This is a genomic window from Pseudomonas sp. PI1, from assembly GCF_000812405.1.
In the GTDB taxonomy this organism is placed as follows: domain Bacteria; phylum Pseudomonadota; class Gammaproteobacteria; order Pseudomonadales; family Pseudomonadaceae; genus Pseudomonas; species Pseudomonas citronellolis.
Map to the genome: position 1 here is coordinate 54,427 of NZ_JWMC01000053.1, position 55,358 is coordinate 109,784.

The 55,358-nt window shown below is 68.6% G+C and carries 53 protein-coding genes (1 of these 53 running past the window's edge); 24 read left to right on the plus strand and 29 right to left on the minus strand.

Features of this window, described 5'->3' with window-relative positions; translation table 11 throughout:
* Positions 1-79: 79 nt before the first annotated feature.
* The 3 genes from RN02_RS17980 to RN02_RS17990 are packed head-to-tail and all read left to right on the plus strand — an operon-like array spanning position 80 to position 1,235.
* Positions 80-397 (plus strand): helix-turn-helix domain-containing protein, encoded by a 318-nt coding sequence (locus RN02_RS17980; protein ID WP_043271074.1) that lies wholly within the window; start codon positions 80-82, stop codon positions 395-397.
* Complete coding sequence (locus RN02_RS17985; protein WP_009620544.1) at positions 394-759, plus strand: hypothetical protein; 366 nt, start codon at positions 394-396, stop codon at positions 757-759. Before RN02_RS17980 ends, RN02_RS17985 begins: the two co-directional genes overlap by 4 nt.
* Positions 756-1,235 carry a hypothetical protein gene (locus tag RN02_RS17990; RefSeq protein ID WP_043315615.1) on the plus strand — a complete coding sequence of 160 codons (480 nt, stop codon included), beginning with the start codon at positions 756-758 and terminating at the stop codon, positions 1,233-1,235. Before RN02_RS17985 ends, RN02_RS17990 begins: the two co-directional genes overlap by 4 nt.
* 7 nt (positions 1,236-1,242) lie before the next feature.
* Here the strand turns inward: RN02_RS17990 and RN02_RS17995 are convergent, their stop codons facing one another.
* Positions 1,243-2,991, minus strand: coding sequence for a GGDEF domain-containing protein (locus RN02_RS17995; RefSeq protein WP_043315617.1), 1,749 nt, complete (start codon positions 2,989-2,991; stop codon positions 1,243-1,245).
* Between the two features lie 97 nt (positions 2,992-3,088).
* Positions 3,089-5,170, minus strand: coding sequence for a carboxy terminal-processing peptidase (locus RN02_RS18000; protein ID WP_009620538.1), 2,082 nt, complete (start codon positions 5,168-5,170; stop codon positions 3,089-3,091).
* A 152-nt stretch (positions 5,171-5,322) separates the two neighbouring features.
* Here RN02_RS18000 and RN02_RS18005 point away from each other — a divergent pair, with 152 nt between their 5' ends.
* Entirely contained in the window at positions 5,323-6,285 is a 963-nt protein-coding gene (locus RN02_RS18005; RefSeq protein ID WP_043315619.1) for an NAD(P)H-quinone oxidoreductase, read from the plus strand.
* 241 nt (positions 6,286-6,526) lie between these two features.
* Here the strand turns inward: RN02_RS18005 and RN02_RS18010 are convergent, their stop codons facing one another.
* From RN02_RS18010 to RN02_RS18035, 6 genes are all read right to left on the minus strand, one after another.
* Positions 6,527-7,180, minus strand: coding sequence for an HAD family hydrolase (locus RN02_RS18010; protein WP_043315621.1), 654 nt, complete (start codon positions 7,178-7,180; stop codon positions 6,527-6,529).
* A complete protein-coding gene (locus RN02_RS18015; protein ID WP_043315622.1) occupies positions 7,180-8,175 on the minus strand; it encodes an ABC transporter ATP-binding protein in 996 nt (331 codons plus the stop codon). Before RN02_RS18015 ends, RN02_RS18010 begins: the two co-directional genes overlap by 1 nt.
* Positions 8,172-8,960, minus strand: coding sequence for an ABC transporter permease (locus tag RN02_RS18020; RefSeq protein WP_043315624.1), 789 nt, complete (start codon positions 8,958-8,960; stop codon positions 8,172-8,174). The genes RN02_RS18015 and RN02_RS18020 overlap by 4 nt, the downstream gene beginning before the upstream one ends.
* Complete coding sequence (locus RN02_RS18025; RefSeq protein ID WP_043271058.1) at positions 8,944-9,786, minus strand: ABC transporter permease; 843 nt, start codon at positions 9,784-9,786, stop codon at positions 8,944-8,946. Before RN02_RS18025 ends, RN02_RS18020 begins: the two co-directional genes overlap by 17 nt.
* A complete protein-coding gene (locus RN02_RS18030; protein ID WP_043315626.1) occupies positions 9,783-10,592 on the minus strand; it encodes an alkaline phosphatase family protein in 810 nt (269 codons plus the stop codon). The genes RN02_RS18025 and RN02_RS18030 overlap by 4 nt, the downstream gene beginning before the upstream one ends.
* Positions 10,593-10,654: 62 nt before the next feature.
* The gene (locus RN02_RS18035; protein ID WP_043315628.1) at positions 10,655-11,713 is read right to left on the minus strand and encodes an ABC transporter substrate-binding protein; all 1,059 of its coding nucleotides are present in this window, start codon (positions 11,711-11,713) and stop codon (positions 10,655-10,657) included.
* A 349-nt stretch (positions 11,714-12,062) separates the two neighbouring features.
* Here RN02_RS18035 and RN02_RS18040 point away from each other — a divergent pair, with 349 nt between their 5' ends.
* A complete protein-coding gene (locus RN02_RS18040; RefSeq protein WP_009620522.1) occupies positions 12,063-12,779 on the plus strand; it encodes a UTRA domain-containing protein in 717 nt (238 codons plus the stop codon).
* 325 nt (positions 12,780-13,104) lie between these two features.
* Here the strand turns inward: RN02_RS18040 and RN02_RS18045 are convergent, their stop codons facing one another.
* From RN02_RS18045 to minC, 7 genes are all read right to left on the minus strand, one after another.
* Entirely contained in the window at positions 13,105-13,515 is a 411-nt protein-coding gene (locus tag RN02_RS18045; RefSeq protein WP_082033830.1) for a GFA family protein, read from the minus strand.
* A gap of 10 nt (positions 13,516-13,525) precedes the next feature.
* On the minus strand, positions 13,526-14,815 hold the full coding sequence (locus RN02_RS18050; protein ID WP_043315630.1) for a M18 family aminopeptidase: 1,290 nt from the start codon (positions 14,813-14,815) through the stop codon (positions 13,526-13,528).
* A gap of 544 nt (positions 14,816-15,359) precedes the next feature.
* Positions 15,360-15,938: a class I SAM-dependent methyltransferase gene (locus RN02_RS18055; RefSeq protein ID WP_043315633.1), complete on the minus strand. Its 579-nt coding sequence runs from the start codon at positions 15,936-15,938 to the stop codon at positions 15,360-15,362.
* 12 nt (positions 15,939-15,950) lie between these two features.
* Positions 15,951-16,586, minus strand: a complete 636-nt coding sequence (locus RN02_RS18060; RefSeq protein WP_043315636.1) for an RluA family pseudouridine synthase — start codon at positions 16,584-16,586, stop codon at positions 15,951-15,953.
* Between the two features lie 66 nt (positions 16,587-16,652).
* Positions 16,653-16,907, minus strand: coding sequence for a cell division topological specificity factor MinE (gene minE / locus RN02_RS18065; RefSeq protein ID WP_009620516.1), 255 nt, complete (start codon positions 16,905-16,907; stop codon positions 16,653-16,655).
* Positions 16,904-17,719, minus strand: a complete 816-nt coding sequence (gene minD, locus RN02_RS18070; RefSeq protein ID WP_009620514.1) for a septum site-determining protein MinD — start codon at positions 17,717-17,719, stop codon at positions 16,904-16,906. Before minD ends, minE begins: the two co-directional genes overlap by 4 nt.
* Before the next feature lie 61 nt (positions 17,720-17,780).
* Positions 17,781-18,650, minus strand: a complete 870-nt coding sequence (gene minC, locus RN02_RS18075; RefSeq protein ID WP_043315639.1) for a septum site-determining protein MinC — start codon at positions 18,648-18,650, stop codon at positions 17,781-17,783.
* A 158-nt stretch (positions 18,651-18,808) separates the two neighbouring features.
* On the opposite strand from minC, the gene RN02_RS18080 reads away from it, so the two are divergent.
* Positions 18,809-19,738, plus strand: a complete 930-nt coding sequence (locus tag RN02_RS18080) for a lipid A biosynthesis lauroyl acyltransferase (RefSeq protein WP_009620510.1) — start codon at positions 18,809-18,811, stop codon at positions 19,736-19,738.
* Between the two features lie 72 nt (positions 19,739-19,810).
* Positions 19,811-20,992: a patatin-like phospholipase family protein gene (locus tag RN02_RS18085; protein ID WP_043271042.1), complete on the plus strand. Its 1,182-nt coding sequence runs from the start codon at positions 19,811-19,813 to the stop codon at positions 20,990-20,992.
* Positions 20,993-21,321: 329 nt separating this feature from the next.
* Here RN02_RS18085 and RN02_RS18090 read toward each other — a convergent pair whose 3' ends face one another.
* The 4 genes from RN02_RS18090 to RN02_RS18105 all read right to left on the minus strand — a co-directional run bounded on the left by RN02_RS18090 (position 21,322) and on the right by RN02_RS18105 (position 25,063).
* On the minus strand, positions 21,322-22,179 hold the full coding sequence (locus tag RN02_RS18090) for a pirin family protein (RefSeq protein ID WP_043315643.1): 858 nt from the start codon (positions 22,177-22,179) through the stop codon (positions 21,322-21,324).
* 110 nt (positions 22,180-22,289) lie between these two features.
* A complete protein-coding gene (locus tag RN02_RS18095; protein ID WP_043271038.1) occupies positions 22,290-23,120 on the minus strand; it encodes an MlaA family lipoprotein in 831 nt (276 codons plus the stop codon).
* Positions 23,121-24,467, minus strand: a complete 1,347-nt coding sequence (locus RN02_RS18100; protein WP_043315646.1) for a serine/threonine protein kinase — start codon at positions 24,465-24,467, stop codon at positions 23,121-23,123. It lies immediately after the preceding gene.
* Positions 24,468-24,577: 110 nt separating this feature from the next.
* Complete coding sequence (locus tag RN02_RS18105) at positions 24,578-25,063, minus strand: GNAT family N-acetyltransferase (RefSeq protein ID WP_009620500.1); 486 nt, start codon at positions 25,061-25,063, stop codon at positions 24,578-24,580.
* A 170-nt stretch (positions 25,064-25,233) separates the two neighbouring features.
* Here RN02_RS18105 and RN02_RS18110 point away from each other — a divergent pair, with 170 nt between their 5' ends.
* Positions 25,234-25,605, plus strand: coding sequence for a hypothetical protein (locus RN02_RS18110; RefSeq protein WP_043271033.1), 372 nt, complete (start codon positions 25,234-25,236; stop codon positions 25,603-25,605).
* A 1-nt stretch (position 25,606) separates the two neighbouring features.
* On the opposite strand, the gene RN02_RS18115 is transcribed toward RN02_RS18110, so the two are convergent.
* Positions 25,607-27,190 (minus strand): glycoside hydrolase family 17 protein, encoded by a 1,584-nt coding sequence (locus RN02_RS18115; protein WP_043315720.1) that lies wholly within the window; start codon positions 27,188-27,190, stop codon positions 25,607-25,609.
* 276 nt (positions 27,191-27,466) lie between these two features.
* Between RN02_RS18115 and RN02_RS18120 the strand changes: the two genes are divergently transcribed.
* The 10 genes from RN02_RS18120 to RN02_RS18165 all read left to right on the plus strand — a co-directional run bounded on the left by RN02_RS18120 (position 27,467) and on the right by RN02_RS18165 (position 36,073).
* Entirely contained in the window at positions 27,467-28,324 is an 858-nt protein-coding gene (locus RN02_RS18120; protein ID WP_043315653.1) for a glycine betaine ABC transporter substrate-binding protein, read from the plus strand.
* Positions 28,325-28,957: 633 nt separating this feature from the next.
* Entirely contained in the window at positions 28,958-29,269 is a 312-nt protein-coding gene (locus RN02_RS18125; protein WP_024128557.1) for a DUF485 domain-containing protein, read from the plus strand.
* On the plus strand, positions 29,266-30,921 hold the full coding sequence (locus tag RN02_RS18130) for a cation acetate symporter (protein WP_009620490.1): 1,656 nt from the start codon (positions 29,266-29,268) through the stop codon (positions 30,919-30,921). The genes RN02_RS18125 and RN02_RS18130 overlap by 4 nt, the downstream gene beginning before the upstream one ends.
* A gap of 77 nt (positions 30,922-30,998) precedes the next feature.
* The gene (locus RN02_RS18135) at positions 30,999-32,789 is read left to right on the plus strand and encodes a DUF294 nucleotidyltransferase-like domain-containing protein (protein ID WP_043315655.1); all 1,791 of its coding nucleotides are present in this window, start codon (positions 30,999-31,001) and stop codon (positions 32,787-32,789) included.
* Complete coding sequence (locus RN02_RS18140) at positions 32,786-33,412, plus strand: 3'-5' exonuclease (protein WP_043315658.1); 627 nt, start codon at positions 32,786-32,788, stop codon at positions 33,410-33,412. Before RN02_RS18135 ends, RN02_RS18140 begins: the two co-directional genes overlap by 4 nt.
* 138 nt (positions 33,413-33,550) lie before the next feature.
* Positions 33,551-33,703 (plus strand): DUF3309 family protein, encoded by a 153-nt coding sequence (locus RN02_RS32500; protein ID WP_009620484.1) that lies wholly within the window; start codon positions 33,551-33,553, stop codon positions 33,701-33,703.
* Positions 33,704-33,817: 114 nt separating this feature from the next.
* Positions 33,818-34,123: a hypothetical protein gene (locus RN02_RS18150; protein ID WP_009620483.1), complete on the plus strand. Its 306-nt coding sequence runs from the start codon at positions 33,818-33,820 to the stop codon at positions 34,121-34,123.
* 129 nt (positions 34,124-34,252) lie between these two features.
* A complete protein-coding gene (locus RN02_RS18155; protein WP_009620482.1) occupies positions 34,253-35,065 on the plus strand; it encodes an SDR family oxidoreductase in 813 nt (270 codons plus the stop codon).
* 234 nt (positions 35,066-35,299) lie between these two features.
* Entirely contained in the window at positions 35,300-35,725 is a 426-nt protein-coding gene (locus tag RN02_RS18160) for a hypothetical protein (protein ID WP_009620481.1), read from the plus strand.
* Positions 35,726-35,743: 18 nt separating this feature from the next.
* Positions 35,744-36,073 (plus strand): YnfA family protein, encoded by a 330-nt coding sequence (locus tag RN02_RS18165; RefSeq protein ID WP_009620480.1) that lies wholly within the window; start codon positions 35,744-35,746, stop codon positions 36,071-36,073.
* A gap of 455 nt (positions 36,074-36,528) precedes the next feature.
* On the opposite strand, the gene RN02_RS18170 is transcribed toward RN02_RS18165, so the two are convergent.
* The 4 genes from RN02_RS18170 to RN02_RS18185 form a co-directional block, all read right to left on the minus strand.
* Positions 36,529-36,759, minus strand: a complete 231-nt coding sequence (locus RN02_RS18170; RefSeq protein ID WP_043315660.1) for a YheU family protein — start codon at positions 36,757-36,759, stop codon at positions 36,529-36,531.
* A gap of 69 nt (positions 36,760-36,828) precedes the next feature.
* On the minus strand, positions 36,829-38,031 hold the full coding sequence (locus RN02_RS18175) for an osmoprotectant NAGGN system M42 family peptidase (protein ID WP_043315663.1): 1,203 nt from the start codon (positions 38,029-38,031) through the stop codon (positions 36,829-36,831).
* Complete coding sequence (ngg, locus tag RN02_RS18180) at positions 38,028-39,800, minus strand: N-acetylglutaminylglutamine synthetase (RefSeq protein ID WP_043315666.1); 1,773 nt, start codon at positions 39,798-39,800, stop codon at positions 38,028-38,030. Before ngg ends, RN02_RS18175 begins: the two co-directional genes overlap by 4 nt.
* Before the next feature lie 61 nt (positions 39,801-39,861).
* The gene (locus RN02_RS18185) at positions 39,862-41,631 is read right to left on the minus strand and encodes an N-acetylglutaminylglutamine amidotransferase (RefSeq protein WP_043315668.1); all 1,770 of its coding nucleotides are present in this window, start codon (positions 41,629-41,631) and stop codon (positions 39,862-39,864) included.
* Positions 41,632-41,771: 140 nt separating this feature from the next.
* Between RN02_RS18185 and RN02_RS18190 the strand changes: the two genes are divergently transcribed.
* The gene (locus tag RN02_RS18190) at positions 41,772-42,242 is read left to right on the plus strand and encodes a MarR family winged helix-turn-helix transcriptional regulator (RefSeq protein ID WP_043271020.1); all 471 of its coding nucleotides are present in this window, start codon (positions 41,772-41,774) and stop codon (positions 42,240-42,242) included.
* A 262-nt stretch (positions 42,243-42,504) separates the two neighbouring features.
* Here RN02_RS18190 and mnmC read toward each other — a convergent pair whose 3' ends face one another.
* A complete protein-coding gene (gene mnmC / locus RN02_RS18195) occupies positions 42,505-44,469 on the minus strand; it encodes a bifunctional tRNA (5-methylaminomethyl-2-thiouridine)(34)-methyltransferase MnmD/FAD-dependent 5-carboxymethylaminomethyl-2-thiouridine(34) oxidoreductase MnmC (RefSeq protein WP_043315670.1) in 1,965 nt (654 codons plus the stop codon).
* Positions 44,470-44,576: 107 nt separating this feature from the next.
* Here mnmC and pap point away from each other — a divergent pair, with 107 nt between their 5' ends.
* Positions 44,577-46,067, plus strand: a complete 1,491-nt coding sequence (pap, locus tag RN02_RS18200; protein ID WP_009620467.1) for a polyphosphate:AMP phosphotransferase — start codon at positions 44,577-44,579, stop codon at positions 46,065-46,067.
* Between the two features lie 11 nt (positions 46,068-46,078).
* Positions 46,079-46,411: a hypothetical protein gene (locus RN02_RS18205; protein WP_043271016.1), complete on the plus strand. Its 333-nt coding sequence runs from the start codon at positions 46,079-46,081 to the stop codon at positions 46,409-46,411.
* 212 nt (positions 46,412-46,623) lie between these two features.
* Here RN02_RS18205 and lapD read toward each other — a convergent pair whose 3' ends face one another.
* The 4 genes from lapD to RN02_RS18225 form a co-directional block, all read right to left on the minus strand.
* On the minus strand, positions 46,624-48,573 hold the full coding sequence (gene lapD / locus RN02_RS18210) for a cyclic di-GMP receptor LapD (RefSeq protein ID WP_043315672.1): 1,950 nt from the start codon (positions 48,571-48,573) through the stop codon (positions 46,624-46,626).
* A gap of 9 nt (positions 48,574-48,582) precedes the next feature.
* Positions 48,583-49,284 (minus strand): cysteine protease LapG, encoded by a 702-nt coding sequence (gene lapG / locus RN02_RS18215; RefSeq protein WP_043315675.1) that lies wholly within the window; start codon positions 49,282-49,284, stop codon positions 48,583-48,585.
* A 62-nt stretch (positions 49,285-49,346) separates the two neighbouring features.
* Positions 49,347-49,748 carry a YbaN family protein gene (locus RN02_RS18220; protein ID WP_052267764.1) on the minus strand — a complete coding sequence of 134 codons (402 nt, stop codon included), beginning with the start codon at positions 49,746-49,748 and terminating at the stop codon, positions 49,347-49,349.
* Positions 49,749-49,758: 10 nt separating this feature from the next.
* Positions 49,759-50,346: a UPF0149 family protein gene (locus RN02_RS18225; protein WP_043271008.1), complete on the minus strand. Its 588-nt coding sequence runs from the start codon at positions 50,344-50,346 to the stop codon at positions 49,759-49,761.
* A gap of 985 nt (positions 50,347-51,331) precedes the next feature.
* Between RN02_RS18225 and recQ the strand changes: the two genes are divergently transcribed.
* The 3 genes from recQ to RN02_RS18240 all read left to right on the plus strand — a co-directional run.
* Positions 51,332-53,476 (plus strand): DNA helicase RecQ, encoded by a 2,145-nt coding sequence (recQ, locus tag RN02_RS18230; RefSeq protein WP_043315678.1) that lies wholly within the window; start codon positions 51,332-51,334, stop codon positions 53,474-53,476.
* Between the two features lie 125 nt (positions 53,477-53,601).
* Entirely contained in the window at positions 53,602-54,759 is a 1,158-nt protein-coding gene (locus RN02_RS18235; RefSeq protein WP_043315681.1) for a GGDEF domain-containing protein, read from the plus strand.
* 93 nt (positions 54,760-54,852) lie between these two features.
* Positions 54,853-55,358: the beginning of a DUF2804 domain-containing protein gene (locus RN02_RS18240; protein ID WP_043315682.1), read on the plus strand. 511 nt of this gene lie beyond the right edge of the window; the window shows 506 of its 1,017 coding nt (coding positions 1-506); the start codon lies at positions 54,853-54,855; its stop codon lies beyond the right edge, outside the window.

Consider the following 55,358-nt stretch of genomic DNA (forward strand, 5'->3'; position numbering starts at 1 on the left):
GAAGGGTCGGAATGCCGGGCAGGCGCCAGTGGTTGCCGTCATTGCCCGTTGAAATGCCGGCATGCAAGGAGTGTTGTCGATGAATGTGCAAGTGATCACACGAGACGGCGAAGCGGAGTACGCCGTGCTTCCCTGGGCCGACTACCAGGCGCTGCTGGCCGCTGCCGGCGCCCGCGCCGCCCCGCCAGCGGCAGCCGTCGTCACGGCGGCGGCGCCGACCGCCTCCTGGCGCGAGTTGCGCGAGGCGCGTGGCCTGTCCCTGGAGAGCGTGGCCCGCGAGGTGGGGATCAGCCCGTCCTACCTGGGGATGATCGAAAGCGGCGAGCGCGAGGTCAGCGAAGCCATCGAGCACGGCCTGCGTCGCGCACTGGGAGCGAAGTCGGAGTCGGCATCTTGAGCGTGCATATCAGCCGCAAGCACTGGCAGGGCTTGCTGGACGAGCTGGAAGACGCGCGCCGCCAGCGCCACCTGTTGACCTACCGGGCACTGATCGAGCGCCTGCAACTGCCGACCCCGGCGATGACCACCCTGACCGCGGCCCTGGAACACCTGGCGCAGCTCGATGCCCGCGCCGGCCGGCCGCTGCGCAGTTCGCTGGTGATCAGCCAGGGCGCCAGCCGCCTGCCGCGCACCGGGTTCTTCGAGTGCGTGGAGCGCCTGGGGCGCTTCTCCGGCGCTTCTGACGGCCCGGCGGCGGCGGGCTGGCATGCCGCCGAGGTGGTGCGGGTGTTCGAATTCGACTATCCGGAAGAGCCGTGAGCCGCGAGTTCGTCTGGCGCCTGCGCGCCCGCCTGTCCTACGCCGTGGCGCGACGCCTGATGGGCTGGCCCTGGCTGGTCCGCCAGCCGCGCGCCTGGCAGTGGATGCAGGGGCAGTTCTCGCGCATGGCCAATCTCGGCGACGTGGCTGCGCAGAGCTTCTACGGCCACCTGCTGCTGTTCCGTGGCCAGGGCTTCGGCGCCCGCGAGGAGGGCCTGCGCCTGCTCGCCCTGGCGGCTGCCGGCGGTGATGCCAAGGCTGCCTACCAACTGGGCGTGCAGGCCCTGCAGGGCAGCGCGCAGCGGCAGCCGGACGGCGCCGCCGCGGCGCGTCACTGGGCCCAGGCCGCCGAGGCCGGTCATCCGCTGGCCGCGCGGCGCCTGGCCGAGCTCTATCGCGACGGGGCGCCCGGATTGGCGACCGATGCCGGGCAGGCCGAACGCTACCAGGCCCTGGCGGCGCAACTGGGGCTTTGAGCGCCGCCTATTCCAGGATGATGACGTGCCGGCTGTAGCCGGGGATTTCCTTGGCGTGGCGCTTGGCCTCGGAGGCGATGCTCGCCAGTTGCGCCGCGTCCAGGCGTTCGCCGGCGCCGGGCTTGAGGTGCACCACGCCGATCGACAGCGACAGCAGCGGGAACTCCTGGCGCTGGCCGCGGCGGTTGTAGGCGACGAAGCAGCCGGCCTGCAGGTGCTCCTGGTTGTAGAAGCGCCGGCACTGGCCCTGGAAGTCCTCCAGCAACTGGTTGAGGCGGTTGCGCCAGTCCCCGGAGGTGAACACCAGCATGAAGTCGTCGCCGCCGATGTGGCCGACGAAATCGCAGCCGGGGTCCACCCGGTCGCTCAGGCACTGCGCCAGGCACAGCAGCACCTCGTCGCCGCGGGCGTAGCCGTAGAGGTCGTTGAAGGGCTTGAAGCTGTCGATGTCGACGTAGCACACCGCGGCCTCGCGCTCCTGTTGCAGTAGACGGCCCAGGCACTGCTGGATGGGCACGTTGCCCGGCAGCAGGGTCAGCGGGTTGGCGTAGCGCGCCTGGCGGATCTTCAGTTCGGTGATCAGCTTGAGCACGTCGATCACCCGGCCTAGGCCGAGGTAGCGGCCGCCCCGGGTGATGATGAAGTCTTCCTCGATGCGCTGCCGCGCGCGGCTGGTGAGCAGGCGGCTGACCTGTTGCAGCGACTGGCTGCGCTCCACCGCGAGAAAGTCCTCGCTCATCAGCCGGCTGATCGGCTTGCGCGCGTACAGCTCGGTGCCGAAGGGCTTGAGCAGGGCGTCGGAGAGCGCGTGGCGGTGGACGATGCCCACCGGCTGCTGGTGCTCGTCGAGCACCGCCAGGGCGTTCAGGTTGGCCTGGGCGCGGAATGCTTCGAGCACCTCGGCGATCGGCGTGTCGCGGCCCACCGCCGGTTGTTCCAGCAACAGCGGGCGCAGGTCGGCCTGTTCCTCGCCGTGCAGGGCGTCCGCCCGTTCGAGGTCCGGCAGCAGCCCGCGGACCTCGCGCACCGGCTGCTCCTGCGGGCGGCCGATCAGGTAGCCCTGGACCAGGTCGACGCCCATCTCCGAGAGCACCGCCAGTTCCTCCGGCAGTTCGATGCCTTCGGCTATCACCTGGGCGCGGGAGGCGTGGGCCATCTTCAGGATGGAGCCGACGAACTCGCGCTTGACGCCGTCCTGGTGGATGCCGTCGATGAAGTGGCGGTCGATCTTCACGTAGTCCGGGCGCAGCTCCGACCACAGGCGCAGGCTGGAGTAGCCGGCGCCGAGGTCGTCCAGGGCGATGCAGAAGCCCATGGCGCGGTAGTGGTGCAGCGCGGTGTCGAGCAGGCCGAAGTCCTCGATGGGCGCCTGCTCGGTCAGCTCGATGACCACGTCGCCCGGCGCTATGCCGAGGGTCTGCAGCAACTGCAGGGTGCGGCCGGGCTGGTGGTTGGGGTCCAGCAGCGACTCGGGGGCGACGTTGAGGAACAGCTTGCCGCCCAGCCCCAGCTCGTGGAAGCGCTGGCAGGCGCGGCGCCGGCAGAGCACGTCCAGCTCGCTCAGGCGGCCGGCGTGGCGCGCGGTGCTGAACAGGGTGAGGGGGGAGTGCAGCGGGCTGTTGGAGGGGCCGCGGGTGAGGGCCTCGTAGCCCACCAGGCGCCGCTCGGAGAGCGACACTATGGGTTGGAACAGACAATGCAGGTCGCCGTGAGCGATGATCTGGGCCAGCGCGCTCAACTGCTCGGTGACGGTCATGACGGTTCTCTGTGGGGTGAAAAGACGAAGGGCCGGTCTCCCGGCCCTTGCGCATTTCACTACTGAGTCATGACTGTTTCGTGACGACTCCGCTCTTTCAGTGCTTGGCCAGCGCCGAGCTGAGCGTCAGGTAGTCCAGCAGGATGTGCCCGGACTCGGTGAGGTAGGCGTCGTCCTGCGGCTTGGTCTTGTCGTCGTCCGGCAGGGCGTTGTCGTCTTCCTGCTTGAGTTCCTTCAGCGGCTCCTGGCCCTTGGATTTGCGCAGTGCGTTCTCCATGGCCAGCTGGCGGCCCTCGATGCTGCTCTGCTGGGCGCGGCGCTTGGCCTCGTTCAGGCTGACGGTCTTCTCCTTCATCAGTTCCTGGGCCAGGGCCAGGCGCTGGCGGGCGTAGACGAAGTCGGCATTGTTCGCGGTGCGCGCGTCGTGCTGGGTCTTCAACTGGTCGAGGAACGGCTTGAAGGGGTCGCTCTGCGCCGACAGCACCGGGCGGATGGTGTCCCAGGGCATGGAGTCGGGCAGGGCGCTCTCGCCGATTTCCTTGTCGTCGACGATGGACGGGTAAGCGATGTCCGGGATCACGCCCTGGTGCTGGGTGCTCTGCCCGGAGACGCGGTAGAACTTGGCCAGGGTCAGCTTCAGCTCGCCGTGGTTGAGCGGCTGGATGGTCTGCACGGTGCCCTTGCCGAAGGTCTGGCCGCCGACGATGAGCGCGCGGTGGTAGTCCTGCATGGCGCCGGCGAAGATTTCCGAGGCCGAGGCGGACAGGCGGTTGACCAGCACGGTCATCGGCCCGGTGTAGAAGGCCTTGCCCTCGTCATCGTTGAGCACGTCGACGCGGCCGTCGCTGTTGCGCACCAGCACGGTCGGGCCCTGGTCGATGAACAGGCCGGTCAGCTCGGTGGCTTCCTGCAGGGAGCCGCCGCCGTTGTTGCGCAGGTCGATGACGATGCCGTCGACCTTGTCCTTCTGCAGCTCGCCGATGAGCTTCTTCACGTCGCGCGTGGTGCTCTTGTAGTTCGGGTCGCCCGCGCGGTAGGCCTTGAAGTCCAGGTAGAAGGCCGGCACGTCGATCACGCCGAGCTTGTAGCTGCGGCCGTCGTGGTCGAGGGTGATTTCCGACTTCTTCGCCGCCTGGTCTTCGAGCTTCACCGCCTCGCGGGTGATGGTGACGATCTTGCTGGTCTGGTCGTTCGGCGCGTTGCTCGCCGGGATCACTTCCAGGCGCACCTGCGAACCCTTCGGCCCGCGGATCAGCTTGACCACCTCGTCCAGGCGCCAGCCGACCACGTCGACCATCTCGCCCTTGCCCTGGGCGACGCCGATGATCTTGTCCGAGGTGGCGATCTGCTTGCTCTTCTCCGCCGGGCCCGCCGGCACCAGGCGCACGACCTTGACGTAGTCGTTGTCGCTCTGCAGCACCGCGCCGATGCCCTCCAGGGAGAGGCTCATGTTGATGTCGAAGTTTTCCGCGCTGTCCGGCGACAGGTACTGGGTGTGCGGGTCGTAGGTCTGCGCGAAGGCGTTGATATAGGCCTGGAAGATGTCCTCGCTGCGCGTCTGCTCCAGGCGCATCAGCTGGTTCTTGTAGCGCTTGGTCAGCTGTTCCTGGATGGCCTTGTCGTCCTTGCCGGCGATCTTCAGGCGCAGCACCTCGTCCTTGACCTTCTTGCGCCAGAGGTCGTCGAGCTCGGCGCCGTTCTTGGCCCAGGGCGCGTTCTCGCGGTCGATGGTCAGGCTCTCGTCGACCTTGAAGTCGATCTTGTCGACGCCCTTGCCGAGCATCGCCAGGGCGAAGTCCAGGCGCTCCTTGAGGCGGTCCAGGTGACGCTTGTAGATGGTGAAGCCGGGGTCCAGCTCGCCGCTCTTGAGGAAGTCGTCGAACTGGGTGCGCCAGGGCGCGAACTGGGCGATGTCGCCGGCGGTGAAGTACATCCGCGACGGGTCCAGGGCCTTGATGTAGGCGTCGTAGATCTTCGCCGAACGGTCGTCGTTGAGCGGTGGCTTGCTGTAGTGATGGCGCTTGAGCAGCTCGACGATGTTGAGGCTGGCGATCACCTGGTCACGGTCCGGCTGCAGGCCGTCCCAGGAGTTCTGGCCGGCGGAGGGCGCGGCGAACGAGGACAGGGCGCTGGCGCCGAGGACCAACAGCAGGGCGGTGCGGGGCAGAAATCGCTTCATGCTTAATCGACTGGGTGCGGAGTTATGACGCATATTAGGCCGTATCTGGCGTCGCCGGGTTCCAAGCTTGTCGAGATTGGGCTCTGGCGCGACGAGCGAAGAGAAAGGCCCGACCGACGTGGTGCGGGCCGTGCAAGCACTATGGAGGTAGCGTGAACGCATTGCAAGGTATCGAAGGGCGGGTGGAGTGGGCCGAGCGCGCCGCGCCGACCTGCGGGGCGGGGCAGGTGCGCATCCGCGTGGCCGCCGCCGGACTCAACCGCGCCGACCTGCTGCAGCGCGCCGGGCTCTACCCGCCGCCGCCGGGGGCCAGCGACGTGCTCGGCCTGGAATGCGCCGGGGTGATCAGCGAAGTGGGCGCCGGCGCCACCTGGCAGGTGGGCGACCGCGTCTGTGCGCTGCTGGCCGGCGGCGGCATGGCCGAGGAAGTTGTGGTCGACGCCCGCCACGTGCTGCCGGTGCCCACCGGCCTGTCGCTGGCCGAGGCGGCGGGGCTGCCGGAGGTGTACGCCACGGCCTGGCTCAACCTGTTCCAGCTGGCTGGCCTGCAGCCGGGCGAGAAGGTCCTGCTGCACGCCGGCGCCAGCGGCGTGGGTTCGGCTGCCATCCAGTTGTGCAAGGCCTTCGGCAGCCCCTGCTGGGTCAGCGTCGGTTCCGCCGACCGGCTGGCCTACTGCGAGGCCCTGGGCGCCGAGGGCGGCGTGCTGCGCGGCGAGGGGCTGGAATCGCTGCGCGATTTCGCGCCCTTCGACGTGATCCTCGACCCGGTGGGCGCCAACTACGCGGCGCTCAACCTGCAGGTGCTGCGCCAGGACGGCCGCTGGGTGGTCATCGGCCTGATGGGTGGGCGCAAGGCCGAGCTGGACCTGGCGCTGCTGCTGGGCAAGCGCATCCAGCTGACCGGCTCGACGCTGCGCAGCCGCGACGCCGACTTCAAGGCACAACTGATCGCCGAGCTGGGCACCCGCGTCTGGCCGCTGTTCGCCAGCGGCCAACTGCAGCCGCGGCTGGAACGCCAGTTCGCCGCCAAGGACGCCGAGCAGGCCTTCGAGGCCCTGGCCAGCAACCAGGTGCAGGGCAAGGTGGTGCTGCTGGTCGACGAGAGCCTGGCCTGACGGGCTGTTCCGCACGGTGTTTGCCCTGAATCTGTAGGCGCAACTGTCTTGCCGGCTGCGCCGAGGCGCTCTTCGTAGGATGGGTTGAGCCTTGGCGAAACCCATGCGGCCATCGGTGATGGGTATCGCTTCGCTCAACACCATCCTACGCGGCGTCGTGTTTGCCGGTGGGTAGCGGGCCCTGCCCGCGATTTCGCGCGCAGGGCGCGCTCCTACAGGGGAATGGCGTTTCCTGGTGGACTCAGCGCCAGGCGAGGATTTCCCAGCCGTGTTTTTCCGCCTCGGCGCGCAGCACCGGGTCGGGGTTGACCGTGTGCGGGTTGCCGACGCGGCGCAGCAGCGGCAGGTCGTTGCGCGAGTCGGAATAGAAGTGCGCGGCGGCCAGCGGGTTTTCATCGCCGCCCAGCCAGTCGAGCAGGCGGATGATCTTGCCGTCGCGGTAGGTCAGCACGCCCTGGGTGCGGCCGGTGTAGTGGCCGTCCAGCACTTCCAGGTCGATGGCCAGGACGTCCTGGATGCCGATGCGCTCGGCGATCGGCTGCACCAGGTGCACGCCGGAGGCGGAGATCACCAGCGGGCTGTCGCCGGCGGCGCGGTGGTTCGCCAGGGTGCGGCAGGCGTCGTTGTAGATCAGCGGTTCGATGACGTCCTCGACGTAGGCCTCCACCTCCCGCTCCACTTCCTCGACGCTGCGCCCGGCCATGGGCTCCAGGCTGAAGGCCATGTAGGCCTCCATCGACAGTTCGCCCAGGGCATAGCGCGCCATCAGCTCGGTATCGCGGCGGATGAAGGATTCGCCGTCGACCCAGCCCAGCTCGGCCATGCGCCGGCTCCACAGGCTGGCGCAGTCGCCGTCGATGAGGGTTTCGTCAAGGTCGAAGATCACCAGGGCCATCAGGCCACCTCCCGGATGCTTTCATGATCGATCGCCAGCGCCAGTTGGCTGCCGGCCGGATAGAGACGTTCCGCGCTGCGGTTGAGCACGTCCACCGTGAGTTCGACGCCGTTGGCCCGCACCCGGTAACGGATGACGTTGCCCAGCAGGCTGTGGGACAGCACCTGGGCGGCGATGCCGTCGCCCGCGTCCAGGCTCAGGCGCAGGGATTCCGGGCGGATCGCCACCTGCCCGGCGAAGGGCCGGCCGAGCAGGCGGCCGGCCTGCTCGGCGTCGAGCAGGTTGTAGTTGCCGATGAAGCCGGCGGCGAAGGCGTCGGCCGGCGCGGTGTAGAGGGTTTCCGCGTCGCCGCTCTGGACGATGCGCCCGGCGTTCATCAGCACGATGCGGTCGGACAGTGTCAGCGCCTCCTCCTGGTCGTGGGTGACGAACACCGTGGTCAGCTGCAGCTCCTGCTGGATGCGCCGGATCTGCTCGCGCAGGTGCTTGCGGATGCGCGCATCCAGCGCCGACAGCGGCTCGTCGAGCAGCAGCAGGCGCGGGCGGGTGACCAGCGAGCGGGCCAGGGCCACGCGCTGGCACTGGCCGCCGGAGAGCTGGTGCGGGTAGCGCGCGGCGTACTGGCCCAGCTCGACCATCTCCAGCACCTCGGCCACCCGGCTGGCGGCCTCCGCGGCCGGCACTTTGTGCATGCGCAGGCCGAAGGCGACGTTCTGCTGCACGGTCATGTTGGGGAACAGCGCGTAGCTCTGGAACACCATGGCGATGCCGCGCTTCTGCGGCGGCAGCGGCACCAGGTCCTGGCCGTCGACCAGGATGCGCCCGCTGTCCACCGCGGTGAGCCCGGCGATGCAGCGCAGCAGGGTGGACTTGCCGCAGCCGCTGGGGCCGAGCAGGGTGACGAACTCGCCGCGCCGGGCGGCGAAGTCGATGTCCTGGAAGACCTGGGTGTCCCCGAAGCTCTTGTCCAGGCGTTCGACGCTGAGGAAGCTCATGTGCGGTCCTTGTTCAGGCGGTTGGCGGCCCAGGTCAGCAGCAGGATGAAGAGGAAGTAGGAGACCACCACCGCGCTGGTGTAGTGGCCGCTGCTGTTGCGCATGTTGTTGAGGAAGACCTGCAGCGTCTCGTAGCGGGTGCCGACCAGCAGGTTGGCGAAGACGAACTCGCCGATGAGGAAGCTGAAGGACAGGAACAGCGCCACCATCAGGCCCTTGCGCAGGTTCGGCAGCACCACCAGCAGGGCCGCCTGCCAGGTGCTGGCGCCCAGCAGCTGGGCGGCGTCCATCAGGTCGTGCAGGTTGATCGCCTGCAGGTTGTTGCCGATGGCCCGGTACATGAACGGCAGGGCGATGGTGAAGTAGCAGCCGATGAGGATCCAGGGCGTGCCGGTCAGCGGCAGGGGGCCTGCGGCATACAGCTGCAGCAGGCCCACCGAGGAGACCACCGGCGGCACCGCGAAGGGCAGCAGGATGAGCACGTTCATCAGCGCGTCCAGGCGCGGGTAGTGGTAGTGCACCACGAACATCAGCGGCAGGATCAGCAGCACGCTCAGCAGCAGCGCGCCGAAGCACACCAGCAGCGACTGGCCGAAGGCGGTGAGGAAGCGCAGGTCGGTCCACAGCGCCAGGTACCACTTCAGCGTCAGGCCGTCGGGCAGCACGCTGGCCGACCACTGGGTGGCCAGGGAGTAGAGCAGGGTGGCGGCCAGCGGCAGCAGCAGGATCAGGAACAGGGCCCAGACCACCAGCCGGTGGTACAGCGGGCTAGCGTTTCTGGACATGGTAGCTCCGCCGCAGCAGCCACTGGTGGGCCAGGGTGATGACGGTCATCAGCCCGACCAGGATCATCGCCAGGGCGCTGGCCATGTTCGGGTCGAGGAAGACGTCGCCGGAGACCAGGCCGGCGATGCGGATCGGCACCACGTTGAAGTTGCCGGTGGTCAGCGAGTAGACGGTGGCGTAGGCGCCCAGGGCGTTGGCCAGGAGGATGACGAAGGTGCCCAGCAGCGCCGGCGTCAGCACCGGGATGCCGATGTGCCGCCAGAACTGCCAGTGGTTGGCGCCCAGCAGCGCCGCCGATTCGCGCCAGTCCTCGCGCAGGGCGTCGAAGGCCGGGTAGAGCAGCATCACCCCCAGGGGAATCTGGAAGTAGGTGTAGAGGATGATCAGGCCGGTCTTGGAATAGAGGTTGAAGTCTTCGATCAGCCCGGCCTGCTTGAGCAGCAGGGTGATGGCGCCGTTGAAGCCGAGGATGATGATGAAGGCGAAGGCCAGCGGCACCCCGGCGAAGTTGCTGGTCATGTTGGCGAAGGCCATGACGAAGTCGCGCAGGCGGCTGTCCACCTGGCGCAGCGAATAGCTGCCGAGCACGGCGATGGCCAGGCCGATCAGGCTCGACCACAGGGAAATCTCCAGGCTGTAGCGGATCGCCTGGCGGTAGAAGGGCGAGGCGAATATCTCGGCGAAGTTGCCCAGGCCCCAGGCATCCTCGCTGCGCAGGCTGTTGATCGCCACCCATAGCAGCGGGGCGATCTGGAAGGCGAAGAAGAACAGCGCGAAGGGCAGCAGGCAGAGCAGGGCCAGGCGCTTTCCGCGGTTCGCGCTCATGGCCGCAGCAGCCCTTGGCAGACCGGCTTGTCGTGGGGCGCGCCGAGGATTTCGCAGAGGCTGCCGCACAGCTCGACCTGGCGCGGGCGCACCTGGTCGTCGAGGCTGAAGGCCTCGCCGAAGACGAACAGCGGCACCTCGCGTTCCTCGGGTAGGATGCCGCCGTGGGTATGGTCGTCGTTCATGCCGTGGTCGGCGGTGACCATCACCTGGTAGCCGGCGGCCAGCCACTGGTGCAGGTATTCCGAGAGCAGCACGTCGGCCTGGCGCGCGGCATTGCGGTACTGCGCGCTGTTCAGGCCGTGGCGGTGGCCGGCGTCGTCGATGTTCATCGGGTGCGCCAGCAGCACGTCGGGCTTGTGGCGGCGGCGCAGGTGCTCGGCGTCGGCCAGCAGGTGCGAGTCGGGGTAGTGGTCGGTCCAGTAGAAGTGGCCGAACTGGATCGGCAGCGCCGCGTCCTCGGTGTGGCGGTCGCGGGCCGCGTCGAAGGGCGAGCGGTTGTACAGCTCGCTGACCCAGTGGTAGGCCGCCGCCGCGGTGCTCAGGCCCGCGTCGCGGGCGTAGTGGAACAGGCTGCGCTCCTTCGACAGGCGCGACACCTGGTTGTGCAGGATGCCGCTGTCGATCGGCGCGACGCCGGTGAGCAGGCATTCGTAGAGCGGCCGCGACAGCGACGGCAGCTCGCACTGCAGGCGGTAGAGGCGGCCGCGGCCGGCGTTGCAGAGTGCCTGCAGGTGGCCCATGCAGTCATGGGCGACGCCGTAGTTGAGGCCGTCGAGAATGACCAGGATGACGGGACGGGACATCGTAGCTGCCTGTGCTGGGAAACCGGAACGGGCGCCCCGGCCGTGGCCGGGGCGGCGCCGCGTCACTGCATGTTGATGATCACGTTTTCCTGCCACATGCGCGGCAGGCGCTTGGAGGTCGCTTCCCAGGCCTGGCCGTCCTTGATCGGCTGGGCCTTGGCGTACTGCTCGTTGGGCAGCAGCTTGGCCTTGACCTCGGCCGGCAGTTGCAGGTGCTCGGCGCGGATCGGCCGGGCGTTGCCCTTGGCCAGGTTGATCTGCCCGGCGTCGCTGAAGATGTACTCGCGGGCCAGCTTGGCGGCGTTGGGGTGCTTGGCGTACTTGTTGATGATGGTGGTGTAGCCGGAGATCACCGAGCCGTCGGAGGGGATCAGCACCTCGAAACGGCTGGGGTCGATCTGGTCGCGGTAGCTCAGGCCGTTGAAGTCCCAGACGATGCCGACTTCCACCTCGCCCTTCTCCAGGGTGTTGATCACCGGGTTGGTCAGCGACAGGCGGCCCTGCTTGGCCAACTGGGCGAAGAACTCCAGGCCCGGCTTGATGTTCTTCTCGTCGCCGCCGTTGGCGATGGCCGCGGCCAGCACGCCGTTGACCGCCTGGGCCGCGCTGCTGACGTCACCGATGGTGACCTTGTACTTGCCCTTGAGCAGGTCGGCCCAGCTGCGCGGCACGTCCTTGACCAGTTGCTTGTTGACGATGAAGGCGATGGTCCCGGTGTAGGCCAGGGCCCAGTGGCCGTCCTTGTCCCTGGCCCATTCCGGGACCTGGTCCCAGGTGCTCGGCTTGTAGGGCTGGCTGACGTCCTGTTGCACGGCGATGGGGCCGAAGGCGGCGCCGACGTCGCCGATGTCGGCGCTGGCGTTCTCGCCCTCGGCCTTGAACTTGGCCAGCTCCTGGGCCGAGCTCATGTCGGTGTCCATGTGCTTGAGCCCGTACTTGCTCTCCAGGTCCTTCCAGGTGTCCTTCCAGTTCGCCCAGCTGTCGGGCATGCCCACGCTGTTCACCTGGCCTTCCTTGCGCGCGGCCTGTTCCAGCGCCTGCAGGTCGGCCTCGGCGGCCATGGCGGTCGCGCTGCCCAGGGCAATCGCGGTTCCCAGCAGTGAAGCAAGCAAGCGTTTCATTCGGTGCTCCTTCGGTCATCGGGTTTGGCAGTCGGGCCCGCGCCCCGGCAAGGGCGCGGCGCGTCGCTGGTCTAGATCAGCAAGACCCAGGCCAATCTACGAAGCGGGCATGACAATTTCGTGTCCGGGCGGCGGCCGGTCGTTCGGCAGGCAGCGCCCGGATACAGCCTAGACCATGCACAAGACCTTGATGCGCCGGGGCTATGCCGGGCCCGGGAGCTGGCATGGGGCCTGCTTGCCATGGCATTGTCACCGGACGGTCACCGGCGATTCCTACAGTGGAAGCTGCCGCCGGTTGCGGTGAAGTGCCCCAGGTTGGGGCTGGTCTAGTCCAAAAGAGGGAAACAGCATGCGCGACGAGGCGCTACCGACGGTGACGGCGATCTGCCGGGCGTTGCTGGAACAGATCGACAGCGGCCTGCTGCCGGCCGGCGGCAAGCTGCCGGCGGAGCGGCGCCTGAGCGAGCTGTTCGACACCACGCGCATTACCCTGCGCGAGGCGCTGACGCAGCTGGAAGCCCAGGGCCTGATCTACCGCGAGGAGCGCCGCGGCTGGTTCGTCTCGCCGCCGCGGCTGCTGTACAACCCGCTGGTGCGCAGCCACTTCCACGCGATGGTCGCAGGCCAGCAGCGGGTACCGGCCACTGAGGTGCTCTCGGCGCGCCAACTGCCGGCCAGCCCGGCGATCTGCGCACACCTGGAGCTGCCGGCGCTGTCCAGCGTCTACCAGATCCGCCGCGCCCGAAGGGTGGACGGGCGCCTGGTGCTGTACGTGGAGCACTATCTGAACCCGGCCTACTTCCCCGGCATCCTCGACAGCGACCTGCGCCAGTCGCTGACCGATCTCTACGCCAGCCGCTACGACATCCGCTACGGCCGCGTGCGCTTCGACATGGTGCCCACCGCCCTGCACGGCGAAGCCGCCAGCGCCCTGCGGGTGGCCGAGGGCAGCCCGGCGCTGCGCATCACCCGCATCAACCGCGACCAGCACGGCCGGGTGATCGACTGCGACCTGGAGTTCTGGCGGCACGACGCCATTCATGTGAGCGTGGAAGTGCCGGATTGAGGGGAGGGCTCTTCGTAGGAGCGAGCTTGCTCGCGAACCTGGACCTTCGTGCGTTTGGCTGACCTTCGCCCCCTCTCCCCAGCCCTCGGCTGCGCGCCCCGCCCTGAAGGGAGAGGGGGCTTGTCCGTGCCGAGAAAGGTGATGGTTTCCGCCGGAAGCCACTGCGCTAGCCGGCTAACGCCATAACATCAAACCCTGCCCAACGGTCCCCTCTCCCTTCAGGGAGAGGGTTAGGGAGAGGGAACAGAGGCCACCCCGAACATCGGAGTGCCCGGGAAACGCCGTTCGCGAGCAAGCTCGCTCCTACAAAAAATCAACGCGAACGTCAGCCCTTGCGTTCCGGGTTCCACTCCGGATAGGCCGGGACCTCCGCACCGTCAGCCAGCCAGGGACGGTCGTGGGAAGTCCAGATGTGCCGGGCCGGCCGTGCGCCCGGATCTTCGTCGAGGGTGCCCACCCGGAGGATGACGTGGGCTTGCCCGGCGCGCTCGGCGACCAGTTGGCTGCCGCAGCGCGGGCAGAAGCGCCGCAGCTTGCCGGGGGAGGATTCGTAGGCGGCGACCAGTTCTTCCCCGCGGGTCCAGCGGAAATGTTCGCGCAGGACCCCGGCGGTAGTGGCGTAGGCCGCCGCATGGGCCTTCTGGCAGGTACGGCAGTGGCAATGCGCGATCGGCATGTCCAGGCCATCGACCTCGTAGCCGATGGCTCCGCACAGGCAACTGCCTTTCAGGCTCATGGTTTTTTCCTCAAGGCAGCTCGGCACTGCCGTAGAACGCCCCCAGCACCTTGGCCAGGTAGCGCAGGTCGTGGCTGCCGGCCAGTTCGCGGATGCTGTGCATGGCGAAGGTCGGCAGGCCGATGTCGACGGTGCGCACGCCCAGCTGGCTGGCGGTGATCGGGCCGATGGTGGAGCCGCAGCCCATGTCGCTGCGGGTCACGAAGCTCTGCACCGGCACTTCGTTTTCCAGGCACAGGTGGCGGAAGTAGCCGGCGGTCTCGCTGCTGGTGGCGTAGCGCTGGTTGCTGTTGACCTTGATCACCGGGCCGCCGTTGAGCAGCGGGCCGTGGTTGCCGTCGTGCTTGTCGGCGTAGTTGGGGTGCACGCCGTGGGCGTTGTCGGCGGAGACCAGCAGCGAGCGCTGGATCACCCGTACGAAGGCGTCGCCGTCGGGCAGCAGGCGGCGCAGCACCTGCTCCAGGAAGGGGCCGTCGGCGCCGCAGGCCGAGCAGGAGCCGACTTCCTCGTGGTCGGTGCAGACCAGCACCGCGCTCTGCTCGTCGCCGCTGGCCAGCAGGGCCTCCAGGCCGGCGTAGCAGGACAGCAGGTTGTCCAGGCGGGCGCCGGCGATGAACTCGCCGCCCAGGCCTACCACCGCGGCGCGCTGGGTGTCGTAGAAGCTCAGTTCGTAGTCGAGGATGGCGTCGGCGATGATGCCGTGCTCGTTCTGCAACTGCTCGCCGAGCAGGTCGCGGAAGTCGCGGGTCTCGCCGGCGGCCAGTTGGGCGAGGATCGGCGGCAGTTCGGTCTGCGCGTTGATCGCCCAGCCCTGGTTGGCCTCGCGGTTGAGGTGGATGGCCAGGTTGGGGATCACCGCGATGGGCGCGCGGAAGTCGATCAGGCGGCTTTCCACCTTGCCGGCCAGGCGGAAGGTGACGCGCCCGGCCAGGGACAGGTCGCGGTCGAACCAGGGCGCGAACAGGGCGCCGCCGTAGACCTCGACGCCCAGCTGCCAGTAGCCCTTGCGGGCCAGTTCCGGGTTCGGCTTGACGCGCAGGCAGGGGCTGTCGGTGTGCGCGCCGACCAGGCGCAGGCCGTGCTCCAGCGGGGCGTTGCGGCCGAGCTTGAAGGCGATCAGCGAGGAGTCGTTGCGCGTCACGTAGTAGCGCCCACCGGCCTCGGTGCGCCAGGCGTCACGCTCGTCGAGGCGCTGGTAACCGGCCTCCTCGAGGCGCCGGGCGAGGCTGGCGGTGGCGTGGAAAGGCGTCGGCGAGGCCGCGAGGAAATCGATCAGGCCCTGGTTGAGATCTGCACGCATGGGAAACTCCGGACAACGATGGGCGGAAGTTTATCGCAAATGGCGGGGGCGGCGGGGTTGTGGCTATGCCGGCGGGGATTCATCGCGGACTCCGTCCGCGATTCGCGCGCAGGGCGCGCTCCTACAGGGGGATAGCGTGGGTGGGGCGGCGTAGGAGCGGATCTTATCCGCGAATCGCGCCGGGACGTCCGGCTATCGCGGACAAGGTCCGCTATGGGGGCACCATGCCTCACGGTGAATTGTAGAAGCGGGCCCTGCCCGCGATTTCGCGCGCAGGGCGCGCTCCTACATGGTTACGGCATGGGTGGGGCAGCGTAGGAGCGGATCTCATCCGCGAATCGCGCCGGAACCTCCGGCTATCGCGGACAAGGTCCGCTCCTTGGGGGAGAGTGCCACGCCTCACGGCGACCTGTAGGAGCGGGCCCTGCCCGCGATTCGCGCGCAGGGCGCGCTCCTACAGGGGAATGGTGCGGGTGGGGCGGCGTAGGAGCGGATCTCATCCGCGAATCGCGCCGGGATGTCCGGCTTTCGCGGACAAGGTCCGCTACGGGCGTCGTGCCACCACGGCGAAGATATGCCAGTGCTTGGTACCACCGACGGCGGTCTTGCCTTGCCACTCGTGTTCTTCGAAGTGCAGCGTTTCCCAGCCCTGGAAAAGGGCTTGCGCGGCTTCGCGGGTGTGGAAGCTCATGCCGTCGCGCCCCTGCCACTGGTCGCGCTCGCCGAAGAAGTGCCCGGCGAACAGCCCGCCACGCTGCAGGGCAGCCTCGATGCCTTGCCACAGGCGCGGAAAATCGGCGGGCGGGCAGAAGGGCAGGGCGAAGCTGCTGTTGATCAGCTGCGCGTTGGGCAGGGCGGTGTCCTGGAAGCGTTCGCAGCGGGTTCGCAGGCGTTCGGCCTGGCCTGTGGATAAACCTTCCGTCAGGTGACGCAGGCCGGCGGCATTGCTGTCGATCGCCAGCACCCGCCAGCCCCGGCGCAGCAGTTCATGGGTGTCGCGCCCGGAGCCGCAACCCAGGTCGAGGGCCAGGCCGGGTGCGTCGTGCCAATGCTTCAGCGCTTGCATCAGCGACGGATGGGGCGGGGCGCCGCGGGTTGCCCAGTGGAAGTCTTGCCGGTCCATGGCGGTTCCCGCTCAGAACGGCGCCGGCGACTCGAAGCGCAGGCGCTCGCCGGTCTGCGGGTGGGTCAGGCACAGCAGGCTGGCGTGCAGGCATAGGCGGTCGCGCAGGGTCAAGGCTTCGCCCTCGGCGTAGAGGCGGTCGCCGAGCAGCGGGTGGCCGATGGACAGCATGTGTACGCGCAGTTGGTGCGAGCGGCCGGTGATCGGCGTCAGCTCGACTCTTGCGTACTGGCCGCAGCGTTCCACCACGCGCCAGAAGGTCAGGGCGTGGCGGCCGTGCTCGTGGTCGACGATGTGTCGCGGCTTGTTCTCCGGGTCGTAGCGCAGCGGCAGTTCGATGCGCCCGCTGTCCAGCTCCGGTTCGCCCCAGCACAGGGCGGTGTAGGCCTTTTCGGTCTCGCGGTCGTGGAACTGCCGGGACAGCTCGCGGTGGCTGTCGGCGTCGCGGGCCAGCACCATCAGGCCGGAGGTTTCCCAGTCCAGGCGGTGGACGATGCGCGCCTCCGGGTAGCCGTTTTCCTGCAAGCGGGTGACCAGGCAGTCCTTGTTGTCCTCGGCGCGGCCGGGCACCGAGAGCAGCAGGGTGGGCTTGTTCACCACCAGCAGGGCGGCGTCCTGGTGGACGATCTGGATGTTCGACAGCGGCATGGGGCCTCGACAGCGGCTAGAAATGACTGCGGCGGCCGAGGCCGCCGCAGTTCACTCCGGGAACGATCAACGTTCCGGCAGAGTGATGTTGAGTTCCAGGATCGAGCAGCTGCCCTGGTTGGCCAGTTCCACCTGGACCTGTTCCTGGTCGATCGGCACGTATTTGCGGATCACTTCCAGCAGGTCTTTCTGCAGCTGCGGGAGGTAGTCCGGTTGCGAACGGTTGCCGCGCTCGTGGGCGACTATGATCTGGAGTCTTTCCTTCGCGATGGATGCGCTGTTCGGCGCTTTCCGGCTGCGAAAGAAGTCTAAAAGGCTCATTCACGTCCTCCGAACAGTCGTTGCAGGAATCCTTTCTTCTGCACATCGAGGAACCGATGTGGCATCTCTTTGCCCAGCAGGCGGTCGACCGCGTCGCTGTAGGCCTGGCCGGCGTCGCTCTGCTCGTCGAGGATGACCGGCACGCCCTGGTTCGAGGCCTTGAGCACGGCCTGCGACTCGGGGATCACGCCCAGCAGGCGGATCGCCAGGATTTCCTCGACGTCTTCCACGCCGAGCATCTCGCCCTTGGTGACGCGCTCGGGGTTGTAGCGGGTCAGCAGCAGGTGTTCCTTGATCGGCTCCTCGCCCTTCTCGGAACGCGCCGACTTGCTGGCCAGCAGGCCGAGCATGCGGTCGGAGTCGCGCACCGAGGAGACTTCCGGGTTGGTCACGACTATCGCCTCGTCGGCGAAGTACATGGCCAGGTGGGCACCCTTCTCGATGCCGGCCGGGGAGTCGCAGATGATGTATTCGAAGTTCTGCTTGAGTTCTTCCATGACCTTGCCGACGCCTTCCTGGGTCAGGGCGTCCTTGTCACGGGTCTGGCTGGCGGCCAGGACGAACAGGTTCTCGAGGCGCTTGTCCTTGATGAGGGCCTGGGTCAGCGTGGCTTCGCCGTTGATGACGTTGACGAAGTCATAAACCACGCGGCGTTCGCAGCCCATGATCAGGTCGAGGTTACGCAGGCCCACGTCGAAGTCGACGATGACGGTCTTGTGGCCGCGCAGGGCCAGGCCGGTGCCGATGGCGGCGCTGGTGGTGGTTTTACCGACGCCACCCTTACCGGATGTGACTACGAGGATCTTGGCCAAGGTGATTCACCCCAAAGAAAAAACGAAGAGTTCTGGTCCCTGAAATTCGCGGCAGTATCCGTTAAAGGCGGGTGATGTTCAACACGTCTCCCGACAGGCTGACGTGTACCGCCTGCCCCCATTGCGGACTGCGCCTAAGGTCTTCTGCAACCTTGTAATTCCCGGCGATCGAGACCAGTTCGGCGCCCAGTTGCTGACAGAATATTCGCGCGCTGGTGTCGCCCTTGACGCCGGCCAGGGCACGACCGCGCATCGGACCGTATACGTGGATGTTGCCGTCGGCCAGAAGTTCCGCACCGGGGCTCACGGGGGCGAGCACGATGAGGTCGCCGCCGGCGGCGTAGATCTGCACGCCGCCGCGTACCGGGGTGGTCACCAGTTTAGTCGGACGGACGGCCGGAGCGGCGGGTTCGGCAGCCTTTTCAGAGGTCTTTTCAGGGGCTTTTTCAGGCGCCTTGTCCGCCGTCTTGTCGCTGGCCTTGTCGATGGCTTTTTCGACCACCGGTTCGGCCAGCTTCTCGCTACGCGGGCGGCGCACTATGCCTTCGTTCGCCGGGGCCGCCGCGGCGTCCCTGGGTTCCAGCGGGCGGTCGCGGGAGCCGGAGGGCGGCAGCACCGGGATGTCCAGCATGGTCGCCAGGCGCAGGTCTTCCTCGCGGTTGGCGCGGATGGCCAGGGTGCGCAGGCCGTGGCGGCGGCAGATGTCCAGCACGCCCTGCAGGTCGAGCTGGCCCTCGCCGTCGGGCAACTTGTCCAGGGCCAGCACCAGCGGGGTGTCGCGGAAGAAGTTGGGAGCCTGGGCGACCTTGTCGGCGAGCTGACGGTCCAGGCGCGACAGGTCGTTGTGCGCCAGTTCCAGCACGGTGACGGCGAGCATGCTGCCCTTGAGCTGGAAAACGGGATCTTGGTCGAGGAGGTCGGCTTGGCTCATGGTCGCACTGCATCGCTAAATGGCCTCGACTTATAGCGAACCCTCCCGGCAGCCGCAAGCCTGGCGCGGGGCCAGGTGCGATAGTGGCACCGGGGCGGCGGCGCAAAGGCGGCGCTCGCGGTAGAATGCCGCTTTTGCCTGCCATTTCGGAACCCTCCATGGATCGTCCCAGCTTTCGTCCCGCCTTCCTCCATCCGCGCTACTGGCCGCTGTGGCTGGGCCTGGGCGCGCTGTGGCTGGTAGTGCAGCTGCCCTATCCGGCGCTGCTGGCGCTGGGGCGCGGCCTGGGCGCGCTGATGTACCGCGTGGTCGGCAGCCGCCGGGCGATCGCCGCGCGCAACCTGGAGCTGTGCTTTCCCGAGCTGTCCGCCGCCGAGCGCACCCGGCTGCTCAAGGCCAACTTCGCCTCCACCGGCATCGCCTTCTTCGAGATGGCCATGAGCTGGTGGTGGCCCCGGGCGCGCCTGGCGAAGCTCGCCCATATAGAAGGCCTGGAGCACCTGCGCCAGGCCCAGGCCGAAGGCAAGGGCGTGATCCTCATGGCCATGCACTTCACCACCCTGGAGATAGGCGCGGCGCTGCTGGGCCAGGTGCAGACCATCGACGGCATGTACCGCGAGCACGACAACCCGGTGTTCGACTACGTGCAGCGCCGCGGCCGCGAGCGGCACAACCTGGACGCCAGCGCCATCGAGCGCGAGGACGTGCGCGCCATGCTCAAGGTGCTGCGCGCCGGGCGCGCCATCTGGTACGCCCCGGACCAGGACTACGGCGCCAAGCAGAGCCTGTTCGTGCCGCTGTTCGGCATCCAGGCCGCCACCGTCACCGCCACCACCAAGTTCGCCCGCCTGGGCCGCGCGCAGGTCATGCCCTTCACCCAGACGCGCCTGGCCGACGGTTCCGGCTACCGCCTGGTGGTGCACCCGCCGCTACAGGACTTCCCCGGCGAGAGCGAGGAGGCCGACTGCCTGCGCATCAACCAGTGGGTGGAAGCCGAGATCCGCCAGCAGCCCGAGCAGTACCTCTGGGCCCACCGCCGTTTCAAGAGCCGCCCGGAAGGCGCGCCGAAGCTCTACGACAAGCGCTGAGCGCGGCGGCAGGCTTTACCGCGGCGAGCGGCGCTGCATACTCAAATGCAGGACGCATCCAGGACTCCGGTCGTGACTGAATCTGCCGTTCCCCCATCCCCCCAGGCCGTCACCGGCCTCATCCTCTCCGGCGGCGGCGCCCGCGCCGCCTACCAGGTGGGCGTGCTGGCGGCCATCGCCGAGCTGCTGCCGGAGGGCGCGGCCAATCCCTTCCCGGTCATCGTCGGCACCTCGGCCGGCGCCATCAACGCCGTGGGCCTGGCCTGCGGCGCGCTGTCCTTCCGCGAGGCCATCCACAGCCTGACGCGGGTGTGGAAGGGCTTCCACACCGGCCAGGTGTACCGCGCCGATTTCACCGGGGTGCTCGGCCAGGCCCTGCGCTTCCTCGGCCATAGCCTGCTGGGCCTGGGCCGGCGGCGGCCGGTGGCGCTGCTCGACAGCACGCCGCTGCGCCACCTGCTGGCCCGCGAGATGGACTTTTCCGGCATCAGCGCCGCCCTGCAGCAACGCAAGCTGCGCGCGGTGGCGGTGACCGCCTTCGGCTATGACTCCGGGCAGGCGGTGACCTTCTACCAGGGCCGCGCCACCATCGAGCCCTGGCTGCGCCACCGGCGCATCGGCGTGCCGACGCGTCTGTGCCTGGAGCACCTGCTGGCCAGCTCGGCGATCCCGCTGCTGTTCGCCCCGGTGCGCATCAAGCGCGAGTACTACGGCGACGGCGCGGTGCGCCAGCAGGCGCCGATCAGCCCGGCGCTGCACCTGGGCGCCAACCGCGTGCTGGTGATCGGCGTCAGCGGCAACCCGATGCGCAACGACCCCAACGAAGGCGCCGGCCAGGCCAGCGGGCGGCCGCCGACCCTGGCGCAGATGGGCATCCACCTGCTCAACAGCACCTTCATCGATAGCCTGGAGGGCGATATCGAGGTGTTGCAGCGCGTCAATTACCTGGGCTCGCTGGTGCCCCAGGAGCGCCGCTGTCACGAGGCAGGGCTGCGCGAGGTGGAGGTGCTGCTGGTGTCGCCGTCGCGGCCGCTGGACGAGATCGCGGCCAAGCACCGCAAGGAACTGCCCTGGGCGGTCCGCCTGTTCCTGCGCGGCCCGGGCGCGACGCGGGCGAGCGGGGCGGGGGTGCTGAGCTACCTGCTGTTCGAGCGCGGCTATTGCCACGAGCTGATCCGCCTGGGCTACAAGGATGCGATGGACAAGCGCGCGGAGCTGGTGCGCTTTCTTGGGCTGGAGGAGCATTGTCTGTAGGGGAGGGGCAGCGTAGGAGCGGACCTTGTCCGCGATAGCCGGAGGTTCCGGCGCGATTCGCGGATAAGATCCGCTCCTACGCCGCCCCACCCACGCCGTAACCATGTAGGAGCGCGCCCTGCGCGCGAAATCGCGGGCAGGGCCCGCTCCTACAGGTTGCCGGGGGCACGGTATTCCTCCCCCGTAGGAGCGGACCTTGTCCGCGATAGCCGGAGGTTCCGGCGCGATTCGCGGATAAGATCCGCTCCTACGCTGCCCCACCCATGCCGTAACCATGTAGGAGCGCGCCCTGCGCGCGATTTCGCGGGCAGGGCCGCGACCCCGGCGGCTCAGACCGCCAGTACGCCATCCCGGTAATCGCGCAGGGCCTGTTCGATCTCCTCGCGGCTGTTCATCACGAAGGGCCCGTACTGCACGATCGGCTCGTTCAGCGGCTTGCCGGCCAGCAGCAGGACTCGCGCGCCCTGGTCGCTGTGCAGCTTCACCGCGTCGCCTTCGCCCAGGCGCGCCAGGCGGTTGGTGCCGACCTCGCCGCCGCGCTCGGCCTGCACCTGCAGGCTGCCTTCGTAGACGTACAGCAGCGCGCGGTGGCTGCCCGGCAGGTTGAGGCCGATGTCGGCGCCGGCCGGCAGCTTCAGGTCGTAGTAGTGCGGTTCGGTGTCCGGGCGCTGCACGGCGCCGTCGAGTTGCACCTGGCTATCGTCGAAGCGCCCGGCGATCACGGTCGCTTCCACGCCGTTGGCGGTGGTGGTGCGCGGTACGTCTTGCGGCTCGATGTCGCGGTAGCCGGCCGGGCCGAGCTTGCTCTTGCCGGGCAGGTTCAGCCACAGCTGGAAGCCGCGCATGGCGCCTTGCTCCTGCTCGGGCATCTCGCTGTGGATGATGCCGTGGGCGGCGGTCATCCACTGCACGCCGCCGGGCTTGAGCAGGCCCTCGTTGCCCAGGTGGTCGCGGTGGCGCATGCGTCCTTCGAGCATGTAGGTCACTGTCTCGAAGCCGCGGTGCGGGTGGTCGGGGAAGCCGCCGATGTAGTCGTCGGGGTTCTGGGTGTCGAACTGGTCGAGCATCAGGAAGGGATCGAAGCGTTCGATGCCCGGGCCGCCGATCACGCGGGTCAGGCGCACGCCGGCGCCGTCGGAGGCGGGGCGGCCGATGTGCAGGTCGATCAGGTTGCGCAACTGGGTCATGGTGGACCTCCTCGTTCAGGCATGGAGGCCATGGTAGTCCCGCCGATTGAATGAATGGTTGCGAGTTTTGCGGGCCGAATATCGAATTTGTCGATATTCGGCCCGCCCACTCATTCGCCGATCTGCAGCTTGCGCGCCTCGGTATAGAAGTAGCGCAGCTTCTCGTACTCGAAGGGCGTGTTCATCTGCCCGTAGCGGAAGCTGTTGCTGTAGCGCCGGTCGATGATCTCCAGGGTGGGGATTTCCCAGTAGTCGCCGCTGGCGCTGGCCACGCCCAGGTAGTCCACCTGCTGGCCGGCGACGAAGTCGGTGACCAGCCCGCCGGTGTCGCGCAGGTTGGACGGGCCGAGGATCGGCAGCATCAGGTAGGGGCCGGCGGGCACGCCGTAGAAGCCGAGGGTCTGGCCGAAGTCCTCGGGTTGCCGCGGCAGGCCCATGCGGGTGGCCGGGTCCCACAGGCCGAGCACGCCGAAGGTGGTGTTGAACAGCAGCCGCGCGGTGGTGTTCATGGCCCGCTTGCCCTTGAACTGCAGCAGGCTGTTGAGCAGGCTCGGCACCTCGGCGATGTTGCTGAAGAAGTTGCTCACGCCGCTGCGCACGAAGCGTGGGGTGACGTACTCGTAGCCGTGCACCACGGGCAGGAACACCCACTCGTCGAAGCGGTAGTTGAAGTGGTAGACGCGGCGGTTCCACGACTCCCAGGGGTCGTAGACGTTGAGCGCGCTGAGGGTGGCGCGTTCGAACTCGCGCTGGTCCAGGCCGGGGTTGAACTTGAGCGCGTCCAGCGGGTGCTTGAAGCCGTCGGCGTCGGGCGTCAGCTGCACCTGCCTGGCGGCCGAGGGCGGCACGGCGGGCGCCGGGCCGAGGTCGGAGGCGTTGTCGGCGTGGGCCAGCGCGCTGCCCAGCAGCAGGGCCAGCAGCCAGGGGGATCGGCGGGTCATCTAGTGCTTTCCTGTGTCGGCGGCGGCCTGCAGGGTGGCGTCCTGGCCGCGGAAGAAGTCCAGCATGTCCTGGGCGTTGACCCGGTAGTTGAGGTTGCCGCAATGGCCGCCCAGCGGGTACAGCGTCAGCCGGTCGCCGAAGGTGCGGCGCAGGAAGCCGATGTCGCCGGGGCCGAGGATGACGTCGTCGGCGTTGTGCATCACGGCGATCTTCGGCGTGTCGTGCAGGTACTGCTGCAGGGCGTACAGGCTGGTCTGCTGGATCAGCTGCGGCAGGCTGCCGCCGCCATGGCGCTTGCGCCACATGGGGATCAGCTGTTCGACCATATAGCAGTCGAAGTCGCATTGCAGCGCGCGCTTGAAGAAGGGTTCCAGGCTGGTGCCCTCGTTGATCGGGTAGTGCGGCGGGGTGACCAGCCCGCGCTGGTTGATCAGGTCCGAGGTGAAGGCGATGTCGGCGGAGGAGAAGCGGAAGCTCGTGCCGATCAGCATGGCCATCTCTTCGTTGGTCAGGTGCTGCCTGGAGTGCTGGAAGTCGTAGAGGAAGGCATCGTTGAGGTCGATGTAGCCCTTTTGCTGGAAGTAGCGCGTCAGCTTGCCGAGCACCAGTTGGTAGTAGGTCCTGGAGTCGGTGATGCCCTTGACCTGGGTCTGCACCAGGCGGTCGAGGTTGCTCACCGAGGTGTAGAGGTTCACCGGCGGGTTGAGCAGCAGCACGCGCTTGAAGTTGAAGCTGCGGCGGGTTTCGTCGAGGTGGCTGACGAAGGCCGCGTGCAGCGCGCCGAGGCTGTAGCCGGTGAGGTAGTAGTCGGTGACCGGCAGGCTCGGGTGCTGGGCGCGTACCGCCTGCATCACCCGGTACAGGTCGTCGGCGTCGTCGGGGCTGTAGCCGGGGGTGGCGCGCATCGAGGCGCCGGCCATGAAGTCCCAGCTGGTCGGCGAGGAAATCTGCACCACGTGGTAGCCGGCGCCGTAGAACAGGCGCTTGAGGTACTCCGGGGTGCTGCTGAGGTAGCTGGCGCCGGTGCCGGCGATGACGAACACCAGCGGCGCCGGGTGGTCCTGGCGGGCCAGGCGGTAGTGCAGCTTCTTCACCGGCCAGAAGTTGTCCGGCAGCTGGAACTCGCGCTCCGGACGCAGCTTGAGGGCGTAGTCGTGCTGGTCGATGTCGGCATCGTCCGGCAACTGCGGGCGCAGCTCCGCTGGGGTGGTGGCGATGGTCGCTTCGAAGGGGTTGCCCAGGGGGTAGCCGTAACTGGCTGGGTCGACATCCCTGGCGAGCGCCGGACCTGCGAAGCCCATGACGAGGCTGCCGAGCAGGGCAGCCACGCGCGTAAGCAGAGGCATGCGGTGGATTCCTTTCAGTAGGACGCGAAATGCAGTGAAACCGAGCACTGTGACAAGTGCAAGTTCTACAAGTGCTGTAGGACGCGTCCGGAATCCTCCTGGGTGGTCGTTCAGTCGCGCCGGCCGAGGCGGGCGAGGGCATCGCCCGCCAGGCGGTAGACGGTCCATTCGTCCAGGGGCACGGCGCCCAGGCTGCGGTAGAAGCCGATGGCCGGTTCGTTCCAGTCCAGCACCGACCACTCCAGGCGCCCGCACTTGCGTTCCACCGCCAGGCGCGCCAGTTCGCTCAGCAGCGCCTTGCCCAGGCCCAGGCCACGGGCGCTGGGGCGCACGTAGAGGTCTTCGAGGTAGATGCCGGGCTGGCTCAGCCAGGTGGAGTAGTTGTGGAAGAACAGCGCGAAGCCGGCGCCGACGCCGTCCACCTCGCCGATCAGCACCTCGGCGTAGGGGCGCGGGCCGAACAGGTGCTCATGCATGCGCCCGGCGTCGGCCTTGTTCTCGTGGGATAGGCGTTCGTAGTCGGCCAGCTCGGCGATCAGTTCGAGAATCAGCGGGACGTCGTCGGGGCGGGCGGGGCGCAGCTGGATGCGGGACATGGCGATCTCCTTGAAGCGGACCGCCGAGCATGCCGTGCCGGCCCGGCGCTGGCAACCTCGGCGGTGGGGGATGCGCAGCTGCTGCAGCCGCCCACGCCAGGGGGCTGCGCCTCTTGCATCGGGCCTTGCGCTGGTTATGCTGGGCGCCCTTCGCCCGCGGAAGTGGCGCCATGCCCCCACGTTCATCGCTGATCCTGCTCTGCCTCGCCGCCCTCTGGCTGGCCGCCTGCTATGGCGTGCGCTTCGGCCTGCTGGAAAACGGCAGCTGGGTGGACGTGTGCGCCGACGATGCGGCGCTGTGGGCGTGCCAGGCGCGCTCCGGGCTGGGCCTGCTGATCCATTTCGGGGTGTTCGGCCAGGCGGCGTTGGCAGCGTCCGTGCCGGCCTTTCTGCTGCCGGGGCGCATCGGCTGGTGGCTGGCGGCCCTGGCGTTGTTCGTCGGCCTGCTGGCGCTGGTGTTCTATAGCGTGAGCATGGCGGTGTTCGCCGTGGTGCTGGCCGGGCTGCGCCTGGTGCGCCAGCCGCGCCCGGCGCGGGCCTGAGTCAGGCGGCCGGGGCCGAGGCTGCGGCCGCCACGCACCTTTCCTGGCGCAGGCCGCGCCACAGGGCGCCGGCGAGCAGCAGGGCGATCCCCGCCCAGATCAGCGCCTGGCGGTTGCCCAGCCCTTCCAGCACGAGTTGCGGGATGATGCCCGCGGCGATCAGCAGCGCCAGCAGGCCGGCCTCGCGGTGTGGCGCGGTCGCCGGCCGGCAGAGGTAGACCAGCGCCGGGAACAGCAGCGCCGCGTTGGGGAAGTTGCGGTAGCGCGCGTCGAACACCAGGGCCAGCATCCACACCGCTCCGGCGAAGCCGCTGGCCAGCAGCCACCAGCCGCCGCGGGCCTCCAGCCAGGCCAGCAGGCGCGCGCGCCAACCGGCCCCGGCGCCCAGCGCCAGGGAGAGGTGCAGCAGCACCAACAGGTTGAGCAGCACCAGGTAGGCCGCCCACAGCCATTCGTCGAGGAAGGTGCAGATCACCTGTGCCTGGGCGCCCCACAGGCCGACGCAGGCAGCGCCGAGGGCGGCAGCCAGTGGCTGCAGCAGGGCCTCACGGGCGCGGGCCGGGCGGCCGCCGAGCAGCAGGGCGGCGCCCCACAGCGCCAGCGACAGGCCCAGCCAGCGCGGCCAGTCCGGCTGGTTGGAAACCGGCCCGGCGAGCACGTTCTTGTCCTGCCGGTCGGCGTCGAACAGGCCCCAGTAGCCGCCCACGGCGCCCTCAATGCGGCGCTTCCACGGCTGGTCGAAGGCCTCGATCAGGTTGTAGCGCCAGCCGTGCTCCTCGGCCAGGCGCACGAAGTCGCGGACGTAGCGCGCCTCGTTGACGCGGCTGGGCAGGGCGGTCTGGCGCTGGCGGCCCTCGCTGGGCCAACCGGTCTCGCCGATCAGGATGGCCTTGCCGGGGAAGGCCTGGTCGAAGCGCCGGCGGATGTCCGCGACGTGCTCCAGGGCGCCGTCGATGCCGCTGGGCTGGTTGTCCCAGTAGGGCAGCAGGTGCAGGGTGATGAAGTCGACGCTGGCCGCCAGCTGCGGGTGCTTGAGCCAGTATTCCCAGACTTCGGCGTAGGACACCGGCTGGCGCACCTGGCTTTTCACCCGCGCCAGCAGGCCTTCGAGGTACTTGCTGGTGACCTCCTGGCGCAGCAGCGTCTCGTTGCCGACGATCACCGCCTGGACCACGTCGGGGTAGGCGTTGGCCGCCGCTATCAGCTTCTGCACCTCGCGTTCGCTGTCGGCGGGGATGGCGTTGATCCAGGCGCCGAGGATCAGCTTCAGGCCATGCTTGCGGGCCAGCTCGGGAATGCCCTCCAGGCCGCTCATGGAATAGGTGCGCACGCAGGTGAAGCGCGTCGCCAGCAGCGCCAGGTCGGCGTCCATCTGCGCCGGGCGCAGGGTGAAGGGCTGATCGAAGGGCGACTGGTCCTTGCCGAAGGGGCTGTAGGAGGCGCACTGCAGCTTGTGCGTGGGGCCGGCCGCGTCGGGCAGGACGATGGCGCGGCCTTGCAGGTACCAGGTGGCGCAGAGGGCAAGGGTGGCCAGGAGCAGACCGAGACAGTAGGCTGAAAAAGGATGGCGCTGGAATCTGGGCATGGGCGCGGTGCTTTCGAGCAGGTCGCGCATCTTAGCAATGCCCCGCCTCCGGCGTCTGTGCAGACGAGCGTGGGATGGCTCTCTGGCATCAGTGGGGGACACAAGCATGTCGTAAATGCTCCGTGGTTGTCGTAATTGGACAGTCGTTGTCGCGTACCGGCAGGTTGCGCGTCGTTCTCGGAGCAGCCCGCCAGCCCCTCGCGCCGATGATGGAGGGGCGGCCAAGACCGTCCCGGAGCGCTCGTTCCGGTGAACCTAGAACAAGGGGAGACTCTTATGCGAATGATGCGACGACTGATGGGCCTGGGTGCGGGGCTCGTGCTGTCGGCGGCAGCGGGCCTGGCCGGTGCGGCGGCCAAGCCGGAGATCACCATCGGCTACGTGGATGGCTGGTCGGACAGCGTGGCGACCACCCACGTGGCCGCCGAGGTGATCCGCGAGAAGCTCGGCTACCCGGTCAAGCTGATGCCGGTGGCGGCCGGGATCATGTGGCAGGGCGTGGCCCGCGGCAAGCTCGACGCCATGCTCTCGGCGTGGCTGCCGGTGACCCACGGCGCCTACTACGCGAAGATGAAGGACCAGGTGGTCAACCTGGGCGTCAACTACCCCGGGGCGAAGATCGGCCTGATCGTGCCGGAGTACGTCAAGGCCAACAGCATCGAAGACCTCAAGGCGATGAAGGACGACTTCGGCGGCCGCATCGTCGGCATCGACGCCGGCGCCGGGGTGATGCTCAAGACCGACCAGGCGATCAAGGACTACGGCCTGGACTACAAGCTGGTGGCCAGCTCCGGCAGCGGCATGATCGCCGAGCTGACCCGCGCCGAGAACGACAAGAAGGCGGTGGCGGTGACCGGCTGGATTCCGCACTGGATGTTCGCCAAGTGGAAGCTGAAGTTCCTCGATGATCCGAAGAAGGTCTACGGCGAGGAAGAGCACGTCGACAGCGTGGCCAACCCGGCGCTGGAGAAGAAGGCCCCGGAAGTCTGGGCGCTGCTGAAGAAGCTGCAATGGAAGGACGGCGCGGAGATCGGCCAGGTGATGCTCGCCATCCAGGACGGCGCCAAGCCCGAGGAGGCGGCCAAGCAGTGGGTGGCCAGCCATCCGGACCGGGTGAAGGAGTGGACGCAGTAAGGCTTTGCCTGGCCTGGCGGTAGGTTGCTGCCGGGTCGGTGGAGGTTGTGAGGAGAGCCGCTTCCCTTTTGGGGGAAGCGGCTTTTTTGTTTGTTGGGGGCTGTTCGTGCCACCGGGGCGCCTGGCGTGGCCGGTGAATCCAATCGCGGACAAGGTCCGCTCCTACGCCCGGCCTTCCTGGACCTGTAAGCGGGCCCTGCCCGCGATTTCGCGCGCAGGGCGCGCTCCTACATGGGAATGGTGCGGGTGGGCGGCGTAGGAGCGGCTCCTACGAAGAGCCCCACGGCGTGGCCGCCAAGGCTCAACCCATCCTACGAAAATCATCCTGGCGCGGTCGGCAAATGACGGGAGTGGAGGAGGGTGCCGGACTGGCAAGCCACTCCGAACGGCCCCCTCTCCCTCTGGGAGAGGGCTGGGGTGAGGGCGCCCTTGAACCCAGCACCATAACTCCCGGCAAACCCCATTCGCGAGCAAGCTCGCTCCTACAGGTACCTCCGCCATTTCTGCGCCGAAGGCTCTAGAAAGCCACTCCCAGCCCGCTACGACTAAAGTCGTCTGGAGGCCTTGCACCAGAGTCCTAAAGTGGGGATCGACGACATCCGCGTCATCCCCCGCTGTGAGGACAAGAACAAAATGAACGACAGCATCTACCAGCGGATTGATACCAATCCGCGCTTCAAGGAACTGGTGGCCAAACGCGAGCGATTCGCCTGGCTGCTCTCACTGATCATGCTGGGCCTGTACGTGGCCTTCATCCTGCTGATCGCATTCGAACCGCAAGTGCTGGGCACCAAGGTGAGCCCCGATTCCTCGGTGACCTGGGGCATTCCCCTGGGCGTCGGGCTGATTCTGTCCGCCTTCGTCCTCACCGGCATCTACGTGCGCCGCGCCAATGGCGAGTTCGACCGCCTGAACCAGGAAGTCCTCAAGGAGGTCCAGCAATGATCGCCCGCCTGTTCGCGGCCCTCGGCCTGGCCGCCTTCGCCCCCGCCCTCTGGGCCGACGCCCTGACCGGCGATGTGCAACGCCAGCCGATCAACGTCTCGGCGATCGTCATGTTCGTCGCCTTCGTCGGCTTCACCCTGTGCATCACCTACTGGGCCTCCAAGCGCAGCAAGTCGGCCGCCGACTTCTACACCGCAGGCGGCAGCATCACCGGCTTCCAGAATGGCCTGGCGATCGCCGGCGACTACATGTCCGCCGCGTCCTTCCTGGGGATTTCCGCGCTGGTGTTCACCTCCGGCTACGACGGCCTGATCTACTCCATCGGCTTCCTCGTGGGCTGGCCGATCATTCTCTTCCTGATCGCCGAGCGCCTGCGCAACCTCGGCAAGTACACCTTCGCCGACGTGGCCTCCTACCGCCTCAAGCAGAAGGACATCCGCACCCTGTCCGCCTGCGGCTCGCTGGTGGTGGTGGCCTTCTACCTGATCGCGCAGATGGTCGGCGCCGGCAAGCTGATCGAACTGCTGTTCGGCCTGAACTACCACGTCGCCGTGGTCATGGTCGGCATCCTGATGGTGCTCTACGTGCTGTTCGGCGGCATGCTGGCCACCACCTGGGTACAGATCATCAAGGCCGTGCTGCTGCTGTGCGGCGCTTCCTTCATGGCGATCATGGTGCTCAAGCACGTCAACTTCGACATCAGCGCGCTGTTCTCCGAAGCCATCAAGGTGCACCCCAAGGGCGAGGCCATCATGAGCCCCGGCGGCCTGGTGAAGGACCCGATCTCGGCCTTCTCCCTGGGCTTCGCGCTGATGTTCGGCACCGCCGGCCTGCCGCACATCCTGATGCGCTTCTTCACCGTCAGTGACGCCAAGGAAGCCCGCAAGTCGGTGTTCTTCGCCACCGGTTTCATCGGCTACTTCTACATCCTGACCTTCATCATCGGCTTCGGCGCCATCGTGCTGGTGAGCACCAACCCGGCCTTCAAGGACGCCGCCGGCGCCCTGATCGGCGGCAACAACATGGCCGCCGTGCACCTGGCCGACGCCGTGGGCGGCAGCCTGTTCCTGGGCTTCATCTCCGCGGTGGCCTTCGCCACCATCCTCGCGGTGGTCGCCGGCCTGACCCTGGCCGGTGCCTCGGCGGTGTCCCACGACCTGTACGCCAGCGTGATCAAGGGCGGCAAGGCCAACGAGAAGGACGAGCTGCGCGTGTCGAAGATCACCACCGTCGCCCTGGGCGTGGTCGCGATCGTCCTCGGCATCCTGTTCGAGAAGCAGAACATCGCCTTCATGGTCGGCCTGGCCTTCTCCATCGCCGCCAGCTGCAACTTCCCGGTGCTGCTGCTCTCGATGTACTGGAAGAAGCTGACCACCCGCGGCGCCATGATCGGCGGCTGGCTGGGCCTGATCACCGCGGTGGTGCTGATGATCCTCGGCCCGACCATCTGGGTGCAGATCCTCGGCCACGAGAAAGCCATCTACCCGTTCGAATACCCGGCGCTGTTCTCCATGGCCGTGGCCTTCATCGGCATCTGGTTCTTCTCCATCACCGACAAGTCGGCGGCGGCGGACGAGGAGCGCGCACGCTTCTTCCCGCAGTTCATCCGCTCGCAGACCGGCCTGGGCGCCAGTGGCGCAGTAGCCCACTGATGCCTCGCGGCTGACCCGACGAAGCCGGAGGCTCGCCTCCGGCTTCGCCTTTTACGCACTGCCACAAGGGGCTCGCGATGCCCGAGAGCTTCAACTTCTCCGCGCCGCCGTTCGACCAGCTGCGCTCGAGCGAGCGCCAGGCCTTCGCCGAGGCCCTGAGCGTCGCCTACTACACCAGTGGCGAGACCGTGCTCGAAGCCGGCGCGGCGGTGCCCTGCCTGTTCATCGTGCTCAAGGGCGTGGTGGAGGAACGCGGCGAGGACGGCCGTTTGTTCGCCCAGTACGCCGGCGACGACCTGTTCGACATCCGCGGGCTGTTCTCCGGCAGCAGCAAGCACGCCTACCGCGCGGTGGAGGAGAGCATCCTCTACGAACTGCCGGCCAGCACCTTCCACCAGCTGTGCGGCGACAATCCCGGCTTCGCCCGCTTCTTCCAGGCCGACCTCGCGGCCAAGCGCCAATTGGCGCGGCGCGACGGGCAGAACCTGGCCGAATTCATCCTCACCCGCATCGCCCGCGAGCACCTGCTGCCGGCCATCGAAGTGGACGCCGGGCTGCCCCTGGGCGACGCCGCGCGCCTGCAGCTCAGCCATGGCGCCGATGCCCTGCTGGTGCGCAGCGGCGGCGAGTTGGGCATCGTCACCCGCACCGACCTGATGCGCGCGCACTTCCGCGACGGTCGCGCCGAGGACGAGGCCATCGGCCCGCTCGCCCACGGCCCGCTGGCCAGTGTCGAGCTGGGCGACTTCCTGTTCGACGCCATGATCCTCATGACGCGCCTGCGCATCGAGCGCGTCGCGGTGCACGAGGACGGCGAAGTGGTCGGCCTGCTGCACCTGACCCAGGTGCTCAGCCTGTTCTCCACCCATTCCCACGTCCTGGCGCTGCGCATCGCCCGCGCCGAGACCGAGGAGGAACTGCGCGGCGCCGCCGAGACGCTGCACACCCTGATCGCCACCCTGGCCGGCAACGGCATCCGCCTGCGCTTCATCATGCAGCTGGTCGGCGCGCTCAACGAGCAATTGCTCGAACGCCTCTTCGAACTCTTGATACCGGCGCCGCTGCGCAGCCGCTGCTGCCTGGTGGTGATGGGCAGCGAAGGCCGCGGCGAGCAACTGCTCAAGACCGACCAGGACAACGCCCTGATCCTCGCCGACGACTTCCCCCAGGAGCAGGCCCTGGCGCTGATGCAGCGCTTCAGCGAAGCACTGCTGGCCTGCGGCTACCCGCCGTGCCCCGGCGGCGTCATGGCCAGCCACGCGCAGTGGTGCAAGCCGCTGGCCGCCTGGCAGCGCGAGCTGAATGCCACGGCCCTGGAGGGGCGCCCGGAACAACTGCTGCGCCTGTCGATCCTCGCCGACGCCTGGCCGGTGGCCGGCAACCGTCAGCTGTTCGACGGCCTGCGCCAGGGCCTGCTGGGCTTCGCCGCGGACGGCGAGCGCTGGCTGGCGGACATCGCCGTGGCGGCCCTGCAGTTCGACACCCCGCTGACCTTCCTCGGCCAGTTGAAGACCCGCGAAGAACACCTGGACATCAAGCGCGGCGGCATCTTCCCCATCGTCCACGGCTGCCGCGTGCTGGCCCTGCGCGAAGGGCTGGAGGCGCGCGGCAGCCTGGCCCGGCTGGACGCGCTGAAGGCGCGCGGCGTGCTCGACGAGGGCCTGGCGGAGAACCTCGCCGAAGCCTTCGAGCTGTTCCTGCAACTGCGCCTGGTCCAGCAACTGGCCGGCGAGCGCGATGGCCGCCAGCAGGGCCTGGACGTCGCCCGCCTGAGCCGCCACGAGCGCGATATGCTGCGCTTCGGGCTGCATGCGGTGAAGAAGTTCAAGCAGAGCCTGGAACGGCAGTTCCACCTGGAGAGCCGATGAACGCCCTGGTGAAGATTCCCGACCATCACTGGTCCGGCTGGCGCCGCCGGCTGTACTGGTGCCTGCACGCCCCGGAGGAGGCCGAGGAGATCGTCTCCCTGGACCTGGAGACCACCAGCCTCGACCCGCGCAAGGCGGACATCCTCAGCATTGGCGCGGTGCTCATCCGCCGCGGCAAGCTGGTGCTCGGCGAGCGCCTGGAGCTGCTGGTGGAGCCGCCGGCCAGCCTCGACGGCGAGTCGATCCGCATCCACAAGCTGCGCCGCGCCGACCTCGAAGGCCAACTGCCGCTGGACGAGGCGCTGCGCCGGACGCTGGCCTTCATCGGCGACCGCCCGCTGCTGGGCTACTACCTGTCGTTCGATGTCGCCGTGCTGCACCGCCACCTGCGCGAGCGCCTGGGCGAGGCCCTGGGCAATCCGCGCATCGAGGTCTCCGCGCTGTACCAGCGCAAGATGGCGCGGCGCTACCCGGACCTGCACCTGGACCTGCGCTTCGACACCCTGGCGCGCACCCTGGGCATTCCCGTGGAAGGCCGCCACACCGCGCTGGGCGATGCGCGCAGTGTGGCGCTGATGTTCCTGCGCCTGCGCAAGGGCTCGCTGCCCGACCTGCAGCACTGAGCCCGCGGCGCAGAAAAACTGAATCCCGGCGTTGCGGCGCCAGTCCCAATAGCAGGTGGGCAGCCCGTGCGCTGCCCGTTCCGCGGACGCGGGCCGGCATTGCCGGCGTGCCGTCCGACTGCCTACGGGAGGCGCACCATGGGAACCATTCTGCTGGTCATCCTCATCCTTCTGCTCATCGGCGGCCTGCCGGTGTATCCCTATTCGCGCAGCTGGGGCTACGGGCCCTCGGGGATCCTCGGCGTGGTCCTGGTGGTGCTGCTGGTCATGCTCCTGCTGGGCTACGTATAGCGTGAACCCTTTGCGGTTCGCCGCCGGCGCAAGGTGCGCAAAGTGATCCAGGACACAGCCCGCCGTCCGCCCACGCCCTACCATGATGGCCTTTTGCAGGACGGGGGAAAGGGAATGCTCGGAGTCGTACTGGTCGCCCTGGGCAGCCTGTGGCTGCTCGGCCAGTTGCTCAGTGGCCTGGTGGCGCTGCCGGCGGCGGACTGGCTGGCGCGGGAGAGCGATCCGCAACGTTACTGGCAGTTCGTCTATTTCGCCCCGGCCCTGCTGCTGGCGCTGGGTTTCTTCCTGTTGCGCTACCGCGTGCATTCGTTCGCCGGCCTGCGCCGCGAGAAGGTCAATTGCGCGGCCTTCGTGCTGATCTTCGCGGGCGTCGCACTGGTTCTCGGGAAGCTTTCCTGTCTGCTGCTTCCATTGTTCTGAAGGCCGCGCCTTACCTGGCTGTGGCGCCGGTTTGCCGGCGCCATTCAGCAGCCTGATTAAAGCGCAGCGCGGGCGGGGCCTTGGCTACACTGCCGGACAATTCCCCGGACAAGACAAGGCAACCCCCCTATGCAAAACCGCATGATGATCACCGGCGCCGGTTCCGGCCTGGGCCGCGAAATCGCCCTGCGCTGGGCCCGCGAAGGCTGGCGCCTGGCCCTGGCCGACATCAACGACGACGGCCTGGCCGAAACCCTGCGCCTGGTGCGCGAGGCCGGCGGCGACGGCTTCACCCAGCGCTGCGACGTGCGCGACTACAGCCAGTTGACGGCGCTGGCCCAGGCCTGCGAGGAGAAGCTCGGCGGCATCGACGTTATCGTCAACAATGCCGGCGTGGCCTCCGGCGGCTTCTTCGAGGAGCTGTCGCTGGAAGACTGGGACTGGCAGATCTCCATCAACCTGATGGGCGTGGTCAAGGGCTGCAAGGCCTTCCTGCCGCTGCTGGAGCGCAGCAAGGGGCGCATCGTCAACATCGCCTCCATGGCCGCACTGATGCAGGGCCCGGCGATGAGCAACTACAACGTGGCCAAGGCTGGCGTGGTGGCCCTGTCGGAAAGCCTGCTGGCCGAGCTGAGCCTGGTGGACGTGAAGGTCCACGTGGTCTGCCCGTCGTTCTTCCAGACCAACCTGCTGGACTCCTTCCGCGGCCCCAGCCCGGACATGAAGAACCAGGTGGGCAAGCTGCTGGAAGGTTCGCCTATCAGCGCCGCCGACATCGCCGACTACATCCACCAGGAAGTCGAGCGCGGCAGCTTCATGATCCTGCCCCACGAGCAGGGCCGCCTGGCCTGGCAGGTCAAGCAGCAGAACCCGCAGGCGATCTACGACGAGATGACGCGCATGGCGCAGAAGATGAAGGCCAAGCAGCGCAGCCTGGCCTGAGTCTCTGCACCGCTTCGGTGCAAGCGAAAACAGCGCTTGCCCAGGGCGGTGCAAAAGCGTAGTTTTGCTTCACCGGCCTGCCTGCCGATGTAAGTTGGACCCCAGTGAAAGCCCCGCCTCCATCGCGGGGCTTTTGCTTTTCCGGGCCAGGCCACGCAACATTGCTGCCCGGCGCTTCCGTGGCGCCTGCGCCTGTGCTAGAAGGCAGCGTCGTCCAGAGGGAGTCTCACCGTCTTGCAGTCCGAATCCATCGTCTATGGTTGCATCCGCGACTGGCCCGGCGACTCCATGGAGCGGCGCCTGCGCCGCGCGGCCAACCGCAAGGTGCTGGACAGCCTGCCGATGGGCGAGGCCTGGCCGTTCCTCGGTCGCGAGATGTTCAGCCGCTGCGAGCAGGAAGGCGCCGGCCTGTACCAGTCCCAGGTGATCCACTTCGGCGCCAGCTACCCGGCCATCGAATACGAGTGGAACCTGTGGGTGGAGCAGTTCGAGGCGCTGCTCAAGCGCCTGTACTGGGCCAGCGCGGTGGTGCACCTGGAAACCGAACTCAACGGCTGCCACACCTTCCGCTGGGAATCCGAACGCGGCTTCCACAGCCCCCAGGAAGGCGACCTGCGGGTACGCTGCGCCTGGGAGCGCGAAGGCGGCCTGCGCGGCTGAGCCGCCAAGGAAAGCGAGATGCTCAACTACCTGTGGTTCCTCCTGGCCGCGTTCTGCGAGATCGCCGGCTGCTACGCCTTCTTCCTCTGGCTGCGCCTGGACCGCACGCCCCTGTGGATAATTCCCGGGCTGTTCAGCCTGTTGTGCTTCGCCCTGCTGCTGACCCGCGTCGAGGCGGCCTATGCCGGGCGCTCCTATGCGGCCTATGGCGGCATCTACGTGGCGGCGTCGCTGTTCTGGCTGGCGTATGTGGAGAAGAGCCGGCCGCTGTGGAGCGATTGGCTGGGCGTGGCGCTGTGCATCGTGGGGGCGAGCGTGGTGCTGCTGGGGCCGAAGTTGGCGCCTTGATGGGGGCTGGCTTTTCGTAGGAGCGAGCTTGCTCGCGAACAAGCTCCCCGGTGACTCCGCTGCCGGGCCCACCTCTGTTCCCTCTCCCTAACCCTCTCCCTGAAGGGAGAGGGGACCGTTCGGCGTGCTCGGGTATTTTGGAGTTAGCCGGCAACTCCGAAGGTTGCCGGCTGAAACCATTTCCTCTCTCGGCACGGACAAGCCCCCTCTCCCTTCAGGGCGGGGCGCGCAGCCGAGGGCTGGGGAGAGGGCGCTCCAAAGCCCAGCACCTAAAGTCCCCGACAAGCGCCATTCGCGAGCAAGCTCGCTCCTACGCGGCATCAGCCATGGCGTACCCCTGTAGGAGCGGGCCCTGCCCGCGATATCGCGCGCAGGGCGCGCTCCTACACCACCACACACCCCGTAGGATGGGTTGAGCGAAGCGAAACCCATGCGGCCGTGGCGATGGGTATCGCTCAGCTCTCCAGCCACTCCTTCGGCACTTCCACCTTGAGCATCAACTGGCACTGCTGGCTCTCCGGATCGAACACGATCACCGCCTCGCCGCGCCTGAGCGCGTGGCGGGCGCGTTCGACGCGGGTGGCCAGGGGCGTGTCGTCGCCGTTGTCGGTGCCTTCGCGGGTGACGAAGTCTTCCAGCAGGTTGTTCAGGGTCTCGGCTTCGAGCAGGTCGTAGGGAATCAGCATGGGCGGGCACTCGGCGGAACAGGCGGCGATTCTAGTCGCGCGCCGCGCCGGCGGCGAGCCCGGGGCGCCTCAGTGGCGCCCCTTTTCGTCGTCCTTGCCGTTGTCCAGCAACTCGCCCACCGGTTGCACGTGGGTGGTGCTCTCCATGTGCACCGGGTGTTCCAGCTGCTTGCTGAAGCGCTCGATGGCGCCTTCCTTGGGCTCGGCGTCGCTGTCGAACACCGGCGGGCTGAGCAGGTAGGCGCAGAGCAGGCGCGCCAGGTTGGCCAGGCTGTCGATGTGGGTGCGCTCGTAGCCGTGGGTGGCGTCGCAGCCGAAGGCCAGCAGCGCGGTGCGGATGTCGTGGCCGGCCTCGATCGCCGACTGGGCGTCGCTGTGGTAGTAGCGGAACAGGTCGCGGCGCACCGCCACCTCGTGGCGCTCGGCCAGGCGCAGCAGGTGCCGCGAGAGGTGGTAGTCGTAGGGCCCGCCGGAATCCTGCAGGGCCACGCTCACCGCATGCTCGCTGGAGTTCTGCCCCTCGGCCACCGGGGCGATGTCGATGCCGACGAACTCGCTGACGTCCCAGGGCAGGGCGCCGGCCGCGCCGGAGCCGATCTCCTCGGTGATGGTGAACAGCGGGTGGCAGTCGATCGGCGGCTCCTGGCCGCTTTCGACGATGGCCTTGAGCGCCGCCAGCAGCGCCGCCACGCCGGCCTTGTCGTCCAGGTGGCGGGCGCTGATGTGGCCGCTGTCGGTGAACTCCGGCAGCGGGTCGAAGGCCACGAAGTCGCCGATGGACACACCCAGCGAGGCGCTGTCGGCCGGGCTCACGGTGTAGGCGTCCAGGCGCAGCTCGACGTGGTCCCAGCTGATCGGCAGGCTGTCCACCGCGGTGTTGAAGGCGTGCCCCGAGGCCATCAGCGGCAGCACGCTGCCGCGCAGCACGCCGTTGTCGCAGAACACGGTGACGCGGCTGCCCTCGGCGAAGCGGCTCGACCAGCAGCCCACCGGGGCCAGCGCCAGGCGGCCGTTGGGCTTGATCTCGCGGACGATGGCGCCGATGGTGTCCAGATGCGCCGAGACCGCGCGGTCCGGGCTGTTGCGGCGTCCGGCGAGGGTCGCGCGGATGGTCCCGCGGCGGGTCATCTCGAAGGGGATGCCGATCTCCTCCAGGCGCTCGGCGACATAGCGCACGATGGTGTCGGTGAAGCCGGTGGGGCTGGGGATGGCGAGCATTTCCAGCAGCACCCGCTGCAGGTAGTTGAGGTCCGGTTGCGGCAGTCGGCTCATGCGGGCACCTCGCGGTCCAGGGGTTCGCGGCTGAGCGGGAAGAGCAGGTCGAGGAAACGCTCGGCGGTGGGCTGCGGCTCGTGGTTGGCCAGGCCCGGGCGCTCGTTGGCTTCGATGATCACGTAGTCCTCGCCCTCCACGTCGGGCACCAGCAGGTCCAGCCCGGTGACCGGGATTTCCAGCGCCCGCGCGGCGCGGATGGCGGCCTCGCGCAGGGCCGGGTGGAGCTTGTCGGTGACGTCTTCCAGGGTGCCGCCGGTGTGCAGGTTGGCGGTACCGCGCACGGCCAGGCGGCGGCCTTCGGGCAGCACGTCGTCGTAGCCGAAGCCGGCGGCCTGCAGGGTGCGCTCGGTCTCGCCGTCCAGCGGGATGCGGCTTTCGCCGCCGGTGGCGGCCTGGCGCCGGCGGCTCTGCGCCTCGATCAACTGGCGGATGCTGTGGCGGCCGTCGCCGATCACCGTGGCCGGGTGGCGCACCGCGGCGGCCACCACTTCGTAGCCGATCACCAGCACGCGCAGGTCCTGGCCGGGGTGGTAGCTCTCCAGCAGCACGCGGCCGTCGAACTGGCGGGCGTGTTCGATGGCGGCCTCGACCTCTTCGGCGCGCGTCAGGTTCACCGCCACGCCCTGGCCCTGCTCGCCGTCTACCGGCTTGACCACCAGCGCGCCGTGCTCGGCGAGGAACGCGGCGTTGTCCTCGGCGCTGGCGGCCAGGCGCTGCTGCGGCTGCTTCAGCCCGGCGCGTTCCAGCGCCCGGTGGGTCAGGCGCTTGTCCTGGCAGAGGGTCATGCTCACCGCGCTGGTCAGGTCGCACAGCGACTCGCGGCAACGGATGCGCCGGCCGCCCTGGGTCAGGCTGAAGATGCCGGCCTCGGCGTCCTGCACCTGTACTTCGATGCCGCGGCGATGGGCCTCGTCGACGATGATCCGGGCGTAGGGGTTCAGGCCCTGCTCGGGGCCGGGGCCGAGGAACAGCGGCTGGTTGATGCCGTTCTTGCGCTTGATGGCGAAGGTCGCCAGCTCGCGGAAGCCCAGCTTGCGGTACAGCGCCTTCGCCTGCTTGTTGCTGTGCAGCACCGACAGGTCGAGGTAGGCCAGTTCGCGGCTCATGAAGTGCTCGATCAGGTGGCGCACCAGCGCCTCGCCGACGCCGGGCCGGCTGCATTGCGGGTCCACCGCCAGGCACCAGAGGCTGGAGCCGCCTTCGGGGTCGTGGAAGGCCTTGGCGTGGTTCAGGCCCATGACCGCGCCGACCGCATTGCCGGTCTCGCTGTCCTCGGCCAGCCAGTAGGTGGGGCCGCCCTGGTAGTGCGGGGTGAGCCGCTGCGCGTCCACCGGCAGCATGCCGCGGGCCAGGTACAGGCGGTTGACCGCCGCCCAGTCGTCCTCGCCGTGCACCCGGCGGATGCGGAAGCCGCGGAACGAGCGGCGCGCAGGGCGGTAGTCGGTGAACCACAGGCGCAGGGTGTCGGAGGGGTCGAGGAACAGCTGCTGCGGGGCATGGGCCAGCACCTGCTGCGGCGCCGCCACGTAGAGGGCGATGTCGCGCTCGCCGGGGCGCTCGTTGAGCAGCTCGCCGGCCAGCGCGTCGGGTTCGGCGAAGGTGTGCCCGATCAGCAGCCGGCCCCAGCCGCAGTGCAGGCTGTGGGGCTCGCAGCCGGGCCGCTCGTGGTCCTCGGCGAAGCGCGCCTGCAGGCGCTGGTAGGTCGGCACCTGGCCGCGCAGCAGGCGCTGGTTGTGCGGATGGGGCAGGTTGAAATGGCTTTTCATGGTTCGCTCCCTGGAGGGCGGGCCGCCGGTACGGTGCCGGCGGCCCGCGCTGCTGGCTGGGTCAGAGTCCCTGTTCGGTCAGCCAGAGGTTGAGGGCGGCCAGCTGCCAGAGCTTGGAGCCGCGCAACGGGGTGAGGTCGTCCTGCGGGCTGCCGAGCAGGCGGTCGATCTGCGCCGGCTCGAACAGGCCGCGGTCCTGGCTCGGGTCCAGCAGCAGTTCGCTGACCCAGGCGCGGGTGTTGCCCTGCAGGTGCTTGAGCCCCGGCACCGGGAAGTAGCCCTTGGGCCGGTCGATCACCTCGGCCGGGATCACCCGCCGCGCCGCGGCCTTGAGCACCTGCTTGCCGCCGTCGCCGAGCTTGAAGCGCGCCGGGATGCGCGCCGAGAGTTCGGCCAGGCGGTAGTCGAGGAACGGCACGCGGGCCTCCAGGCCCCAGGCCATGGTCATGTTGTCGACGCGCTTGACCGGGTCGTCCACCAGCATGATGGTGCTGTCCAGGCGCAGCGCCTTGTCCACCGCGTCGCTGGCGCCGGGCATGGCGAAGTGCTCGGCGACGAAGGCCTGGGCTACGTCCTCCACGCACAGGGCCGGGCGCACCGTGGCCTCGTACTCGCCGTGGCTGCGGTCGAAGAAGGCCGCGCGGTAGGCGTGCAGCGGCGAGGCGGCGTCGACCATGGGCGGGTACCAGTGGTAGCCGGCGAACAGCTCGTCGGCGCCCTGGCCGCTCTGCACCACCTTGCAGTGCTTCGACACCTCGCGGGCGAGCAGGTAGAAGGCGATGCAGTCGTGGCTGACCATGGGTTCGCTCATGGCGCGGAAGGCCGCCGGCAACTGCTCGATCACCTCGTTCTCGCCGATGCGCAGCTGGTGGTGGCGCGTGCCGTAGCGGCGGGCGATGAGGTCGGAGTAGCGGAACTCGTCGCCGCGCTCGCCGCCGGCATCCTCGAAGCCGATGGAGAAGGTCAGCAGGTCGTCCACCCCGGCCTCGTGCAGCAGGCCGACCAGCAGGCTGGAGTCCACCCCGCCGGAGAGCAGCACGCCCACCTCGCGGGCGGCGCGCTGGCGGATGGCCACGGCCTCGCGCAGGCTGTCCAGCACGCGGTCTTCCCAGTCCTCCAGGCGCAGTTCGCGTTCGTCCTCGCGGCAGCCGTATTCCAGGCGCCACCAGCAGTGCTGCTCGCTGCGGCCATCGGCGTCGATGCTCATCCAGGTCGCCGGCGGCAGCTTGCGCACGCCGTTGAGGATGGTGCGCGGCGCGGGCACCACGGCGTGGAAGTTCAGGTAGAGGTTGAGCGCCTCGGCATCCAGGCTGGTGTCGACGCCGCCGCCCTGCAGCAGCGCCGGCAGACTGGAGGCGAAGCGCAGGCGCTTGTCGTCCCGGGCCAGGTACAGCGGCTTGATGCCCAGGCGGTCGCGGGCGATGAACAGCCGGCGGGCGTCGCGCTCCCAGATGGCGAAGGCGAACATGCCATTGAGCCTGGGCAACAGGTCCTTGCCCCAGGCGTGGTACCCCTTGAGCAGCACCTCGGTGTCGCCGCCGGAGAAGAAACGGTAGCCGAGGGCTTCCAGCTCCTTGCGCAGCTCGGGGTAGTTGTAGATGGCGCCGTTGAACACCAGGGACAGGCCCAGGGTGGTGTCGATCATCGGCTGGCCGGAGGCTTCGGCCAGGTCCATGATCTTCAGCCGCCGGTGGCCGAGGGCCACTGGCCCTTCGCTATGGAAGCCCCAGGCGTCCGGGCCGCGGGGGGCGAGATGGTGGGTGATGCGTTCGACCGCCGCGAGGTCGGCCGGTTGATTGTCGAAGCGTAGTTCTCCTGCTAAGCCGCACATTTTCCTTACCGGTTCTCCGTTGGGGATGAATGGGGTTCAGGCCGGGGCCTTTTTTTGTGTTAACAGAAAGACTCTTTCATGTGAAAGTAGTTCTATGATTTTTTTATGAATTAATGCGGTTTTTGAACGGACGATTAATTATGGTTGAAAGGAAAAATGCTTTGGAGGATGCCTATGCGCTGTCCATGTTCCAGGCCCTGCGGCGGCTGCAGCAGGGCAGCGAGGTGCACGCCAAGCGCCTGAGCCGCTTCGGCGGGCTGACGCCGCTGCAGTTGCTGATCCTGCAGGTGATGCTGGTGGAGCGGGAGATCACTGCCAGCCGCCTGGCCAAGCGTGTGAGCCTGTCCCAGGCTTCGCTCTCGGGCGTGCTCGACCGTCTGGAAAGCCGCGGCCTGCTGGCGCGTCGGCGCGACGAGCAGGACAGGCGCAAGCAGTGGTTGCTGCTGGAGGACGCCGGCCGTGATGCGCTGCAGTCGGCGCCGCCGCTGTTGCCGGAATATGTGCTGGCGCGCTTCGCCGAATTGCCCGAGTGGGAGCGGCATGCGGTGTTGGCGGGGTTGCTGCGGGCGGCGGAGTTGTTCGAGTTGCCGGAGGAGGAGGAAGAGGAGTGAGGGGGCCACGCAATGCCAATCGCGGTACGACCGTGCCTCAGCGTAGGGCGAATAACCGTTCGCGGTTATCCGCCGATGCACCGAAGCCACAGCCCACGCCAAGGTCAACCCAGACGCCGCCGGGAACCAAGGCCAAACGGCGGATAACGCCGTAGGCGTTATGCGCCCTACGATTTTCTGATGGGTATCGCTTCGCTCAACGCCATCCTACGGGGTGGTTTGCCGGCCACGCCGGACGCCCCGGTGACAATCCGTTCAGCCTTCAGCCTTCAGCCTTCAGCCCCCGCACCAACTCGCGCAGGAAGAACCGGTTGGGATGGCAGGCCTCGGCCACGGCGCGGGGCAGGGGTAGCGGTTCGTCGTCCAGCCAGGCTGCCAGCAGTTCGCCGGACAGCGGCGCGCTGATCAGCCCGCGGGAACCGTGGGCGCTGTTCAGGTACAGGCCGTCGAGCCAGGGGCAGGGCGCTTCGGGCACCTGGCGGGCGTCCTTGGCCAGCACGGCGTAGGCCTCGGCGAAGGCTTCGCGCGCGGCCAGCGGGCCGATCAGCGGCAGGTAGTCCGGCGTGGTGCAACGGAACGCGGCGCGGCCCTCGAGGGCTGCCGGGTCCTGCGGGCCCAGGCGCTGCAGCAGGTCCGGGGAGATTTCCCGCAGCAGCTCCAGGTTGCCCTGGTGTTCGGCGACGGTGGGCTGCAGGTCGTCGCTGTGAAAGTCGAAGCTGGCGCCCAGGGTGTGCTCGCCCAGGCGCGGCGGGGCGACGTAGCCCTCGGCGCAGACCACGGTACGCAGCGCCGCGCTGGCGTCGGTGGCCGGCAGGCGGCTGATCTGCCCGCGGATGCGCTTGAGCGGCAGGCTGGCCGCGCCGGGGAAGGCGCGTACCTCGGCCGCGGTGGCCAGGACTGCCACCGGCGCCGAGGCCAGGCGCTGCTCGCCGTCGAGGGCATGCCACTGCCCGCCGTCGCGCTCCAGGCGCACCTCGTGGCCGCTCAGCAGTTCGATGTTCGGGTGTTCGGCCAGGGCCCGGCACAGCGCCGGCGGATGCGCCCAGCCGGCTTCGGGGAAGAACAATCCGCCGGCGGGCAGGGCGACACCGGCGCGGGCCTCGGCGTCTTCCTTCGACAGGGCTTGCAGCAGGTCCTCGGGGAAGGCCTCGGCCAGCTTCGCCTGGCGCTTGCCCTCGGCTTCGTCGAAGGCCAGTTGCAGCACGCCGCAGGCGTCCCAGTCGCGGCCGCGTTGCAGGCGTTCCAGCAGCCGGCGGGTATGGCCGAAGCCGGCCACCACCAGGCGCGACAGCGCCGTGCCGTGGGCCGAGAGCTTGAGGTAGAGCACGCCCTGGGGGTTGCCCGAGGCTTCCGTGGCCAGTTCGCCATGGCGTTCCACCAGGCTCACCTTCCAGCCGCGCGCGGCCAGGCTGGCGGCCGTGGCGCAGCCGGCCAGGCCGCCGCCGACGACCAGCGCGCGGCGCTCGCCCACGGGCGCTGGCGGGCGCGCATACCAGGGCTTGGCGGCGCCCTGCGGTTGGCCCTGGAACTCGCCCACCAGCATCTCGCGCTTCTGCCCGAAGCCCTTGACCCGCTGCATGGCGAAGCCGGCGGCGATCAGCCCGCGGCGGACGAATCCGGCGCTGGTGAAGGTGGCCAGCGTCGCGCCGGGGGCTGCCAGCCGCGCCAGCTCGGCGAACAGCGGCTCGGTCCACATCTCCGGGTTCTTCGCCGGCGAGAAGCCGTCGAGGAACCAGGCGTCGATGCGTGCGTCCAGCTCCGGCAGGGTTTCCAGCACGTCGCCCACCAGCAGGGTGAGCACCACCCGGCCGCCGTCGAACAGCAGGCGCTGGAAGCCGGGGTGGATGGCGTGGTACTGCGCCAGCAACTGCTCGCTCCAGGGCCGCAGTTCATCCCACAGGGCCAGGGCGCGCGCCAGGTCGTCGCGGCGCAGCGGGTACTTCTCCACGCTGACGAAGTGCAGGCGCGCATCCGCCGGGGCCAGGGCCTGGAACTGGCGCCAGGCGCAGAGGAAGTTCAGGCCGGTGCCGAAGCCGGTCTCGCCGATGCACAGGCGCCCGCCCGCCGGCAGTGCGGCGAAGCGTCGCGGCAGCTGGTTGCCGTCGAGGAACACGTGGTGGGTTTCCGCCAGGCCCGAGGCGCGGGAGAAGTACACGTCGCCGTAGGCGCGCGACAGGGGCTGGCCGTTTTCGTCCCAGTCGAGCTGGGCGCTGTGGTGGTCGGGCATGGGGCTACCGGCAGGAAAGCGAAGCGCGCATTTTAGCCGATCCCCCGCGCAGACAGCCTGCGTCACATCCGCTACCTTCAATGCAACCCGCAGTCAGGAGGCAGTGCATGTTCGAGTCCGCCGAGATCGGCCATTCCATCGACAAGGAAACCTACGAAAGGGAAGTCATAGAGCTGCGCGAAGCCTTGCTGGAGGCCCAGTACGAGCTCAAGCGGCAGGCGCGGTTCCCGGTGATCATCCTGATCAACGGCATCGAGGGGGCCGGCAAGGGCGAGACGGTCAAGCTGCTCAACGAGTGGATGGACCCGCGGCTGATCCAGGTGGACAGCTTCCTCTGGCCCACCGACGAGGAACTCGCCCGCCCGCCGCAGTGGCGCTTCTGGCGGCGCCTGCCGCCCAAGGGGCGCACGGCGATCTTCTTCGGCAACTGGTACAGCCAGATGCTCCATGCGCGGGTCAACGGCGACATCAAGAGCAGCCGCCTGGACGTGGCCATCGACGCCGCCGAGCGTTTCGAACGCATGCTCTGCGACGAGGGCGCGCTGATCTTCAAGTTCTGGTTCCACCTGTCCAAGAAGCAGCTCAAGGAGCGCCTGAAGACACTGGAGAAGGACCCCCAGCGCTCCTGGCAACTGAGCGAGATCGACTGGCTGCAGAGCGAGGTCTACGACAAGTTCGTGCGCTACGGCGAGCGCGTGCTGCGCCGCACCAGCCGCGACTACGCGCCCTGGTACATCGTCGAAGGCGCGGACGAGCGCTACCGCAGCCTGACCGTCGGCCGCACCATCCTCGAAGGCCTGCAGGCGGCGCTCGATGTCAAGGACCGGCCGCGCCGGCAGCCCCACGCCGCGCCGCTGGTGGCCAGCCTGGACAACCGCGGCCTGCTCGACAGCCTCGACCTGAGCCTGGCGCTGAGCAAGGACCAGTACAAGACGCAACTGGCCCGGGAGCAGGCGCGCCTGGCCACGCTGATCCGCGACAAGCGCTTCCGCCAGCATTCATTGCTCGCCGTGTTCGAGGGCAACGACGCCGCCGGCAAGGGCGGCGCCATCCGCCGTGTCACTGACGCCCTGGACCCGCGCCAGTACCACATCGTGCCCATCGCCGCGCCCACCGAGGAGGAGCGCGCCCAGCCCTACCTGTGGCGCTTCTGGCGGCACATGCCGGCGCGCCGGCAGTTCACCATCTTCGACCGTTCCTGGTACGGCCGGGTGCTGGTGGAGCGCGTCGAGGGCTTCTGCCCGCCGGCCGACTGGCTGCGCGCCTACTCGGAGATCAACGACTTCGAGGAGCAACTGGTGGAGTTCGGCATAGTGGTAGTGAAGTTCTGGCTGGCCATCGACAAGGACACCCAGTACGAGCGCTTCAAGGAGCGCGAGAGCATTCCCTTCAAGCGCTACAAGATCACCGAGGAAGACTGGCGCAACCGCGACAAGTGGGACCAGTACGTCGACGCGGTGGGCGACATGGTGGACCGCACCAGCACCGAGATCGCGCCCTGGACTCTGGTCGAGGCCAACGACAAGCGCTTCGCCCGGGTCAAGGTGCTGCGCACCCTCAACGATGCGCTGGAGGCGGCGTTCGACAAGGACAAGTGAAGGAGACGGCGATGGTCTACGTGCAGCGCGATGAGAACGGCCGCCTGGTGCGGGTCGAACGCGAACCCTTCGCCGGCGGCCAGGGCGCCCCGGCCGACGACCCCGAGGTGCTGGCCTGGATGAGCGGCGCCCTGGACGCGCGCCTGCAATCCCTGCAGCGCTCGGACCTGGAGCTGGTGCGGGTGATCGAGGACCTGGTGGGCGTGCTGGTGGGCCGCGGCCTGATCCGCTACACCGACCTGCCCGAAGCGGCCCGACGCAAGCTGGAGGACCGCGCCACCACCCGCGCGGGGCTGGATGGGTTGGGGGCTTTGGTCGAGGAGGAGGATGAGCGGTTGTTCTGAGGGTGGTGAATCCAATCGCGGACAGAGTCTCCTACAGCATGAACGAGCATGGCTTTTCGTAGGATGGTGTTGAGCGAAGCGATACCCATCAGCGCAACCGCATGGGTTTCGCAAGCTCAACCCATCCTACGAAGAGCGCCCTCGGCGCAGACAGTTGCTCCTACGTCCGTGCGCCCCTGTAACCGCGGACTCTGTCCGCGATTCGGCGCCCTCTATTCCCCCTCACCCCAGGGCGCCGGCGCCCCGACCAACCGCCCCATCGCCCCCTTGATCCCCATCTCGCGCAACACCCGCAGTTCCCCCTCGCTCTCCACCATCTCCGCGATCAGCGGCAGGTCGATGCTGTTGGTGGCGCGGAACACCGCCTCGATGAACAGACGCTTGGCCTGGTCCTGGTCGATGGCGCGGATGTAGCTGCCGTCGAGCTTCAGGTAGGCCAGGCCCAGATGGGTGAGGTTGCCGATCAGGCTGAAGCGCCCGCCGAAGTGCTGCAGGCCGAGGCTGGCGCCGGTTTCGCGCACGGCCTGGCCGAGTTGTTCCAGTTCGGCCGGCGGCGGCAGGTAGCGCTCGTCCAGTTCCAGGGTCAGCAGGGCGGCCTGCTGCGGGTTGGCCTTGATGGCTTCGAGCAGTTGCCGCAGCGCCCGGGGCTCGCGCACGCTGGCGGCCGACAGGCTCAGCGCCACGGGTTCGGGGTGCCGGGCCAGGTGGGCCAGGGCGTGTTCGAGCATGGCCTGGTCCAGGCGGGCCGCCCAGCCGAAGCGCTCCACCCAGGGCAGGAACTGCCCGGCGGCTACTGCCTGGCCCTGCGGGTCGAGCAGGCGCGCCAGCAGCTTCTGCTGCAGCAGGGCGCCGTCGGCGCAGGCGCGCACCGGCTGGAACCACAGTTGCAACTGGCTCTTCTGCAGCGCGCTGTCGATCCAGGCGTGCCAGGCATGGCTGTCCTGGGCCGGCTGGCCATTGGATTCGTCCAGGCGCTGCCAGGGCCGTTCGGCGTTGGCCTGGGCGCTGGCCAGGGCCTGGTCGGCGCGGGCCAGGACGCTGGCCGCCGCTTCCCCCGGGCGGAACGCGGCCAGGCCCAGGTGCGCCACCGGCTGGACGTCGCTGGCACCGGTGCGCTGGAGGCTTTCCAGCTGGTCGCTGAGGGCTTCGGCCAGGCGCTCGGCGCCGCTGCCGTCCAGCCCCGGGGCGAGCAGGGTGAATTCGCCGCCACGGCTGCGCGCCGCCAGCCAGTCGGGCTTGCCGTGCTGGGCCTGGGCGCCCTGCAGCAGGCCGGCGACTTCGCGGATCAGCGCGTCGGTGCGCTGGCCGCCCAGGCGCTGGTTGAGCCCGGCCAGGTCGTTCAGGCGCAGCAGCAGCAGATAGCCAGCGGCGCTCTGCTCGCCGGGGGTCAGCTGGGCTTCCAGGCGGGCGTCGAATAGGCGGCGGTTGGCCAGGCCGGAGAGGCTGTCCTGGTAGGCCTCCTCGCGTAGCTTCTCGCTGCGCGAGGCCTCCTCGGCGAACAGCGCCTTGAGCTTCTCGACCATCTGGTTCATCGCCTGCACCACCCGGCGCAGTTCCGGGGTGCGCGGCTCGCGGGGCAGGGTGAGGAACTCGCGGCGGGTGATGGCCCGGGCCTGCTGCACCATCTGGTCCAGCGGCCGTAGCTGGGTGCGCAGCAGCCAGCCGCCGAGGATCGCGCTGACCACCCCGCAACCGAGCAGCCAGGCCAGGCTGCCCAGGGCGCTGTCCCACAGCCGCGCCAGGGCGAATTGCGGGTGGCTGACCACCTCGACCCGCGCCGCCTGCTCCCAGCCGCGCATGATCAGGGCGTCGCCGCCTTCGGCCTTGAGGTTGACCAGGCGGGCGAACCAGCCGGGCACCTCGCCGTTGCCCGGGGCGGCCTTGCGTTCCACCAGCACCTGGCCGTCGGCGATGCGCACCACGCGGATGCTGGCGAAGTAGCCGCTGTCGAAGATCGAGCTGACCATCAGTTCGATCATCGCCGGGTCGTCGACGTGGGGCGTCAGCGACAGGCCCAGGGCGGTGGCGGCGTCCTGGGCGTGGGAGCGCAACTGGCTTATGAGCTGCTCGCGGGAACTCTCCAGGCTGGTGGCGAAGCTGCCGGCGAAGGCCACCACCAGGAACAGGCAGATGGCCAGGAAGAGTTGCTTGAGTAGCGACATGCATGCCTCCTAGCGCGTCTCGTCGAGGATCAGCCCCTCGCCGCGCATCTTGGTCAACAGGTCCTGCCAGCGCGACAGCTGCTTGCTGCTGCCGCTGCGCTTGCCGCCGCCGGGGCCGGGCAGCCACAGCCCCTCGGCGTTGAAGGCGTAGACCGGGAGCAGGTCCTGGCGCTGCGAGGCGGGGCGGATCTGCGGGATGAGGTTGTCGAGCACCAGCGGCTCGGCGTCGGGGCTGGCGTACCAGGTCAGCACCATGTGCGCCTGGTTCAGGCGCAGCGCCTTGACGTAGGTGATGCGCAGCTTGTCGCTGGGGATGCCGAGCTGGCGCAGGGTGACGTACTTGGCGATGGCGTAGTCCTCGCAGTCGCCGGCGCCCTTGTACAGGGCCTCGACGGGCGTCGCCCAGTAGTCCTCCTGGCCCCACACGCTGCGGTCGTCGCGGAACGCCAGGCTGGCGTTGAAGAAGTCGTTGGCGGCCTTGAGCTTGCCGGCCTCGTCCTGGCCCCGGGCGCTTTGCAGCAGCTCGCCCCAGTCGCGGATGCGCTGGCGCGCCGGGCCCAGGTCGCCCCAGCGTTGCTCGGCGCTGCGCAGGATGGCGTCGAAGTCCCACTGCGCCTGGATGCCCAGGGCCAGGACGAGGAGCAGCGCCAGGCCGGCCCGGAGGTGGGGCAGGCAGACGAACAGCCGACGGGCTCCTCGCAATGGCTGCATCGCCAGTGCTCCAGGGGGGATGTGGCAAGTCTAGGCGCTGTTCGCCGGCTGTCGATGCCGCCTCAGAGACGGCGGGTCTTCACTTTCAGCAGGATGTACAGGCTGACCAGCACCGTGCTGGCGAGCATGAACACCCGGGCCCAGAGGTGTGGGACCAGGTAACAGGAGAAGCCGATGCTGATCCACATCAGCCCCACGGTGTAGAGTTTGCCCTTGAGCGGGATGCCGTTGCCTTCCAGGTAGTCGCCGATCCACGGGCCCAGCCTGGGGTGGCTCACCAGCCAGTCGTAGAAGCGCTGCGAACTGCGCATGAAGCAGGCCGCGGCGAGCAGCAGGAAGGGCGTGGTGGGCAGCAGCGGCAGGAAGATCCCGGCCACGCCGAGCGCCACGCTGAGCCAGCCGACGGCCAGCAGCAGGTAGCGCACCCAGGCGTGACGGCTATGGCGGATTTCCCGCGTTGCCATAGGCGCCGGATCAGTGTTGGCGGGGCTTGAGCAGCGCCGGCTTCTCTTCCGGGGCCTGGCAGAGCAGGAACAGGTTGGTCAGCAGCTCGGGGATCTGCGCGACCATGTCGTCCACCAGGTGGCGGTCGCGGGCGATCTCGTCGAACTCCGGCTGCTCGTCGAACAGCCCGGAACCGACCATGATCGGCAGCAGCAGCTCGCTGACTTCTTCCTCGGCCTGCTCGAACCACACGGCCTCGCGCAGGAACACGCCTTCCATGAAGCCGATGCACCAACCGCGGATGTCGGAGTCGTCCGGCTCGTCGCCCAGATAGGGCTCGCAGGGCAGCTCCAGTTCCTCGTCGCCGGCCAGCTGGCGGGTGATGTGCGCCTTGAGCAGCAGCAGGGAGCCCTCGATTTCCTCGCGCTCGGCGTCGCTGCGGTAGTGCGGCGGCTCGGCGAAGAGCGCGTCGATCCACTCGCGGTCGGGCACCTGGTCGGGGCAGATCGCCAAGGCGGTCAGGTAGCCGTGGGCCGCGACATAGTCCAAGGCTTCCTCGTGCAGGTCGTCGGCATCGAGAAAGGCTTGCAGGCGGGCCAGTTGGTCGGCGAAGGACATCGGTTACTACCTCGGCGGGGATGCGGGCCTGAATTGTAGTCTTTCCGCGGCCCGCGGGCCAGCCACGGGGCTTGGTGGCTGGCGTGGGGTTCTGCTTTTCGTAGGAGCGAGCTTGCTCGCGAACGGAGTTCCCCGGTTGCAACGGAGCCTTGGATTGACTCCGTTCCCTCTCCCCAGCCCTCTCCCTGAAGGGAGAGGGGGCTAGTCCGTGCCGAGAGGAGGTGTGGTTTCATCCTGATGGCGCGGAGTAGCCGGCTAACGCCGAAACATCAGCGCGCTCCGAACGGTCCCCTCTCCCTTCAGGGAGAGGGTTAGGGAGAGGGCGCTCTTCAGGACTCGCACCGATCCCACCCGGCAGAACGCCATTCGCGAACCTCCTGAGCGGGGGTTTCGTTCGGCCTTCTGAAGGGGCGTTTCGGTGCGCTCGGATGTTTCATCGTAGGGCGGATAACGCCTACGGCGTTATCCGCCGAATCGCGGACGGAGTCCGCTCCTACGCCTGAACCTTAGGCGTAACTGTCTTGCGCCGAGGTGCTCTTCGTAGGATGGGTTGAGCTTGTGAAACCCATGCGGTGGCGGCGATGGGTATCGCTTCGCTCAACCCATCCTACGGGATTGCCTTGCCGGCCACGCCGTGGGGCTCTTCGTAGGAGCGGACCCTGTTCGCGATAGCCGGACATATCGGCGCGATTCGCGGGTGAGAGCCTACGCCGCCCACCCGCACCATTCCCATGTAGGAGCGCGCCCTGCGCGCGAAATCGCGGGCAGGGCCCGCTTACAGTTCCGGGAAGGGCGGGCGTAGGAGCGGACTCTGTCCGCGATTGGATTCTCCGGCCACGCCGGGCGCCCCGGTGGCACGAACGGCGCCCTCTTCCGTCAGGGAGAGGGCGCTCTAATAGAGCAGGTGCCTCCAATCCATTGCGACGGCTGACCCACCCCCATCGCCCCGCTTGCGTATAATGCCCGGCTCGAAACGGAGTCCCCCATGCTCGACCAGGCCCAGCGCATCCTCAAAGACGTATTCGGCTACGACGCCTTCCGCGGCAACCAGGCTCGCATCATTGAACGCGTGGCCAGCGGCGGCGACGCCCTGGTGCTGATGCCCACCGGCGGCGGCAAGTCGCTGTGCTTCCAGGTGCCGGCGCTGCTGCGCGAGGGCCTGACGGTGGTGGTCTCGCCGCTGATCGCGCTGATGGAGGACCAGGTCGCCACCCTCGACGAGCTGGGCGTGCCGGTCGCCGCGCTGAATTCCTCGCTCAGCCCCGAGGCGCAGCGCGACATCGCCGCGCGCCTGCAGCGCGGCGAGATCAAACTGCTCTACCTCGCCCCCGAGCGCCTGGTGCAGCCGCGCATGCTGGACTTCCTGCAGCGCCTGAACGTCGGCCTGTTCGCCATCGACGAGGCACACTGCGTGTCGCAGTGGGGCCACGACTTCCGCCCGGAATACCTGCAGCTGGGCCAGCTCGCCGAACTGTTCCCGGACGTGCCGCGCATCGCCCTGACCGCCACCGCGGACATGCGCACCCGCGAGGAGATGATCCAGCGCCTGCACCTGCAGAACGCCGAGCAGTTCCTCTCCAGCTTCGACCGGCCGAACATCTTCTACCGCATCGTGCCCAAGGAGCAGCCGCGCAAGCAGCTGCTGGGCTTCCTCGCCGAGCGCCGCGGCGACGCCGGCATCGTCTACTGCCTGTCGCGCAAGAAGGTCGAGGAGGTCGCCGAGTTCCTCTCCAACCAGGGCTTCCCGGCGCTGCCGTACCACGCCGGGCTGTCCAGCGAGCTGCGCGCCTTCCACCAGAAGCGCTTCCTCAACGAGGAAGGCCTGATCATGGTGGCGACCATCGCCTTCGGCATGGGCATCGACAAGCCCAACGTGCGTTTCGTCGCCCACCTCGACCTGCCCAAGAGCCTGGAGGCCTACTACCAGGAAACCGGCCGCGCCGGCCGCGACGGCCTGCCGGCGGACGCCTGGATGGCCTACGGCCTGCAGGACGTGCTGCTGCTGCGGCAGATGATGCAGAACTCCGAGGGCGACGAGCGCCACAAGCGCGTCGAACGGCACAAGCTCGAAGCCATGCTGGCCCTGTGCGAGGAGCCGCGCTGCCGGCGCCAGGCGCTGCTGGCCTACTTCGACGAGGTCATGCCCAACCCCTGCGGGCATTGCGACAACTGCGTCGATGGCGTCGAGACCTGGGACGCCACCGAGCCCGCGCGCCAGGCGCTGTCGGCCATCTACCGCAGCGGCCAGCGCTACGGCGTCGGTCACCTGGTGGACATCCTGATGGGCAAGGAAACCGAGAAGGTGCGCAGCCTCGGCCACCAGCACCTGGCGGTGTTCGGCATCGGCAAGGGCCGCCCCGAGGACGAGTGGCGCACCCTGTTCCGCCAGTTGGTGGCGCGCGGCCTGGCCGACGTCGACCTCGACGGCTACGGCAGCCTGCGCCTGACCGAGGCCTGCCGGCCGCTGCTGCGTGGCGAGGAGACCCTGGCCCTGCGCCGCGATCCCAAGCCGCAGCGCAGCAAGTCCCCGTCCTCCGGCGGCGCCAGCCCGGCCAGCCAGCTGGTGCGCCAGGAAGAGCGCGAAATGTGGGAAGCCCTGCGCACCCTGCGGCGCAAGCTGGCGCAGGAACATTCGGTGCCGCCCTACGTCATCTTCCCCGACGCCACCCTGCTGGAAATGCTGCGCAGCCAGCCGACCACGCTCACCGCCATGGCCCAGGTCAGCGGAGTCGGCGCGCGCAAGCTGGAGCGCTACGGCCAGGCCTTCCTCGACGTGCTCACCGAGTCCGAGGCGGCGCCCGCCACGCCGACGCCGGTGGTCGACCTCAGCCACGAACTGGTCAGCCTGGCCCGCGCCGGCATGACCCCGGCGCAGATCGCCCGCCAGCTCGATTGCAGCGAGAAGAACGTCTACAACCTGCTGGCCGAGGCCATCGCCGCGCAGCAGCTGAGCCTGGAACAGGCCCTGGACCTGCCCGAGGAGCTGCTGGCCGAAGTGCAGGACGCCTTCCTCGAAGAGGACGGCGAGCTGCCGCCGGTAGCGGCCCTGGCCGAGCGCTTCGAGGGCCGCGTGCCACAGGGCGTGCTGCATTGCGTGCGCGCCGCGCTGCAGGCCGAGCTGGAAGTCTGAGACCGGCGCCGGCCATGCTGGCGCTCTGATGGCTGACAGAAAAGTGGCGTTTCCAGGCGACAAACTTGTGACGCGCTTCGCAACGGGCTAAGGTGTGCCCAAGACCTCCACCAGAAGAGGCGGACGTGCCACACCATGCCTGGCTCGACGACGTGCGCGCCAACCCTTACGCCGAACAGCTCGCCCGCGGTTTCCGCCGCCTGCGCTTCGACGCGCCCGTGGAAGGCGAGTACCGCGCCTACCTGCTGGAAGACAACTTCGCCCTCAAGTGCAGCGCCCTCGGCTTCGCCGTGCTGGCCTGGCTGGCGCTGGCGGCCATCGACCTGCTGCTGATCCCGGGGCCGGAGCACTGGAGCATGCTCGCCGTGCGCGCCGCGGTGCTGGTGCTGCTGGTGGTCTGCGGCGGGCTGATCCTGCAACGGCGCTTCGTGCACCTGGTGGTGCCGCTGAGCCTCGCCTGCATCCTCGCCGTGGGCATCGGCGCCGCCGTGGTGGTGGGCATCGCCCACCGCGTCGATCCCGGCTATCCCTACGAGGGCCTGCTGCTGGTCAGCATGGCCGCCTACTTCCTGGTCGGCCTGCGCTTCTCCGAGGCGCTGGGCTCGGCCTCGCTGATCCTCCTGGCCTACCTGGGCTGCGAGCTCTACGCCGGCCTGGCGCCGGCCAAGCTGCTGAACAACCTGGTGTTCCTGCTGCTGGGCAACCTGGTCGGCGCGGTGGGCTGCTACCTGCTGGAGTACAAGTCCCGCGAGCACTTCCTGGTCAGCCGGCTGATGCGCCAGATGGCCGACCACGACGCCCTCACCGGCCTGCACAACCGGCGCAGCTTCGACCGCCAGCTGGAGCGCCTGTGGCGCCAGGCCCAGCGCGACGGCACGCCGCTGTCGCTGCTGCTCTGCGACGTCGACCACTTCAAGGCCTACAACGACCGCTATGGCCACCAGGCCGGCGACGAGGTGCTGCGCAGCATAGGCAGGGCCCTGGCGGCCAGCGCGCGGCGGCCGCTGGACATGGCCGTGCGCCTGGGCGGCGAGGAGTTCGCCGTGCTGCTCTACGGCACCGACCTGGACGAGGCCCGGCAGCGCGCCGAGGTGCTGCGCCAGGCGGTGCAGAGCCTGGGCATCAGCCACGAGGGTTCGAGCACCGCCGCGGAGGTGACGCTGTCCATCGGCGTTTCCTGCCTGCAACCCGGCGCCGCCTCGGCCCTGCAGGCGATCTACGCCCATGCCGACCGCGCCCTCTACGAGGCCAAGGCCTTCGGCCGCAACCAGGTGGTGGCCTGACCCATTCGGTCCCCCGTCCTGGCGCCGCCGGTGACTGCGCCCGCTGGTACGCCGGTGCTAGGATGCCGCCGACCCCGCAGCCGAGCGCCCGCCATGCAGCGACTGATCCAGGCCAACGGCCAGCCCCACTACGGGGTGTTCGCCGAGACCCCGCAGGACGTCAACCACCGCGACTTCGACTACCGCTCGCCCATGGGGCGCAAGCTGGGCGCGCTGAGCAAGTGGCGCAATTTCCACCAGTTCCAGTACTTCGGCCTGATCAGCCCGCAGCTGATCGGCGGCTGCGCCCTGGCCGAGCTGAGCCTGGTGGCCGTCGGCTTCGTCTACCTCTACGAGCCGTGCAGCGGGCGCATGCTCGAGCGCCGCTTCAAGTGCCCGCTGGGGATGGGCACGCGCTTCTCGCAGCGCCCGGACGACGGTGCCTGCGAACTGCGCCAGGGGCGCAACCGGTTGCGCCTGGAGAACTCTGCCGGGCCGCTGCGCAAGCGCCTGCTGGTGGAACTGGACGACGGCACGCGCATCGACGCCTGTTTCGACGAGGTGGAACCGGCCTTCCAGCCCATGAGCCTGTGCACGCCCGCGGCGGTGAACGGCTGGGT

Bases quoted from the DNA above. Each gene is read 5' to 3' on its own strand.
- minC (WP_043315639.1), bottom strand. From the start codon at position 18,650: ATGAGCCAAGCCGACCTCCTCGACCAAGATCCCGTTTTCCAGCTCAAG.
- RN02_RS18045 (WP_082033830.1), bottom strand. From the start codon at position 13,515: ATGAGCCTGAAAGGCAGTTGCCTGTGCGGAGCCATCGGCTACGAGGTC.
- RN02_RS18125 (WP_024128557.1), top strand. From the start codon at position 28,958: ATGAACGACAGCATCTACCAGCGGATTGATACCAATCCGCGCTTCAAG.
- RN02_RS17995 (WP_043315617.1), bottom strand. From the start codon at position 2,991: ATGACCGTCACCGAGCAGTTGAGCGCGCTGGCCCAGATCATCGCTCAC.
- RN02_RS18110 (WP_043271033.1), top strand. From the start codon at position 25,234: ATGCCCCCACGTTCATCGCTGATCCTGCTCTGCCTCGCCGCCCTCTGG.
- RN02_RS18090 (WP_043315643.1), bottom strand. From the start codon at position 22,179: ATGACCCAGTTGCGCAACCTGATCGACCTGCACATCGGCCGCCCCGCC.
- RN02_RS18135 (WP_043315655.1), top strand. From the start codon at position 30,999: ATGCCCGAGAGCTTCAACTTCTCCGCGCCGCCGTTCGACCAGCTGCGC.
- RN02_RS18025 (WP_043271058.1), bottom strand. From the start codon at position 9,786: ATGAGCGCGAACCGCGGAAAGCGCCTGGCCCTGCTCTGCCTGCTGCCC.
- RN02_RS18185 (WP_043315668.1), bottom strand. From the start codon at position 41,631: ATGTGCGGCTTAGCAGGAGAACTACGCTTCGACAATCAACCGGCCGAC.
- RN02_RS18175 (WP_043315663.1), bottom strand. From the start codon at position 38,031: ATGAGCCGACTGCCGCAACCGGACCTCAACTACCTGCAGCGGGTGCTG.
- RN02_RS18055 (WP_043315633.1), bottom strand. From the start codon at position 15,938: ATGGACCGGCAAGACTTCCACTGGGCAACCCGCGGCGCCCCGCCCCAT.
- RN02_RS18050 (WP_043315630.1), bottom strand. From the start codon at position 14,815: ATGCGTGCAGATCTCAACCAGGGCCTGATCGATTTCCTCGCGGCCTCG.
- RN02_RS32500 (WP_009620484.1), top strand. From the start codon at position 33,551: ATGGGAACCATTCTGCTGGTCATCCTCATCCTTCTGCTCATCGGCGGC.
- RN02_RS18130 (WP_009620490.1), top strand. From the start codon at position 29,266: ATGATCGCCCGCCTGTTCGCGGCCCTCGGCCTGGCCGCCTTCGCCCCC.
- RN02_RS18120 (WP_043315653.1), top strand. From the start codon at position 27,467: ATGCGAATGATGCGACGACTGATGGGCCTGGGTGCGGGGCTCGTGCTG.
- RN02_RS18105 (WP_009620500.1), bottom strand. From the start codon at position 25,063: ATGTCCCGCATCCAGCTGCGCCCCGCCCGCCCCGACGACGTCCCGCTG.
- RN02_RS17980 (WP_043271074.1), top strand. From the start codon at position 80: ATGAATGTGCAAGTGATCACACGAGACGGCGAAGCGGAGTACGCCGTG.
- RN02_RS18080 (WP_009620510.1), top strand. From the start codon at position 18,809: ATGGATCGTCCCAGCTTTCGTCCCGCCTTCCTCCATCCGCGCTACTGG.
- RN02_RS18015 (WP_043315622.1), bottom strand. From the start codon at position 8,175: ATGAGCTTCCTCAGCGTCGAACGCCTGGACAAGAGCTTCGGGGACACC.
- lapD (WP_043315672.1), bottom strand. From the start codon at position 48,573: ATGTCGCTACTCAAGCAACTCTTCCTGGCCATCTGCCTGTTCCTGGTG.
- mnmC (WP_043315670.1), bottom strand. From the start codon at position 44,469: ATGCCCGACCACCACAGCGCCCAGCTCGACTGGGACGAAAACGGCCAG.
- RN02_RS18225 (WP_043271008.1), bottom strand. From the start codon at position 50,346: ATGTCCTTCGCCGACCAACTGGCCCGCCTGCAAGCCTTTCTCGATGCC.
- RN02_RS18040 (WP_009620522.1), top strand. From the start codon at position 12,063: ATGCGCGACGAGGCGCTACCGACGGTGACGGCGATCTGCCGGGCGTTG.
- pap (WP_009620467.1), top strand. From the start codon at position 44,577: ATGTTCGAGTCCGCCGAGATCGGCCATTCCATCGACAAGGAAACCTAC.
- recQ (WP_043315678.1), top strand. From the start codon at position 51,332: ATGCTCGACCAGGCCCAGCGCATCCTCAAAGACGTATTCGGCTACGAC.
- RN02_RS18035 (WP_043315628.1), bottom strand. From the start codon at position 11,713: ATGAAACGCTTGCTTGCTTCACTGCTGGGAACCGCGATTGCCCTGGGC.
- RN02_RS18030 (WP_043315626.1), bottom strand. From the start codon at position 10,592: ATGTCCCGTCCCGTCATCCTGGTCATTCTCGACGGCCTCAACTACGGC.
- RN02_RS18205 (WP_043271016.1), top strand. From the start codon at position 46,079: ATGGTCTACGTGCAGCGCGATGAGAACGGCCGCCTGGTGCGGGTCGAA.
- RN02_RS18060 (WP_043315636.1), bottom strand. From the start codon at position 16,586: ATGCCGCTGTCGAACATCCAGATCGTCCACCAGGACGCCGCCCTGCTG.
- RN02_RS18010 (WP_043315621.1), bottom strand. From the start codon at position 7,180: ATGGCCCTGGTGATCTTCGACCTTGACGAAACCCTCATCGACGGCGAC.
- RN02_RS18100 (WP_043315646.1), bottom strand. From the start codon at position 24,467: ATGCCTCTGCTTACGCGCGTGGCTGCCCTGCTCGGCAGCCTCGTCATG.
- lapG (WP_043315675.1), bottom strand. From the start codon at position 49,284: ATGCAGCCATTGCGAGGAGCCCGTCGGCTGTTCGTCTGCCTGCCCCAC.
- RN02_RS18140 (WP_043315658.1), top strand. From the start codon at position 32,786: ATGAACGCCCTGGTGAAGATTCCCGACCATCACTGGTCCGGCTGGCGC.
- minE (WP_009620516.1), bottom strand. From the start codon at position 16,907: ATGAGCCTTTTAGACTTCTTTCGCAGCCGGAAAGCGCCGAACAGCGCA.
- RN02_RS18150 (WP_009620483.1), top strand. From the start codon at position 33,818: ATGCTCGGAGTCGTACTGGTCGCCCTGGGCAGCCTGTGGCTGCTCGGC.
- ngg (WP_043315666.1), bottom strand. From the start codon at position 39,800: ATGAAAAGCCATTTCAACCTGCCCCATCCGCACAACCAGCGCCTGCTG.
- RN02_RS18220 (WP_052267764.1), bottom strand. From the start codon at position 49,748: ATGGCAACGCGGGAAATCCGCCATAGCCGTCACGCCTGGGTGCGCTAC.
- RN02_RS18000 (WP_009620538.1), bottom strand. From the start codon at position 5,170: ATGAAGCGATTTCTGCCCCGCACCGCCCTGCTGTTGGTCCTCGGCGCC.
- RN02_RS18020 (WP_043315624.1), bottom strand. From the start codon at position 8,960: ATGTCCAGAAACGCTAGCCCGCTGTACCACCGGCTGGTGGTCTGGGCC.
- RN02_RS18170 (WP_043315660.1), bottom strand. From the start codon at position 36,759: ATGCTGATTCCCTACGACCTGCTCGAAGCCGAGACCCTGAACAACCTG.
- RN02_RS18165 (WP_009620480.1), top strand. From the start codon at position 35,744: ATGCTCAACTACCTGTGGTTCCTCCTGGCCGCGTTCTGCGAGATCGCC.
- RN02_RS18190 (WP_043271020.1), top strand. From the start codon at position 41,772: ATGGTTGAAAGGAAAAATGCTTTGGAGGATGCCTATGCGCTGTCCATG.
- RN02_RS18095 (WP_043271038.1), bottom strand. From the start codon at position 23,120: ATGACCCGCCGATCCCCCTGGCTGCTGGCCCTGCTGCTGGGCAGCGCG.
- RN02_RS18155 (WP_009620482.1), top strand. From the start codon at position 34,253: ATGCAAAACCGCATGATGATCACCGGCGCCGGTTCCGGCCTGGGCCGC.
- RN02_RS18115 (WP_043315720.1), bottom strand. From the start codon at position 27,190: ATGCCCAGATTCCAGCGCCATCCTTTTTCAGCCTACTGTCTCGGTCTG.